Consider the following 42,217-nt stretch of genomic DNA (forward strand, 5'->3'; position numbering starts at 1 on the left):
GACGACGTCGGCGGATCCAGGTGCCCAGCGCAGGACGGCTCCCCTGCCCTGCGCTGCGCCCGGAATGCCCGTTGGCCGGATGGTGGCGCTGCCCGGCTGCAGCTGCGGCGTTCCGGCAGTGAGATAAGCGATGTCGACGCCGGAGGTTGCGTCCTGCCCCGGGGCGTCACGTGGAGGGGCGGACAATTCCCAGCGGTCGGCGATGGTGACCGTGCGGGCTTCGGCGTCAAGGAAGGAACTGCGGATCCAGCTTTCCGGGCTGAGTCCGTAGGCGGCACCGATAGCCAACGTCAGGCGCGGGTTTCCCGCGTCAGGGGCGGCCAGGACGGTCGCGGTGAACTCCCTGCCGGTTCCTTGTTCGAGCCCGAAGGGTGCCGGGACGCTGTGCCATGCGCTTTGCATGGCACGGATCTCATAGCGGTCCGGACCGAACGTCTTCGCTGTGTAGGTCGGTTGGCCCGCATCCACCAGCAGGGGTACGCCGTCCACGGCAATGACGACCGAACCGACGTCGCGGTGGTTGTGGTGTTCGCCGTTGTGTCCGCCCTTGGCAGCGAGGTAGAGGCCTTTTTCCGTGCCGCCGCTTTCACGTGCGGTCATGATCTGCACCGACGGCAGGTAGGTCAGGGGAGCCAGTGGTGGACCTGACGTGGCCTCCCCTGCGGGTTCGCCAGGGCCGGTGAGCAGGGAGTGCAGGACCCTGCCCAGTCCTGCACTGGCCTCCACCGTGCCGCTCATCATGGCTGCGGCATGTCCGGCCGCGGGTTCGTCGCCCAAGCGCACGGCCCACCGGTGCAGCATGTCCCATGGCAGGCTCTTCGCAGACCGGGCGGGACCGTCGGCGACGTTCAGGAACCACGTGCCGCCAATGTGCATCCTGTGCGGAAAGGCCACAAGCCCGCGGACCACCGGCAGGCCGCCGTCGAGCACTCCCCCGGTGGCCTGCTCCAGCAGGGAGAGGCCTTCCAGCGCCCGTCCGGCGCCGTTCCACCAGTATGCAAATCCTTCATCGATGGCACCGTCATCAGGGATGGAGGCCAGAAACCGGTCCAGCCCTTCGACGCATCTGGCCACTGTGTTCGCCTGGGTGCTCGCGTCGTCCACCAGGAACAGCGCCGCGGCGATCAGGTTGGAATGGATCCAGGGGTTCCAGTTGTGCACGTCACCGTTCAATCCCAGCCAGTGCCAGTCCAGCCGCTCCAGGAAAGGCTGGATTACCCGTTCGTACGTCTCCTCACGTACGCGCCTGCGCAGCCCGGGCGCCCTCGCCTCAATCTGCTCACCCAGGACGTGATCAATCCACGCAAGTTGGGCAGCAACCTCGCCGGCACCCAGGTCCAGGAATGGAAGCGACCTGTCCGGGACGACACCGCCGGATCTGACGAAGACGTCGTCGTGCGCTGCCCAGCTCCAGGAGCTTTGCTCGCAGAGCAGGTAGACACCGTCGATGACCTCGTCCAGCCATTCATTCAGGCCCGAACAGTCGGGGCCAGGATTTCCTGCGTCACCATGTCCGGGAACAAGGGCCATGACGACCGCCCGCGTCAGGCGGTGCTGACGGGCCGCCACCAGGGACTCGTACGCCGTACGGTTCCCGTCGCGGAAATACCGTGCATAGTCGGACAACAAGGGTTGCGGCCATGGTGCCGCACGCTCCGCGGCTGCCTGTCCAGCCAACTCGGGCAGGCAATCACCGGACAATGATGACCACGCTGCACTGCCGGCCCGGGGAATACTGATTCGGCCGGCGGCTCCTGCCAGCAGCATCCGGAGTTCTGCCGCAGAAGCTGCCCTTCCCCACGCTGCAGCCAGCGGCCTCGACGGCACATCGGGGGGAACTGTAAAAGCCTCGGAGAGTGTCATCAGCCCAACTCAATTATTCGAATTTGATTGTTTATGAATGAATGCGATCAACCTGGTTGTTCATTCTTGTTCTTGAGTATCTACTGATTGTTAGATGTGATGCAAGACATGATCGAACAAACCGGACACACCATCCCAAAGAAGAGAGGAGGCCCGGATGTCTTCCAAGCCAAAGGCCCTGCTGGTCATGAACCGCGGAACTTTTGCCGACCAGTTTGATGCCACCCGCCTCGCCCGGCTGGCGCGCCTGGTGGATCTGGGCGGACAAGCCTGGACCGATTCCCTCGACTATCCAAAACTGGCACCGCAGGTTGCCGAAGTGGAGATCCTGCTGACCAGCTGGGGCGTTCCCCTGCTGGACGCAGCTGTCCTGGAACGCATGCCGAAGTTGCGGGCTGTCTTCCACTGCGCGGGTACGGTGCGAAGCTTCGTCACCCAGGAACTGTGGGATCGGGGCATTCTCGTCACCAACGGCGCCGACGCCAACGCCATCCCGGTCGCCGAATTCACGTTCGCCACGATCGTCCTGGCCGGAAAAAAGGCCCAGGTGCTCGCCAACGACGCCCGCACCTTCCGGGAGGACTGGACTTACACCACAGCCCGCGGCGAATTGGGCAACATCGGCAGAACCATCGGCATCATCGGCTTCTCCCGCGTCGGCCGCAGGGTGGTCCAGCTGGTCCAGCAGCTCCAGGACGTCACGTGCCTCGTGGCAGATCCACATGCCGACCCGGCCACCGTGGCGGCGGCCGGCGGCACACTGGTCCCGTTGGCGGAACTGCTGGCCGCCTCCGACATCGTCTCCGTCCATGCCCCGGCCCTTCCGGAAACCCGGCACATGATCAGCGGACCGGAACTGCGTGCCCTGAAGGACCATGCCACCCTCATCAACACTGCACGGGGCTCGCTGGTGGATACCAAGGCACTCGAAACTGAATGCTCCACCGGCCGCATCCAGGCGATCCTCGACGTCACAGACCCTGAACCGCTGCCGGCAGATTCCATCCTCTATGACTTGCCCAACGTCGAGATCACCCCCCACATCGCCGGCTCACTGGGCACCGAAACCCGGCGGATGTCCGATGCCGCACTGAATGACCTGGAGAGGTACCTCACCGGCCAGCAACTCATGGCGCAGGTGGTCTCCAAAGACCTTTCCCTCAGCGCCTGACCAAACCACACATGCCGTTGACACGGCGAACCACTCAATCCCAACAGAGGAGAACGCAATGAAGCGCAGAACTTTCGCCGCCGTCGCCCTGGCAGTGACCACCGGGCTTGGACTGTCCGCCTGTGCGGGCGCCGCAGGACCCGCCGAACCCCAGGGCCAGGACGGGAAGACCGTCCTGACGGTGTCTGTCTGGAACTACCAGGGGACCCCTGAATTCAAGGCCCTGTTCGATGCCTACGAAGCAGCGAATCCGAACGTTGACATCCAGCCGGTGGACATCCTCGCCGATGACTATCCGCAGAAAGTCACCACCATGCTGGCCGGCGGCGACAAGACCGACGTCCTGACCATGAAGAACGTCATCGACTACTCCCGGTACGCCAACAACGGACAGTTGCAGGAGATCGGCGACGTCGTCGACTCGGTCGGCAAGGACAAACTGGCCACGCTCGACGCTTTCGACATCAACGGAAAGTACTTCGCCGCGCCGTACCGCCAGGACTTCTGGCTTCTCTACTACAACAAGGACCTCTTCAAGGCCGCCGGGATCGAAGACCCGGAGAACCTGACCTGGGACGAATACTCGGCGCTGGCCAAGAAGCTGACCAGCGAAGCCAATGGCAAGAAGGTTTACGGAACCTACCACCACATCTGGCGCTCCGTGGTGCAGGCCATCTCCGCGGCCCAGAACGGCAAGGACCAGAACAGCGGGGACTACAGCTACTTCCAGGACCAGTACAACACCGCCCTGGACCTCCAGAAGAGCGGCGCCACGTTGGATTACGCCACGGCGAAGAGCCAGAAGACCAGTTACCGCACCATGTTTGAAAGCGGCCAGGCCGCGATGATGCCCATGGGCACCTGGTACATCGCCGGGATCCTGCAGGCCAAGAAGGACGGCAAGACCAACGTCAACTGGGGTCTGGCACCGATGCCGCAGAAGAACGACGACGGCAAGGTCACCACGTTCGGATCCCCCACGGCGTTCGCCGTGAACAAGAACGCGTCCCACTCGGATGAGGCCAAGAAATTCATCACCTGGGCCGCCGGGGAGGAAGGGGCCAAGGCGATCTCAACGATCGGCGTAGTCCCGGCGCTGCAGGACGACGCCGTGAAGGATTCCTACTTCAAACTCGACGGCATGCCCACCGACGACCTGTCCAAGAAGGCCTTCACTCCAGACCAGACCGCGCTGGAAATGCCGGTCAGCGACAAGTCGGCCGCGACCGACAAGGTACTCAACCAGGAGCACGACCTGATCATGGTCGGCGAGAAGTCCGTGCCTGACGGCATCGCCTCGATGGGCAAGCGCGTCAAGAGCGAAGTTCTCGGCCAGTAATACTCCCGGGTCCGGTGCCGCCGAAAAGGCGGCACCGGACCGGAACCTGCACTCTCCTGATCCTGAAAAGGAGGAACGCTTCCAGCCACGGGAGCGGTCATCATGACTACACAAACCATCCCCCAGGCACCTGCACCCGTGCAGAGCCGAGGCAACCGGAAGCAAGCCAGGCGGAACACGCTCATCGGCTGGACCTTCATCCTCCCGAACTTCATTGGCTTCCTCGCCTTCACGCTCATCCCGGTCCTGGCCGCCTTCGCCCTCTCCTTCATGGAGTGGACCTCCTTCAGCGCGCCCAAGTGGGTTGGCCTGGCCAACTTCCAGCGGATGCTGGCCAGCGACTCCTTCTGGATCGCCCTGCGGAACACGGTTGCCTACGCGGTCGGCCACGTCCCCCTCACCATGGCCCTGGCCCTGCTGCTGGCCATGCTCCTGAACCGTAAGCTCAAGGGCATCGGCTTCTTCCGGGTAGCCATCTTCTTCCCCTACATCACCTCGCTGGTAGCGGTCGCCGTCGTCTGGAACATGCTCTTCAGCCCGGACAACGGCCCGATCAACCAGTTCCTGCACTCCATCGGCATCGCCGAGGCTCCCGGCTGGACCTCCAGCTCCGACTGGGCTCTTCCCGCGGTCATCATCACCAGCGTCTGGCGGGACATGGGCTACTACATGGTCCTCTACCTGGCCGGGTTGCAGGCCATCCCCAGCGAGCTCTACGAAGCAGCGGAAGTTGACGGCGCCAGCGCCTGGCAGCGCTTCTGGAATGTCACAATCCCCTCACTGCGCCCCACTACGTTCTTCGTGGTGGTGATGCTGACCGTGTCCAGCTTCAAGGTCTTTGACCTCATCGTGGTCATGACCAACGGCGGCCCGGGCCGCGCCACCACGGTCCTGTCCCAGCTCATTTATCAGGAAGGCATCGGCGAAGGGAAGTTCGGCTACTCCTCTGCGATCTCCCTGGTGCTGTTCCTCATCGTCCTGACGGTCACCGTCGTCCAGTTCAAGATCCAACAGCGGAGGGAACGCTGATGACCAACATGGCCGAAGACCTCAAGGCTCAAGAACCCCTCGCAGGGGCCGGACTGGCACCTGCTCCGGCAGACCGTCGTCGTGCGCCCGTCTCCAAACCCGGCAGGCGGTCCACCCGGGAGCGGAAGAAGCGCAGCACGGACATCGCCATCTACGCCGTGCTGGCCGTGCTGGTGGTCGCGTTGATGGTGCCGTTCATCTGGATGCTCTCCTCCTCGCTGAAGGAGAACAACCAGGTCCTGACCGTCCCCATCCAGTGGATACCCAGCGAGTTCGTGTGGAGCAATTACGCTGATATCTGGACCCGGATCCCCATGATGGGTTACCTGCAGAACTCGCTGTACCTGGCCGTGATCATCACGTGCCTGCAGGTCCTGACCGGTTCGCTGGCGGCCTACGGGTTCTCCAAGGTCCGCTTCCCGGGCCGGGACGTCCTGTTCCTGGCGTACATCGGGACCATCGCCGTTCCATGGCAGGCCTACATGGTGCCGCAGTACATCATGATGCAGAACCTGGGGCTGACCAACAGCTTCAACGCCCTGATCCTGCTGCAGGCGTTCGGCGCGTTCGGCGTGTTCCTGATGCGCCAGTACTACATGACCATTCCGGACGAACTCTGCGAGGCAGCCCGGATCGATGGCCTGAGCGAGTACGGCATCTGGGCGCGGGTGATCCTGCCGCTGTCCAAGCCCGCCCTGGCCAGCCTGGCGCTGCTGACATTCGTGAACACCTGGAACGATTACATGGGACCGTTCATCTACCTCACCTCCAACCGCCTGTGGACGGTCCAGCTGGGCCTGCGTTCCTTCGTGGGCCAGTTCGATGCCGAGTACGCCATGATCATGACCGGGTCCGTCATCTCGGTACTGCCGATCCTGGTCATCTTCCTGATCGGCCAGCGCTACTTCATCCAGGGCATCGCCACGAGCGGCATGAAAGGATGACCTCCATGGCACAGCACCCGGTTCGTCGGCGCGGTTTGGCCGGCCGGATTCCCAGCCCCGGGTTCGAAACGTTCGGCGGGATCTTCGGCTTCATCTACACCTTCCTCGCGGGAAACGTGCTGATGGCCGTCGCCAACGCACCACTGGTGCTGTGCCTGGCCCTGGTGGCAGACCCTGTTTCCGCCTGGCCCTTCTTCCTGGTGCTCGCTGTCACCGTTCCGCCATCGCTCGCCGGACTCTTCGCCTCCTTCCAGGCCCTGCACGACGACGGTGCGGCAGCGAAGCCCGTTACCTCCTTTGTTCGGGGCTACCGGCGCGGATTCCGGCGGGCGGCCCCGCTGGGGCTTGCCGCCGTGGCAGTGCTGCTGTTCCTGGGCGTGGACCTGGCCATTGTGCAGGCGATGCCCGCCGCGGCGGTCCTGGTGCCCGTGATCATAGTGGCGGCGGCTGTCGCGGCGAGTGTCGCTGTCATGGCGATTGCCGGCGTCGTACTCCTGCCGAACACGACGCTGACGGACCTCTTGAAAGCGGCCCTTTACCTGTCCGTCCAGCGCTGGTACCTGAGCCTGGCCATGCTGGTTCTGCTCGGAATCATCGCGGCAGCGGCCCTGCTGCAGCCAATCCTGGGCGTGGCGCTGGCACCGGCCCCGCTGCTGTTCGTCGTGTGGAGCAACGCCTCCTACGCCTATTCGTCCGCACTTCGCTCTTCCTAGGACTCCCCTTTGCCCACTTTTGCCATCGGCGACCGCGATTTCCTCTTGAATGGGGAACCGTTCCGCATCCTCTCCGGCGCCATCCACTACTTCCGGGTCCACCCGGACCTTTGGGCGGACCGGATCCACAAGGCACGCCTGATGGGGCTGAACACCATCGAAACGTACGTCCCATGGAACGAACACTCCCCCACTCCCGGAGCCTTCCGGACCGATGGCGGCCTGGACCTCGGCCGCTTCCTTGACCTGGTCGCCGCCGAAGGACTGCACGCGATTGTCCGGCCGGGCCCCTACATCTGCGCGGAATGGGACAACGGCGGCCTGCCGGCATGGCTGTTCACGGATCCAACCATCGGCGTGCGCAGCAGCGAACCCGGTTACCTGGCGGCCGTGGACCGCTTCATGGAGCAGCTGCTGCCCATCGTGGTGGAGCGGCAGGTCACCCGGGGTGGTCCGGTGGTCCTCTTTCAGATCGAAAACGAATACGGGGCGTACGGCTCGGACAAGGCCTATCTGCAGCACCTGGTGGACTCAGCGAAGCGGGCCGGAGTGGACGTCCCGCTGTTCACCTGTGACCAGCCCTTCGGCACCATGATTGAGGACGGCTCGCTGCCTGGGCTGCACAAGACCGGCACCTTTGGGTCACGGGCCGACGAACGCCTGGCCTTCCTGCGGGAGCGGCAGCCGGACGGCCCGCTGATGTGCGCGGAGTTCTGGAACGGCTGGTTCGACAACTGGGGCACCCACCACCACACCACCGACGCCGCAGCCTCCGCAGCTGAACTCGACGCCCTGCTCACCGCGGGGGCATCCGTGAACATCTACATGTTCCACGGCGGCACCAACTTCGGGTTCACCAACGGCGCCAATGACAAGGGCATCTACGAACCCACCATCACCTCCTACGATTACGACGCCCCGCTCACCGAGGACGGCCACCCCACCGGGAAGTACTTTGCGTTCCGGGACGTGATCGCCAGGCATTTTCCAGTGCCGGCAGAGGTTCCTGCGCCCCGGCCAAGGGCCACGGAATCCGTGGTCACGGTTTCCTCGGCAGCGACGCTGCTGGACGTTGTGTCCGCGGGCCCTGCAGAGAAGATGCAGGGCACTATTCCGCCGAGCGAGGCCACCGGCCAGTACCGCGGCTTTTTCGTGTACGAACGGGAGCTGGCCAACGGCGGCGTCCTCACCTTCGGACAGGTCCGCGACCGCGCCCAATTCTTCCTGGACGGACTGCCCCTTGGCACGCTCAGCCGTGAACTCGGCGAACGGTCCATCGTCATCCCCCGTGACGGGCTGCTGCAGATCCTAATGGAGGACCAGGGCCGCGTGAATTACGGGCCACGAATCGGTGAGGCGAAAGGCCTGATCGGGCCCGCGCTGCTCGACGGCGCGGAAGTGCTGGATTGGAATCTGCGTCCGGTTGACCTTTCATCGCTGCAGATGTTCCGGGCTGCAGCCAACCAACTGTCCGGTTCGGGGGGTGTGGCCGGGCCATCCATGTCCTTCGCCATGTTCGAGGCCGACGGCCCCGGAGACCGCTACCTGTGCCTTGACGGCTGGACCAAAGGCAACGCCTTTATCAACGGATTCAATCTAGGCCGCTACTGGAGCCGCGGCCCGCAACGGACCCTTTACGTCCCCGGACCCCTGATCCGTGAAGGCACGAACGAACTCGCCATCCTTGAACTGCAATCCAGCTCTTCACGGGATCTTCGCTTTGTGCACGGCCCGGACCTGGGGCCCGACGAAAAGTAGCGGGCATGGCCCACGCGCCGAGGTCGAAGCGATGCATCCCCGGCTGATGATCGGGCAGTGCTTGGGCCATGCAGTCGTTGAACAGGCACCGCGCAACCCGGAAGAGGCGCCTCTATCCCCCTGGCCCGGCGGGCTGCTTCACGCTCACCCGGGCACTGGCCGCGCCCAGGGGATTAATCCTGCTTTCCAGCCTCCGCTCGAGCCGTTGCGAACCTATCGGGTCAGGATTCATGATGGGAAAGGTGCCCATACGAGTGTTTGGAGGCGTGTGGAGCGCCGGATGCGAGGACTGCGGTGAGAAGTGAGTGATCGTGGCAGGACCATCGGGTTCCTGGTCCACGACAACGTCACGATGATGGACGTCGCCGGGCCAGCTGACGTGTTCCATCATGCCAATGCCTTTGGCGCCGACTATAAGACGGTTATGGTTTCGGCGGACGGCCAAGCCAAACGGGCTGCAAACGGCCACTTTTTGATGGTGGAGTCCACCGCCGCGCGGGCAGGTGCCCTGGACACGGTGCTGGTTCCTGGGGCCTACGGTATGGTGGCCAAGCCTTTTGAGCAGGAACTGGTTGACGCCGTGGGTCAGCTGACGACCGGTGCCACAAGGATTGCATCCGTTTGCACTGGTGCTTTTCTCCTGGCGCACACGGGTTTGTTGAACCACCGGAACGCGACAACGCACTGGACCCAGGTCGAGCGGTTCAGAAAGTCATTTCCCCTGGTGAATGTAGTCCCCGATGCGTTGTTTGTGCAGGATGATTCGATCATCACGTCCGCCGGCATCAGTTCCGGCGTGGACCTGGCGTTGTTCATGGTTGAGGACGACTATGGTCCTGAAGTAGCCCGCGCCGTCGTACGGCAAATGGTCATATTCAACAACGGCCAGGCGGGCAATCCCAGCATTCGGTTGCCGTCGCTGCCACCACGTCCCGGGACCATGTCCTGAGGGAACTTTTGGACCGGATCACAGCCGAGCCTGCGGCTGATTACTCGATCGATGCCATGGCCGCCATGACACATCTCAGTGCCAGCAGCCTGGCCCGCAGGTTCCAGGAGGCAACCCGGACCAGTCCGGCCCGGTATGTCGAAAAGGTGCGGATCGAAGCCGCGCAGGCAATGCTTCAACACGGAGCCACCGTTGCAGCCACTGCAGCCGCAACTGGATTCGGAAGTGCAGAGACTATGAGGCGCGTTTTCACGCAGAAGGTCGGAATGAGTCCCTCCCTATATCTCAAGCGACTCATGCTGCGAGACGGCGACGACGGTCACCTCCCCGCGTGATGTTCGCACCCTGACGCTATTTGTGGGTTTCCTGACGGAATCAGCGGGTCCCCTGGTACTTGTCCGGGACGATGCTTGACGTACTGCACATAGCCGGGAACCACCGTTCGTCCTCGCCCTCAAGCACCGTCCCCGCCCTGATTGTCCGCACGGCAATGAAATGGAACAACGACCATGACAGCTGATCACAAGACGCTGGTCCTTCTGGACCATCCCAACCTTTCCGCATCCCGTATCAACAGGGCGCTCTCATCCGCGCTCAAGGATGCACCGGATCTAACGGTGCACGACCTGCGACGCCTGTACCCGGAAGGCCACATCGACCTTGCCGCAGAGAGGGCCGCGGTGGAGGCGGCCGAGAACATCGTCCTGCAATACCCCACCCACTGGTACGCGCCTCCGGCATTCCTCAAAACCTGGCTCGATGAAGTGCTGGTCCGCGGCTGGGCCTACGGCACCGGCGCATCCGGGGCACTTGCAGGCAAGACACTCCGGGTTGCCACCAGCACGGGCGGCGCCGGAGAGGCCTACTCCCCTGACGGCTTCCACGGATGGGACTACAACGACATCCTCATCCCGCTGCAGGCCACAGCCCGGCGGCTCGGAATGCAATGGCTCCGCCCCTTCGTCCTGCACGGCGTACGGAACGTGACGGACGAACAGCTGCAGGACCTCGCGCAGGACTACAGGAACCTCCTGTCGTTGAGCACCGTGCGGGAGCACGTCTAAGCGACGCCGTCGAGAACCCTCAGCGATAGGACAAGCGCAATGAAACGCATGTGATCCTGAAGCCTTTCAGGCTCCGGCATGCGCTCTTTCCATCAGCGTGCCTGGAATATGTGAGCTCTTGACGGCTCTGCGTGGGGCGCCCATATTGAAAGGGCGTACCTCAGCTCGGGAGGCAGAAAGATGGTGGACGTCCCGGATTTGGTCGAATCCGTCGTTCAGTCCGTTCATTTGCCCGCAGGCATGGCGGGCCCGGAGCCGATGGAATTCGATGTGCGGTGTTTCCTGCTCAGGGACCGGAGCGGACTCCTTTTGGTGGACGCCGGCATGAACACCGCCCCTGACGACATCGGCTCAGCCCTCAGCCGGCTTGGAGCGCAATGGGCGGACCTCACCGACATCATCATCACGCATTCGCATCCCGACCACACCGGCGGGCTGCAGGCAGTGACGGCCCAGGCCCCAGGCGCAACGGTATGGGCTGGTGGACCCGACATATCCGATATTCGCTCGGAGGTGCCGGTCCGGCCGCTGCACGAGGGAGACTACGTCCGCCCCCTGCGGGTCATTTCGGCTCCAGGCCACACGAAGGGGCACATCTGCCTGCTATGGGAATCCGAAGGGCTGCTGTTCGCCGGGGACGCCGTCGGCACGGTCGAGGGAGTAATGACGCGTCCGCCGGCGCCCTTTACTGCCGACCCGGCGGCAGCCGAGGCTACGCTCGGAAAGCTCGCAGCATTGGACCCGGTCCGGATGCTTTTCTCGCACGGCGACGAAGTGCCCGACCCCGTACATCAGCTGCGACGGCTCGTTGTAGGCGGCTAGGAAAGGATTTCTCATGACCAGGGAGGTCATCAAATCGACCAATGCTCCGGGCTCTCCGCTCTTTAGCCAAGGCGTTAAGGCGGGACCGTTCGTGTTTGTTTCGGGCATTGTCGGCATCGACCCGAGCAGCGGACACACTGCGGGCGACGGTATCCAAGCTCAGACGCGCCAAGCTCTTGCGAACTGCGAGGCCATCCTTCGGGAAGCGGGAGCAGGCCTGGCTGACGTGGTCGAGGTCGGGGTGCTGCTCAGTGATCCGTCCGACTTCGCGGGACTCAACGAGGAGTATGCGCGCTGGTTCCCGGATGACCCTCCCACGCGCTATGTTGCACGTCTCGGCGTTGATCTTGAGGGCATTCTGGTGTCGGTCCGCATGACAGCCTTTATCAGCTGAGGCCGGCTCGACAAAGGACCCGTTCCGCCAGGGCTAACCCCGACGCCGGTGGCCGCGGGCCAGGATCACCTCGGCGGCGGCTGCCAGGGCCGGCAGGAAGGTGACGACGGCGGCCAGGCACCGCAGCAGACTGTACGGGTCATCCCAGGTGGTCCACCCAACAAGAACCCCCGGCAGCCCGGCGCAGACGCTCACCCACACCTTGTGGCCGCGGAGGTGGGACCATGCGGCGGCCGTAACGGACAGCAGGCAGCCGCCGTAGACGTACCGGTTCCCCACCCAGACCTGCTCCTGCTGTGCGGGGTTGGGAAGCCAGAGATACCAGCCGGCACGCACGATCCCGTAACCGATCAGCAGCATGGAGGCGAGCAGGAGCAGCGCCCAGGCAATGGCCCCGGCGCCCCGCCGGTCCTCAGCTGACCCTGGCGTGGTCCAAAGCATCAATGAGCTCTCCGGAATCCTCAACATCGTAGAAGGCGACCGTTTGCCCGCGTCCGAGGTTAAAGAAGTCCATTCCAGTGTTTTGAGGCATGCCACCGCCGAAAAGACCACCCATGCCCTGATACCCGAAGGTCACGCTGACGTGCCGTCCGTCTCTGGACCGATCAACCTTTGTAGGAGTGGCGTTGAGCGAAGACTCGGAAACCGACCTGTCGCCGACGCAGACGATCGCACGCCGGTCGGTGAGGCCGTAGACCGTGCGGAGCTTCCGCCGCTTCTTGACGATGAACCTGCCAAAGATGATGTAGAGGCCGACGAGAACGAAAGGGATGCCCCAGAGCAGGAAGAAGGGCTGCTTGGCCGTGGTGACCACCATGACCTCCCAGAAGATTGCAAACCCGCCCCAGAGGACGCTGAACGGTACCAGGAAAGCGTCCGCGCCGGTGAACCGAACCTGCGGATCAGGTCGACCGGTCCACAGCAGCCTTTCGCCTTGTCGAAGAAGGGGCAGAATCCGGCTGCGGGGGTCATCCATGCCCGAAGTCTTACACAGTAGAACCTGCGTGGACAGTTGGAACTCCGACCACTGCGGGGATGAATCCGACGAGGCCGCCGGGGGCCCTGTCCCTCCAACCCGGCGTTGGGATGTGTCCACCTAGGCGTGACTGCTGCGTACGTAACATCTTGACGCCGCCATGTGGTGCAGGTTACTGTTCTTTCTGTCGGTTATACGAATAACTGATACGAATAACCATTTGGCTCAAGGAGGTGCCCATGGCCAGGTCCCGCCCCCGCTCCGGACCCACCATGCATGACGTGGCGGCTGCCGCAGGAGTGTCCCAGGCTACCGTCTCCCTGGTCCTGAATTCGGCGTCCGGTTCCCGGTTTTCGGACGAGACCCGCCAGCGGGTGAACGACGCTGTCCAGCAGCTTGGCTACCGTACTAACGCCCACGCCAAAACCCTCCGGGAAGGCATTTCCGGAATCATCGGGTTCCTTGGTGACGCCGTCGCCACCACACCTTTCGCAGGAAAGATCATCGAAGGGGCACAGGAACGCGCGTGGGAAGACGGCCTGCTTCTGCTGACCATGAACACTGGTGGAGACAAGGCACTGGAATCAGCGTCGCTGGATTCCATGCTCTCCTACAAGGTCGCCGGCGTCGTTTACGCGGGGATGTACCACCGCCGGCTCGATGTCCCCGAAGCGCTGGAGGCAGTCCCCTCGGTGGTGCTGAATTCCCAGGACCGCAAGCTGCGCCTTCCCAGCGTCGCCCCGGATGAGGAACTGGGGGGTTACACCGCCACCCGGCACCTCATCGAAGCCGGACATACGCAGGTAGCGATGATTAACATCGAAACCCTGGAAAGCGAACTCCCCGCAGCCGTGGGACGCTTCAACGGCTACACCAAGGCAATGACCGAGGCCGGAATCCCGGTGTCATCGGGCCTGGTCCGCTTCGGCACCGGCAACGAAGACGATGGTTTCACCTATGCGACGGAGCTGCTGACATCCGGCAATCCCCCGACCGCCATCTTCTGCGCCAACGACCGCACCGCATGGGGGGCCTACCAGGCCGCCGCGGAGCTGCACCTTTCGATCCCCGGCGATGTATCCATTGTTGGCTTCGACAACCAGGAGACTCTGGCCCCGCACCTGAGGCCGGGACTCACCACTCTAGAGCTGCCATTTGTCGAGATGGGGCGCCGTGCCGTCGACCTCATCCTGCAGGGCGCCGAACCTGACGGGCGGGTCGAGTTCATGACCTGCCCGCTGATTGAACGGAACTCAGTGACACATCCGAAGGAGAAGCCATGAGCCGCGTCCTGGCCCGGCCTACGCCGGCAGCACCGCCCGCATCCCCGCCTCAAGCGCGCCAGCGGAAGGCCTTTTCGCTGCGCCTGAAAAGAGTGGGCAGGGCGTGGCAGTTATACGTATTACTTATCCCGGCACTCGTCTACATCGCAGTTTTCAAGTACTGGCCGATGTATGGGGTACAAATAGCTTTCCGCAACTACAACCCCGTGGATGGATTCAGCGGAAGCCCCTGGGTTGGCCTGCAGCACTTCGTGAGGTTCGTCAACTCCTACCAGTTCAGCCAAGTGGTTGGTAACACCCTCTGGATTGCTGTGCTGGGCCTGCTGCTGGCTTTCCCCATTCCGATCATTCTCGCGCTCCTGGTCAACCAACTACAGAGCGAACGGTTCAAGAAGTTCACCCAGACCGTGCTCTATTCTCCGGCCTTCATCTCAACGGTGGTCGTTGTGGGCATCATGTTCGTCCTGCTTTCGCCGCGGTCGGGCCTGGTCAACAACGCCATTCAGCTGGCAGGCGGCCAGCCGGTCTTCTTCATGGGCTCCCCGGAGTGGTTCCGGCCCGTCTACGTCATCTCAGATGTGTGGCAAAACGCGGGCTTTTCCATGATCGTGTATCTGGCTGCCCTGTCCGGGATCGACCCCGCGCTGCATGACGCCGCCAAGGTTGACGGCGCCTCCAAGCTGCAACGCATCCGGCACATCGACCTGCCGGGCATCATGCCCGTCATAACGGTGCTGTTCATCCTCGCCATCGGGAACCTGCTCAACGTGGGATTCGAAAAAGCCCTGCTGATGCAAACAAACCTGAACCTGCCGACGTCGGAAATCATTCAAACGTACGTCTACCACGCAGGCCTGCAGCAGGCGCAGTTCAGCTATTCGGCCGCCATTGGCCTGTTCAATTCCGTCCTCAACCTCGTGCTGCTGCTGACCTTCAACTGGGTAGCGCGCCGGGCCAACCAAGCAACCCTGTGGTGATGCCGTGATGTCCCTGAACACCGATACCGTGGCCGCCCCGGCCCCCGTCAATCAACCCCGGCCCCGTGGCCAGCGGACGCCGTCGTTCCGCGGCAGGTGGGCCGACTCCGCCTTCAACATCGCCGCCGTCACCATCCTGACGCTGTCCCTCGTCGCCGTCGTCTATCCCTTGTACTTCATCGTCATCGCCTCGATCAGCGACCCCAATGCCGTCTACGAAGGCAAAGTATGGCTGTTCCCCTCCGGTGTCACGCTGGAGGGATACCAGCGGATCCTCGCAGACAGCCGGATCTGGAATGGCCTGGGCAACACGGTCATCTACACGGTCCTGGGGACGGCGATCAGCGTGACCACCATCCTGTTCGGTGCCTACGCGCTGTCCCGCAAGGACATGCCGGGCAGGAAGTTCCTGATGCTGCTCTTCGTCATCACCATGTTCTTCGACGGCGGCCTGATCACCAAGTACCTGGTCGTCCGGGACCTGGGCATGCTGGACACCGTCTGGGCAGTCGTGCTGCCAGGAGCGGTGGGAGTCTGGAACCTGATCATTGCCCGGTCCTTCTTCGAAAACACCATCCCCGGGGAGCTCCGGGAAGCTGCCCAGATGGACGGCGCCAACGACTTCACCTTCTTCTTCAAGATGGTGCTCCCCCTGTCCAAGCCGCTCATCATGCTCATGATCATGGTCCATGTGGTGGCGCACTGGAATTCATTCTTTGACGCCCTGATCTTCCTTAACGACGACACCAAGTACCCCCTGCAGCTCGTGCTGCGGAACATCCTCATCCAGTCCGATGTCTCCTCCGCCGGCACCACCGGCGGCGACATCGAGTCCTACGCCGCAGCACAGCGCATCGGCGAGCTGACCAAGTACGCCATGATCGTCGTCTCCAGCCTGCCGCTGATGATTGCGCTGCCCTTCATGCAAAAGCACTTCACCAAGGGCACCATGATCGGCGCGGTCAAGAGCTAGGCCCCGGCACCGGACACGAATGCCCGACGGCGGTCCCCACCGTCCGCCGTCATCACCCCTCCCCCGCAAAACAGAAAAGGAAACGACCCATGGCTACCAGCCGCAAACTCGCCGTCCTCGGCACCCTCATGGCGGGAACAATGCTGTTCACCGCATGCTCGGGCAACTCCAAGGGATCCGGCGATATCAAGGACTCTTCCGCAGAAGCCGGGTTCCAGGAAACCGGCTTTCCCATCGTCAAGAACCAGCTGACCCTGAAATTCTCCGGAACGAAGAGCGCCCTGGCTCCCGATTACAGCACCATGACGCTGGTGCAGCAGTGGGAAAAGGACACCAACATCCACATCGACTGGCAGAACCTCCCGGAGACTGTCTTCAAGGAAAAGAAGAACCTGATCCTGGCCAGCGGGGACCTCCCTGATGCCTTCTTCAACAGCGGCCTCACCGACGCCGAAATCGGCACCTACTCGGCAAACGGCACGCTCATTCCGCTCGAAGGCCTCATCGAGAAGAACGCACCCAACCTTTCCAAACTCCTGGCAGCCCGGCCGGACATCAAGGCCGCCATCACGTCATCGGACGGGCATATCTACTCATTGCCCTCCGTCGAGGAACTCGGCCTGGTCCAGTTCCCCAACGAGATGGCCATCAATACCGCGTGGCTGGACAAGCTTGGCATCCCGATGCCAAAGACCGTCAACGAACTGCACGACGCCCTGCTCGCCTTCAAAACCAAGGATGCCTCGGGCACGGGCAAGACCATCCCCCTGAGCTTCATGCCCAGTTCGTGGTGCGGCGACATCGTCGACCTCATCGCAGCTCTTGGCGGCGTTCCGGACAACATGGACCACCGCATCGTCCAGGACGGCAAAGTCATTTACACGGCCACCCAGGACGGCTACAAGAAGGCAATCCAGACCCTGCACCAGTGGTACCAGGAAGGCCTGATCGATCCCGAATCCTTCTCGCAGGACGACAAGGCGTACCTGGCCAAGGGAAAAGCCGGCACGGAAAACCTGGGCTCGTTCGTCTGGTGGGAAATCAAGGAAATGGTCGGGGCTGACCGCGCCGGCGACTACAAACTGCTGCCCGTGCTCGAAGGCGTGGATGGCAAGAGGCTGGCCAGCCAGTCCAACAACCAGGAAATTGCCCGCGGGGCGTTCGCCATCACCCGGGCCGACAAGTACCCGGCCGCAACCATGCGCTGGGCAGATAACCTCTATGACCCCATCCAGTCAGCCCAGGCCAACTGGGGCCCCATCGGCGAGACCCTGCAGAAAGACCCCGCAACCGGCCTGCTGACCCAGATTCCCGCCCCGGCCGGTACGAGCGAAGGCGAACGGCGCCAAAAAGTGGCGCCGGGGGGACCCAAGGCCAACACCGCAGAAAACTTCCAGACGGTGGTAGCGCCTGAGCCCCGGGCTGCTGAACGGCAGAAGACTGTTGAAGACAACTACAAGCCGTTCGCCGCAAACGATGGATACCCGCCGGTGGCGCTCTCCAACGAAGAACTCCAGCAGATCAGCACCATTGAGGCCGACGTTGCCACCCTCGTGAAACAGAACACCGCCAAATGGATTGTCTCCGGCGGCATCGACCAGGAGTGGGACGGCTACGTTTCGCAACTGAAAAACGTCGGCGTCGACACGATGATCGATGTTTACCAGCAGGCTTACGACCGTTTCAAGAAGAACTCCTGACCACCTGATGTCCCACGGCAGTGGGGACCGGTCACGGAACGTCCGTGCCCGGCCCCCGGCCTGCCTGCCTGCCTACAAACTCTTCCGGCCCCTTTCGAACGGGCCACACCCATTGAAATGAGACCCGCTTCATGAACACCGTTGCGCCCGCCCTTGAGGCTTATCGCCCTGCGATGCACTACACGGCCAAGGACACCTGGCTCAACGATCCCAACGGCCTGGTTTTCCATGAGGGCATCTACCACCTTTACTACCAAAGCAATCCGTTTGGGAACGTCCACAGCAACATGTCATGGGGGCACGCCACCTCCACCGACCTCGCTAATTGGAGAGAGCATCAAGTCGCCATCCCGTGTGACGACACCGAGGAGATCTTTTCGGGCAGCATTGTGGTGGACCATGGGAATTCCTCTGGTTTCGGCGTCGGAGGCGTTGCACCGCTGGTGGCCATCTACACCAGCGCCTACAAGCCCGGTTCGGCCCACCCGGGCATCCAGGCCCAATCCCTCGCCTGGAGCATCGACGGCGGCTACACCTGGACCAAATACTCAGGCAACCCTGTCCTGACCAGGAACTCCCCCGAATTCCGCGACCCCAAAGTCTTCCGCTACAACGGGCCGGCCGGCAGCTACTGGGTGATGGCCGCCGTCGAAGCCCACGACTTCGCCGTACTTCTCTACCGCTCCGACGACCTCCGGACGTGGGAATACCTGAGCACCTTCGGTCCGGCAAACGGCACCGGCGGGATCTGGGAGTGCCCCGACCTCTTCGAGCTGCCGGTCGACGGTCTTCCCGGGACGACAAAATGGGTCCTTACCGTGAATATGAATCCCGGCGGCCCCAACGGAGGCTCGGCCGGACAGTACTTCGTGGGAGAGTTCGACGGCGTGACCTTCCGTTCCGAAACGACCCTCACGGAGGGCATGCAGGACCCCGCACTCCTGGATCAGTACCGGTGGCTGGACTGGGGCCGGGACTACTACGCTGCCGTGTCCTTCAGCAACGCCCCGGACGGCCGCAGGCTCATGATCGGCTGGATGAACAACTGGCAATATGCCAACCAGATTCCCACCTCACCCTGGCGCAGCCCCATGAGCCTTGTCCGGGAAGTGTCCCTGGCCATGGTGGACGGACAGCCGCGGCTTGTGCAACAGCCAGCACCCGAATGCACCGCACAGTCGCTGCCAAGGCCGGCGCAGCGGGTGTCCCTGGACGGGGCGGTGGCGGTCGACGGCGGCGCTGCAGTGCAGATTGTAGACGTCACCTTTACGCCCGGAACGGCCGACGAGTTCGGTCTCGTGCTCCGCGGCGCAACCGACGGAGCCGACGGGTCCGCCGGCACCCGGATCAGCATCCGCCCTGGAACGGGCGAACTGGTGCTGGACCGGACGAACTCCGGCGACACCGGCTTCCACCCGGCATTTCCATCTGTCAGCAAAGCTCCATTGCGGGCATTGGACCGCACCTATTCCCTGCGGATCTTCATTGACCACTGCTCCGTGGAGGTCTTCGCGCAGGACGGCCTCGTGACTCTTACCGAGCTGATCTTCCCGGACCCGGGCCACACGGCAATTACCTTGTTTTCCACCAACGGTTCAGCCGAGGCACTTCTACAGCTGACTGCCGTCGGAGAGGACAACACGTAGTGGAACCGCATGCTTGGCTCGTCCCGATAAATATGGAAAGCCTCCAGGCAGCACGACAAGATATCCAGCGGTCCCTGGATGTCCTGGTTGTGGGTGAAGCGCTGATCGATGTGGTGGTAACCGCGAGTGGCCGGGTGGAACATCCCTGCGGATCACCGGCCAACGTCGCTTACGGACTCGGACGTCTCGGCGTGGGCACGGGCCTGTACACGGCCATCGCACCTGATGCCCGGGGAAGATCAATTGAGAACCACCTCCACCGGGCAGGAGTAACCCTCCTGCCCGGTTCACAATCCCTCACCCGCACGGCAACAGCCACCGCAACCCTCGGACCCGACGGATCCGCTGCATACGACTTCGACATCCACTGGGACCTGCCACCAGCAACGCCGGCCTACTTCCCCAAAATCCTGCACACCGGCTCGATAGCCACCTTCCTCAACCCCGGGGCCGGTACCGTCAAGACCCTGCTCGAACAAGCCCACACGCATTGCACCATCACCTACGACCCGAACATCAGGCCCTCCCTGCTCGGCAGCCATGCGGAAGCGAAAGCAACCTTCGAAGAAATCGCCGCCCTGACCGACGTCGTCAAACTCAGCGATGAGGACGCCCACTGGCTGTACCCCCGGCAAACACTGGAGGAATCCGCTGACCGCATCCTCCGACTCGGCGCCGGACTGGCAGTGATCACCAAGGGAGCCGAAGGCTCCCAGCTCACCTCCCTGTCCGCACGCATCACCGTCCCCGCCATCAAAGCCACGGTCGCGGACACCATCGGCGCCGGAGACTCCTACATGGCCGCACTCATCATGGGCCTCCTCACCCGCAGCACCGAAGGCTTCGCGCCCACCGTCATGGAGCAACTCGGACGCACCGCAGCCACAGCAGCGGCCATCACCGTCCAGCGCACCGGCGCGAACCCGCCCACCTTTGACGAACTAACAGCCGCTGTCGAGGCACAAGCCTCCGCAGCACGAGCTTTCGCATGCTATTAGATGTAAGCGAAACAACGCTGCGGACAACAAAAGTAGAGGGTCCCGTTCACTTTGTTATGAGGAGCCAACAATGACATCTGAGAAAACAACGGGTCGATAAGCTCTTTTGCAGTCGCTGCAGTCGCTGCAGTCGCTGCGGTCGCTGCGGTCCAGCAGCAATCTCTCACAATTCACCGCTCAGCCGCCGTTCCATGCTGGGCATGACAGGGACGGCCGCAAACGGGGCGGCCGTGGGGGCCTGGCGCGGCTGACCGGCGCTGACATCCCGGGCCTGGGCGGCAAGGCCTTGAACATCGCTCTCCTTGAGCGGCGGCGATTGCTGCAGGCCGGAAGGACTAACCTCCGCGACGATGTCGGAACATTGGCACATTCCGTACTGCATCATCGTCTCTGATGCCGTGGACCACCACGGCTCCGGTGTCGCGTCCTTTCGGGTTCTGCAGTGTAAAAGACGGCACGGTCGTTGCAACTCCCACCCTAGGTTTGCGCAGGGCAGGGGCATCGCCCCTCTTCTCCGGCGGCGGAAAGAAGGGTAGGAAGATGCCTTTCAACACTGGTGAGCGAGGGCACCCCCAGCAAAAATAGACCAGGACATTGGCGACGATCTGATGACATTTGCGCGCGAGCGACCCATTAGCGACGAGTCTGCCCAAAACTATGATCTCAGCGCACCAGTCTAGCCTGGAGGCGGTATCCGGATTCTTCGTCGGCCAAGTATTGCGCGCCCGCGCCGTAGGAGCCGAGGACTTCGTAGCTGCCGTTGTAGACGACCGCGACGCAGACGAATTCGCCATTGTCTGCCGAATCGATGCCCAGCCCGATGTGGCGGGCGTCCGGGCGGTCTTTGAGGACTCCGCGGGCGATGACAGCGGGGCTGCGCACTCGGCGTCGCGGCGGGCTGCGTAGGAGGCGCCCTGGCTCAGTCCGACCAGCCTGCCGAGCTCCTCGTAGGTCAGCTAAGGCGCGGTTCCGGTTGCTTTGCCGCGGACGCGCGCAAATGTTATCGGTCATGACCTATATGTGTGCGACAGTGCCAGAAAAGAGCGCAGGGGCGCGGATTATTTTAGCCACGCCCGCCGGCAGGGATTTCCTTTCGTTTGGCGGTTGAAGAGGATCATGCCGGGACTGTGCGCGGCCGGGCACCAAGAGCGCAGTGGGGCCTGGCCGGACACGCTAGATTAGAAGGCGCGGCGCTTCCTGCGGCGGCGGACCTGCTTGAGGACGGTCAGCCCGAGGAAGATGACGGTGAAAACAATGCCGACTGGTGAGCTGACTCCGCCGAGGATGGACACAATGATGTTCCAGACCATGAACGCCAGCAGCCACTTTATCAGGAACCAGACAACCGGCACGAAGGACAAGACGAAGTCTGCGTGGGCTTCGATCTCCTGGTTGCTCCGCTGGGGCCGCTGGCGTCTCGCCGCGGCGTCCCGCCTGTTGTAGACGGCTTCGCGGTCATTCCTGATGGATGCGGCGTGCTTCCGGTCTGACTGCTCGCGCAGCCGCTGCTGTTCCCACAGGAAGTGCTCGGACCGGGTGCGTTTGTCTGCCATGTTGGTTCCCCCAAGGTAGTGCGCTGCGAAGAAGCAGCGGCCGTTACATTCTAATGATGTGGCTGGTCGTTGGCCGTTATGTGTGCGGAATATCCGGTCCGTGTCACCCCTTTGGTGAACAGGGCGGCCATGAAGGGGACCTTGGAGCTGTACTGAGTGCTGCCATGGCGAAAGAGCTTCACGGCGATCCCGATGACCACGGCTCCGAAAACGAACAATTCGGCGATCACAACGGCTGCTTCGACGTCGCCGAGAGAGCCGATGCCGTTACGGAGCGTCGCGGTTAGCGGGGCTGAGGACGGTAAGTAGGTGAAGACCTGAACGACCGGGGAGCCGGGTCGCTGATGATGAGCGGCACGGCGTAGAGCGGAACGAACATCATGACGACGATGGCACCGAACAGCCCGTTGGCGTCCTTACGGTGGGCACGACGGATCCGAGCGCTACCAGTGCTGCGGCGAGCAGTAAGAAACCGCCTGCCAGCAGGAGCGCTCCGACGATCATGGCCTAGGCTTCAGGCACCAGCGCGTCCAGGGAAATGCCCGGGATACCGGCACGACCGCGCGGCGACATGAACTCGGCGGTGTCCGGGACGGCTACGGTGAGCATATGCACGGCCCCGGTGGCCAGGATGGCTTCCCCTCACTTCAGCAGTGGCGGCCGGAGCGCTCCCCCGACGTTGGTCGTTTTGTGTGCTTCCCAAGCCGTCGAGACTCCCCGCCGGATTTTGGCCACCTGCGCGCCTGTAGAGAGCGGCAGCGACACGATCCGCTTCGACGCCCATTGCGCCCCCTGATCAAGGGTGGCCGAATCAAGGTAGATTCCACGTTGAGTTTGCCGGTTAGTGGCCCCGTTGTAGGAACCCGTGAGGCTTCGGCACCCCTTGTCCGCGATCATGCACACGCTTCGATAGCGGTCACTGAGATCTTGAGAGATAGCGACGGCGTTCCGGGCCTTCGCATCGGCAACGTACTGTCCCCCGTTGTCGTCAGCAGGTAGCGATTCTCCGGCGCCGGCAGTGCTGCCGATAAGGCTGGGGTCCCGTGCGGTGTCGCCCATCAGCCAGACGGCTGCGATCCTGCTTAGGACACTCTCATTGGCAGCGGACACCGTTTCATGCAGAATCTGGGCACCCTGGCTGTAGCCGAGGATCACCAGCTTCGTATCAGGGCAATCCTCCACCGTCTTGGCCGCTAGCTCGGTAGCCTTCTTCACGCCGGCAATGACCTGCAGGTCGAACATGTTGGGTGGGCCCATGATGCCGTGCAAGGGAGCCTTGGGGTCACGCGGAGGCAGCGGGGGGTGCACGGAGGCGAATGCGACACTGGTTCCTGCCGGTAGCTGCTCCTTTAGCTTCCGTGCGGCTGCGGAGACTGACGGACCGAAGCCCGGAATCTCCGGCTCATGACTTGCCACATCGGTCGCCTCAAGCCAGTCCTCGCCGCGGGTGCCGATGATCGTCAGGTCAGCACATTCAGGCCCCACAGTCAGCCCACCGGTACCGCCGACGCGGTGGGCTATGTTCAGCCTGTTCGTCATCCACTGACCGGGGGCCGTGTAGATGTCCGAGTTGTTAATCCGGCGGTTCCCCTGCCAGTGCCTGTACTCGTACGTGTCGGTGTACACAGATCCATGGGCGTCGAAGTCGAAGACGGGGGAAAGATTGCACACCATATCCAGCATGTGACAGACGTTGACGACCTTGCCTTTGAGCTCAACAGGGATGGGGACGTACTTTTGAGGATTCTGAGGAGTTCCAATCCACAACGAGCCCACACCATTAGTGAGATCAGTACCTTCCCGAATGCCGCTCGGGGCTCCGGTGTCCCAAGTTGAGTCGGGAATCGGGCGTGCAATCTTCGAAAACGTCCAGCTCCCGAGCGTACCCTTGCCGCTGTAGTTGAACGGGGTCTGGTCTAGGGGGTTGCGCATCGGGTCTGCGATCAACTGGACAGCAGCTATATTGGCGAGGAGGTTTTCCTGCCGCAACATGTCCAAGGCAATGTGCGTGGTGTGCGCTCCTTGGCTGAACCCAATAAGAACTATCTCGGTCCCGGGGCAGGTGGTGGAAAGCTTTCTGACCGTGTCGACGATGGAGGCAGCCCCCTCGTTTACAGAAGCCATGTACGTTCTGTGATCGCCGTAGCTCGGCAGAACTGACTTTCCGAACTTGAAATTGGCACCGATGTTGTCGGCCTCAATAAATCCATTGATAGCGGACACTGCCGGGTAGTTGACAGGTATGAAGCGAAGGTTTGTGGCCGCGGGAAGGCGCCGGGTGATCTCATAGGCTGCGGTAGCGACCTCGTTGCCGAAGCCGGCGATGTGATCTTGAGGCCTGGAGCCTTCTTGGACTGGCTTTCCTTCGTGGCTTTCAATCAGTGGTTGGGCTGATCCGCGGGCGCCTATTACTGCCACGTCCGCATCGCACCTGCTGTTGGGTGAGACGAAACCGGGCTCGTTCACCAGGTCGGAGACGATGGTCGCGTCGGCGTTTGCTGCCGCCGGCGCCACGATGAGCGAGCTGGCGGCCAGTGCTGCGACAAGTGCCGTTTTGGCCAGGAAAAAGTGGTAGCGCGCTTTCATGTTTCCCCCAAGAAGTGCTGCCGGACCCAATGCCTGCCCGATCGTGCTCCGCTTATCTTGCCAGACCTGACACCGTGCCCCTGCACACGACGCAGGGTCCTGACCTGCGCGTTCCTGAAAAGGGCAGGAACTGATCAGGCGATGAGGGCTTCCTCCAACGCCATGCACCGGGCGGACCGTGTGGCGAGCAGTTCGGCGAAGCGGAGTACGAACTCCCCGGCGGTGTAGGGATGGTCCAGTGGGTCGCGCATGCTCGGCGCCAGTTCGAGCTAGACCCCCGTGGACGCAGGAGATCGCGAAGGCCGTAACAGGGCCCGGGACGAAGGCATGATCGTCGCCAACTCGGATGGCTTCCCGGTTCATAGCGAGGAAGGCGAGGTCCCCGGTGGTCTGGCTGCGTGGCCTGAGGATGACGACACCACACCCTCTGCCCGTCCTGCGGTCGGCTGTACCGGAACGTCGACATCGAGCACGACGGCGAGGCGCCCGTGATCAACATCGTCGACGTCGAGAAAGGTCCGATCGTCGAAGCCATCACAGTTCATTGGGATCTGACCTAAGCCGCACGCCCCGTGCTCTACCGAATGGCCCTGCCCATTGCATTTCGAGGCGGTACCAGCGAATCCGAACAAGCAGCCCATGGCGATACGGCATGGGCTGCTCCGAGCTCTCCGCTCCGGCCGACTAGCCGGTGATCTTCCTGCAGGTCAGGTCCAGTGATGAATCGGTCGGAGCCTTGGAATCGTGGACAGTGAATGTGTCTTTGGTGAAAGACATCGCCACGTCACCGTTGCCCCCCGTGGACGTGCCAGCCATTTTTGCATCGCCGTCGAGCTTTTCCGGCAATGCGATCTTGACTTCCTGTCCGTTCATGGACGAGAACTGCCGGTTCTTGCCGGTCCCGGTCAGGAGGAGCGAATCGTCGTCTATTTTGACGAAAAACTCGAAGTCCGAATAGGTGGCGTTCTCTATCACAAGCTTGCCCGGGCTGAACGTCAGCGTGGACGCTCCACCGTTGGCGATCAGCCAGGAACCGGCCGACTTAGACAAGGTATCCACACCGATGGCCGTCGTGGTTTTGGTCTGCGGGCATTTCCAAGACCCGGTGAGGTACGTCTGGACGGCAGATGCCTTGCTCACTGCGGGAGCTGCGGCCTTGGTGCTCTCAGGAGCTCCCGTCGCGGATGCGCCGGCGCAACCCGCGAGAGACGTCATGGTCAACAACCCGACGACGGTGGCAGCGAATTTCCTGCTCAAAATAAAACCCCCAAGATTAAGGCGTGGGAGTCCAATCGTCGCCCCCAACAATGCAGATTGTATATGCAATTGCTTCCAAATGATCAAGCGGGGACGGGGAGCCCCGATGACGATTCCGCAACAAGCTGGATGTCCTTCAGGGCGTCGATCAGCTCCGGGATCTGCCCGGGGTCCTGCAAGAGGTGCAAGGCCGCGCGGAGGCCGCGTAAATCCCGGCGGGGAGGACCCGCAATAGTCTGGCCACGAACACAGACCGGGACGGGAAAATCGTGGGCAACGAAATCGTCGAAGTAGTCGACAACGATGTAGCCAGACTCACTTGCGTCTGCGGCAACAGCGCATCCGAGGCGGGCCTGGTCGCCGCCAACTCGGACGGCTTCCGATTCACATCGAAGAAGGCCAAGCACCCGTAGGGCTCACCGAATGGCCCGAGGACGACGACATCCATACCCTCCGCCCGGTCTCCGGCCGGGTGACCGCAACTTCGGCATCGAGCACGACAATGAAGCCACTGTGGTCTTCACCGTCGATGTCGCCAAGGGCCCCATCGCAGAATCAAGGTTCACTGGGCTCTGGCCTAAACCGGAACGCCCGTTTCAGGTGGACGCCGAGTTGGCGGCCAGATACAACCGCGTAGGGGCAACCCTCCGCGTCGACCCGCCGAAGCCAAACACCGAAATCAGCTACGCAAAGATGGTCGCCCGATACCTCAGCCACGACACCAGCGCCGAAAGCGTGCTCTTCGCCGTCTACACCTCGGAACCCATGAACGGCGACCACAAACGACACACCACAACCATCGCCGCGCTCACAGGCGCCCTCGCCGAGCGAGACCATCAGAGAAGGACTCCTCGTCGGAGACCAAACAGCGTCACAGTACGACGGCGACACTGAGAACGGCGTCCGACTCCCCCTGAGTGCCACCCAATCCAGCCAGATCAACGCCGAGTCCGTCTACCACGGCAGCAAAAACCAGCCTCACGTGGGCGGCCCATTGGACGCGAGCAGGACCAGGCCACGTCATGGAAGCTCCCGGGGGAACAACTGCAGAGCAGCGAATATTTCCACACCCAGAACCGGTCATGTCGCCCACCCCGCGGACGACAATGAAGAGATACCAAGCACCGACCAGCGAGACAAGGAGCACGCCGGCCACAGCTACGGCCACCAACAGAAAAGGGCCCCCGAAGGGGCCTATAAGTGAACAGTTTGTGCACACTCAGAGGCCCACGGCCCCAGAGCAGGGAAAACACGTGCCCGAGGTGGGACTCGAAATACATTCCAGCCCTTGCAAACATTGGGAACCCGCGAAAACATGCGGAATTCGAAGAAGTCCGGCAGCTGTACGAGGCAGTACGAGACGAAAAGTGTGAACATTGTCCACACCCCATTTTCGGAGGGTGAAGGACTACCGGGGCACCAGATGCCTGGAAATTTCGGCGGCGGAGTCCAGCAAGTCGATGGTGCCCGCGGCGACTCCGACGACGAGGTCGAAGCCCTCCTCCGTGGTGAAGGCATGCCGGTAACCGTTGACCCAGAGCAACAACACCATGAGCGTCCACGCCGTCCGTTTGTTCCCATCAATGAGTGGATGGAACCGCGCGACCGACTCCAACAACGCGGCCGCCTTCACCGCCAGTTCCGGATAAGCCTCCGCGCCCATGACAGTCGTAGCCGGCCTGGCCAACGCCGAGGCCAACAACCCGACATCACGGATATGGAAGCCATACCGATCGACTACCTGAAGAGCATCCTCAATGTCCAGATACGCTGTCACGCGTCCTCAAGGCGCTTCAGCAACTCCGCATCATGACTCATAACAAAATCAAGGCCCTCGCTGATCTCACGCCGCCGCGCGTGGCGCTGAAGAACCAACTCTGCACCCTGCAACAGAAGCGCCGACTTGGAGGTGTGTTCCTCGGCAGCCAACTTCTCCAGCCGCCGATCGAGGTCTTCAGGGACACGAAGATTCATAGCCATGCCTTCATGGTACCAAAACGGTACTGCACCTCAGCAGGCGGCACGCGCCTTCGCTTCGAGTCCCGAGCTCAGGGGGCGGGAGCTCCGGGATGAAGTTCGCTGCCCGAATCTTTCAGTCGGCCGGGCGCCTAAATCCGAAGGGTCCTGTCGGCTTTATCGAACGGCCGATATCGGCCTTCGAATTTGACCTTGGGATGGCTCGGAGAAGGTTGCCCCTGGGCTTTTCTCTCGCTTACCAGCGCGTGACAGGTTGTCCCTGGGCAGTGCCGACGTTTTACCCTCAGTCGCCGGCGCCTGCCATCACCCTTGGCGAAGTGGTGCCTCAGGGGTAGCCCTGGCGGCCATCCCGAGCCATGATGGCACCATGACTGATCCCCAACGGAAGCTGTCCGCCGCCGAACTCGCCGAGGCCGGGCTCACCGGCTGGCACGTGACCGGCGAGGCCCTCGCCGCCACCTTCAGGACCCGGAAGTTCTCCACCGGCCTGGAGCTCGTAAACCGCATCGGCGCCTCCGCCGAGCAGGCCAACCACCACCCCGACCTCACGCTCACCTACCCCGAGGTCGGCGTCACGCTCTCAAGCCACGACGTCGGCGGGATCACCAGCCGCGACATCGACCTCGCCCGCACCATCAGCGGCCACGCCGCGGACCTCGGGGTCGCCGCCGCGGAGTGAGTCCGCGCCGTCGGGCACAGGGCGAACGGACCATCGAGGCGCTAAGCGGCCTTTACGGAATCTTCATTATCAGCCTTTGAAATCAGACAGGCAGTGCTCGGTATAGGGCTACTTTCGGCCGATATCGTGACGGTTTCTCCCCAAGCTCCCAGTCCAAACTGCCGCGCCCTGCGTCTGGACGCCGGGCGGGGCCACGACCAGGCAGCGAAACGCCCCCTTTTATTTTTCAGGCCGGAATGAGGGAGGACAACTCGTCGAGGCGGTGGATTTCCAGTTCTGTGAGGGCCAGGGAGGCTGCTCCCATGAGGTCGGGCAGCTGTTCCGCGGTGCGGGCGCTGGCGATTGGGGCGGCGATATTGGGTCGGGTGAGAAGCCATGCGAGAGCTGTTGTCGCAATAGTGGTGCCTCTCTCCTGCGCGATGTCGTCGAGGACGGAGATGACCCGCAAGCCTTCGGTACTGAAGTAACTGCCTGCCATCTTTTCTCGGGGTGTGCCCACGAGGTCTTCACGGGTCCGGTACTTGCCGGTGAGGAATCCGCTGGCGAGGGACCAGTAGGGGATGACCCCGAGCCCGTTGGTGGCAGCCAGTGAAGCCAGTTCGCCCTCGAAGTCAATTCTGTGTACCAGGTTGTAGTGCGGCTGCAGGGCCACGGGACGGGCATAGCCGTTTTCGTCCGCGATCCTGATCCATTCCCTGATCCGGTCCGCGCTGTAGTTGGAGAGGCCGACGTGACGGACTTTTCCAGCGATGAGGAGATCATCGAAGGCTCCGACGGTCTCCTCCAGAGGAGTGGTCTCGTCATCGAAGTGCGCATAGTAGAGGTCGATGTAGTCGGTGCCGAGGCGACGCAGGGATGCTTCGGAGGCTGCCACGATGTTCTTTCGGGAGAGGCCGGGAAAATCGGGGTGCTGGCTGACTTTCGTTCCGATGATGACCTGGGACCTGTTGGAGCGACGTGCCATCCAGTCTCCGATGATGGTCTCGGATTCCCCTCCGATGTTGCCCTCGGCCCAGGCCGAGTAGCTGTCTGCTGTGTCGATGAAGTTGCCGCCCTGTGTGGTGAAAGCGTCCAGAACACTGTGGGAAGTCTGTTGGTCAGACGTCCAACCGAGAGTGTTTCCTCCCAGGGCGAGCGGGAAGATGCTGAGATCCGAATGTCCGATAGTCGTCATTTTCAAGGTCCTTTAGTAGTGGTTCTGTCAGACGGAGAGCGCGTCGATGAGTTCTATTTCGGGTGGAGCCAGGGCGAACCCGTCCAGGTCGAGGTTTTCGACGATCCGTGCGGGATTGGTTGAACGCGGGATTGTCACGATCTGCTTTTGGAGCATCCAGCGAAGGACGATCTGGGCGACGCTGACGTCATGGTCTTCGGCTAGGTGAAGCAGTGTCTTGTTATGCAGGACGGGACCGCCCTGACCCAGCGGTGACCAGGCTGTCGTGACGATGCCGCGTGCGGTATTTTCCGCGACCAGGCTCTTGCGCTGCCGTAGAGGGTTTAGTTCGATCTGGTTTACCGCGGGGGTGACGTCCGAGTGCTGGGCCAGCAGGTCAAGATCGGCGGCTTCGAAGTTTGAAACACCGATGGAGCGGACGGTTCCGCGTTCCAGGAGTTTTTCCATGGCCCGCCAGGTTTCGGTGATCAGGCGGGAGTCCGGCTGGGGCCAGTGGATGAGATAGAGGTCGATGACGTCGGCATCGAGCAGGCGGCGTGAGGTTTCGAACGCCTTCAGGGTTTGAGCGTAGCCCATGTCGCCGCGCCATACCTTGGTGGTGAGGAAGACGTCTTCGGGGTTTAGCCCTGCGTCCCGGATCCCCTGACCTACGGCCTGTTCGTTCGCGTAGAAGGTTGCGGTGTCAAAGGCGCGGTATCCGGCGCGCGCGGCGGCGGCAATATCGGCGCGGGCGGTCTGCCAGCACCCGTATCCGACCGGCGGGATGCTCGCTCCGGTATTCAGCCGGATGTTTCCTGCGGTGGTCATGTTGTGATCCTTTCCTTGCCAGGGTTTGGTGTGGTGCGTTTCTGGTGCGTTGCGGACGCGAACCAGATAACGAGGGCTATGAGAACGAAGGCGCCAGCCTGCACGCCGACGAGGGGCATCCCTCCGGCGCTGAAGGCGACCGTGCCCGTGAAGGCTCCGGCTGAGCCGCCCAGGAACACTGCGAACATGAAGACCGTGTTGGCCTGGGCTGATTGGACCGGGTTCGCCGCCAGGGTCCGGGCCTGGTTAGCGGAGAGGATTGTCTGGTTGGCCCAGGTGATGACGAACATGCTCGCACCAAACAGGACGGCCGACGAGGGATCTATGATCACCGACAGCACGCCCAGGAGCAGGACCAGCAAGAACACGAGACCGACCGGAAGGGGCCCGAAACGGTCAACGAAGCGACCGCTGAATGGGGTAGCGATTCCGGCGGCAAGTCCGACGGCCCCGAAAAGGCCGGCCGAGAGGACGCTCCAGCCGAAGCCAGGTCCGGTGAGGTGGAGCACCGTGACCGTCCACAGGGAGTTGAAGGTGGCGAACACGAAGAACTGCATCAGCGCAGACTGGATCAGTTCAGGGCTCCGCCGGCTCAGCTGAAGGGTCGAGGCCAGCAGGTGTCGGTACTGGCCGCCGGCGGAGTGCAGCTCGAGCTCTGTGGCCAGGGCAGTGCGCAGGAACGGCAGCACGGCCAGGACCAGGGCGGCGAAAGACAAGACGACCCACCGCCATCCGATGGTCTGGACGAGCAGGCTTGCGATGATCCGGCCGCCGAAAATTCCGATCAGCAGGGCGCCGGCCACTGTTGCCAAGGCAGCGCCCGCCTTCCCTTTGGGGGCTAACCGGCTCGCGGCCGGGATGACGATCTGGGCAATGTTTGCCACCAGGCCCACTGCCAGGAATCCCAAGGTGACGCCCACAATCTCGGGCAGCACCGCCGTTACTGCAAGGGCCGCGGCAAGGAGAACCGACTGAATCGTGACCTGCCGCCGGGGCTGAACGCGGTCAGCGAGGGGAACCAGCAGGAAGATGCCGATGGCGTAACCGGCCTGAACGCTGGTCGCGATGACACCGGCCGCTGCCGGGGCCACACCAAAACCAGCCGCCAGCACCGTCAGCATGGCCTGTGGCAGGTAAATAACGCTGACCGCTGTAGCTGCGGCGACCGCAAGAACGGTCAGTCTGGCGGCCCAGGACCATTCCCGCGCATTGCCCATCAGGGCACGTACCTTTCAGATGACTGGCTGCTTAGCACAACGGGCGGAATGATCCGATCGGCCTCAAGTTCACGGAAGAGTTCCAGGAACCGGTCTTCGCTGTCGAGGCAGTCGGTGAAGCCGGCCTGGCGGGCCTTAATGGTGGAGGAGACGTTGTCGAACCCGGACCGCAGCAGGAAGTCGCCGAATTCCCATCCGACCAGGTCTTCATACGGAGTCGGGACCAACGAGTGCCGGGCCACCAGCCGCTCCCAGACGTTTTTGAGCTGAGGCATCGCGTCAGCCAGGGGCACCGGCTGGGGTTCGGCGTAATCCATGCCGAGGTGACGGGCGAAGGCCGGCCACAGCTGGCGCCAACGGAACTGGTCACCGTTGGTGATGTTGAAGACTTCGCCGGCGGCCTGTGGATCCGAGCCCGCCCATACTGTGGCCCGGGCAAGCAGCCCTGCATCGGTGACCTGATAGAGGGCGTCAAAGGCGGCAATCGTGCCGGGAAACCGTAGCGGCTGGCCCAGTTCACGACAGATGCTGGCGTAGACGGCGATCACCATCAGCAGGTTCATTGGGTTGCCGACAGCGTAACCGACTACCCCTTCGGGACGCAGGATGGTCAGGTCAAAGCCGCGCTCCGCTGCGGTTTGACGCAGCAGGTCCTCCTGGTCGTAGTAAAAGTTCGGCTGCACGAGGCGCGGGTCCCGCTCCTTGGCCGGTGTGTTGAAGTAACCCAGATGCGCCCCGTAGGCCTTTCCGCCCTGATACAGGGTGACGTGACGCAGTGGGGCACCGGCGCTGTAAAGGCCGTCAAGGGTATTGCGCAGCAATCCGACGTTGGCCTCTGAAAGCTCCCGGGACGTCGGGCGCTCGGCGTAAGCGCCGAAGACCAGATGCGTTGTGTCTTCGGCCTCAGCCAGACCTGACGCGGAGGCTGCGGGATCGCTGAGATCTACCGACAAGTGGTCCCAGCCGGCGCCCTGGACGGGGCGCCGGCTGATGCCGCGCACCTGCCAGCCCTGACGTACATACTCATCGGCCGCATGCCGTCCGATCACTCCCCAGGCCCCGGCAACAAGCACGCTGCCCTTCCGGCGGGGCTGGTCCGGATCCCTGAGGTGCTGCTCAGACAAGGCGGGCTCCGCCGTCAACGTGGTGGATTGTTCCGGTCGTGAAGCCGTTATCGATCAGGTGCAGGACTGTAGAGGCGAGGTCCTCGGGACGTCCGATACGGCCGGTCGGCAAGGATTTGGCCTGCTGCTCGAAGGCTGCTGCTTTTTGGTCGTCGGGGAGGTGGGACCAGCCCTCGGTGTCGGTCATGCCCGGGCTGACGGCGTTAACCCGCACGGGAGCTAGTTCGACGGCGAGAGAACGGGTGAGGCCTTCGACGGCGGCGTTCACTGCTGTCACGGCTACCGTGCCGGGCGCGGGGCGGTCGGCGGCGATGCCGGAGAAGAAAGTGATGCTGCCGGTGTCCGGCAGCAACGGCCCGAAGACTTGGACGGCGCGGTAGTAACCCCAGAATTTTGCTTCGAAGACGTTCCGGGCGTCGTCGATGGCAAGTTCCCGGAAGGGGGCATAGGCCAGGGCGGCGGCGGAGAGGACCAGGTGGTCGATGGGGCCTGTTGCCGCAGCGGCTGCCCGGAGGCTGTCCATGTCAGTGAGGTCAATCTCAAGGCCGACGGCGCCGCCGCCAATGTCCCGAGCCGTGGCCTGCGCGCGGGTTTGCGCGCGTCCGGCAACGATGACCGCGTCACCGCGTGATGCCAGCAGTTTCGCGGTGTCGCGACCTATGCCGGAGGTTCCGCCGATAATCAGTACTGTCTGCGAGGTGCTCATGCTGATGTTCCTTTGGGTTCGGGCCGTGAAGGCAAATTGGTCAGTTACGGGGTGGTGCACAGGGCGCCGGTGGAACCCGGATCCCTGGTGACGTACGAGCAGGCATGGTTTTTCAAGAGGCGGGCCGCGGCGGCGGCTTGACCCGCATCGAGGGCTGCCATGATTGCGGCGTGTTCTTCCACCGAGTTGGGGAAGCCCACCTGGTCGTGGGCGGCGCCTACGAGGGTGAGCATTTCGATTCCCAAAGCGTTCCAGGCCCGGGTGAGTGCATCGTTGCCGGCGCTTTCAACGATGTGGCGATGGAAGCGTGTGCTGTGGAAGCACAGCGCGATGAGGTCGCCGTTTTCCTGTGCGGCCCGCATACCGTCCAGCGCGCTGGCCAAGTCCGTTGTCTTGCCCTTCAGATGACGTGCAGCGGAATGTCCGGCGATTTCCTCGAGGGCGGCCCGGACGGGGTGGGCCTGTCGCAGGTCCTCGCTGTCCAGTTCCCGAACGCGGCAGCCCTTGTTGGGTTCGGACTCTACAAAGCCCATGCCCGCAAGGTCCCGCAGCGCCTCCCGCGCAGGTGTCTGGCTGGTGCCCAGGCTCCGGGCTATCTCCAGTTCTGTCAGGCGCTGGCCCGGGGCGTAGGTCCCGTCCACGATCCTGGCCGCGATGTGGTCGCGGACGCGGACGCGCAAGAGCGTGGCAACCAGAGGGCCGCCGGAAGAGGAGTCCGGATCCTTCACGGTGGACTCCCCCGCTGTCACTGTCATTTGTTGCTTACTTCCCTTAGATGAGCCTTACCAACCTAGATACTACATTATCGATAATGGATAATTGATTCATGACTGAAGAAGAGATTGATTCCACGCTCACCGACCATGGTCCCGCGCCTTATGTCCTGGACATCGAGCGTGCTACGGAGGCCAACGATGACTACCGAAGGACAATCTGGACGGGCGGCCGGCTGCAGGTCACTGTTATGGCCATTGCCCCGGGGGACGACATCGGACTGGAAGTGCACCAGGCTGTGGACCAGTTCCTGCGGGTGGAGAGCGGACAGGGCAAGGTCCAGATGGGTCCGGCAGCCGGGAACCTGATCCATGAGTGGGGCGCACGGGACGGCGATGCGATCTTTGTTCCGGCCGGAACCTGGCACAACGTCACAGCCGTGGGTGCTGTCCCCTTGAAGCTCTACTCGATCTATTCACCACCGGAACACGCGCACGGCACTGTGCAGGCGACAAAATCCGATCCCAAATAACTGCCCCAACATCGATACGGTCGGACCCCTGCGGCGGATTAACGTCCGGCACTGTGCGTCCCGATCCGAAAGGAACGCCGAGCTATGTCTGAACGAAACATTCCCCGGCTGACAGCTGTGGCTGTGACCCTGGCTGTCGTCATGGACCTGCTGGATACCACTGTGGTCAATATCGCGGTGCCTACCCTTCAGGAGGATTTCGACGCCGGCCCCGGGCCGGTCCAGTGGGTGATCTCCTCCTATCTTTTGGCGATCGCGGTGTCACTGCCGATGAGTGGCTGGATCAGCCGCCGTCTGGGCCAGGGCCGGGCATTCCTGATCGCGCTGGGAATCTTCGGGATGGCCTCGGCCCTCACTGCCTTGGCATGGTCCCTGCCGGTCCTCATCGCGTTCCGGGCTCTACAGGGTCTGGGCGGAGGGTTGATCCTCCCGATCGGCATGGCCATGCTTTTCGCCGCGTTCCCCGCCGACCAGCGGGCGAAGGCCTCCGCGCTCATTTCGGTGCCGGCGGCCCTCGCCCCGGTCCTGGGCCCGCTGATCGGTGGGTGGTTTGTGCAGGACATCGGCTGGCGGTGGGTCTTCTGGCTTAACATGCCCATCGCCCTCGCCGCCATTCTGACCGGCCTGCGCTTGCCGGCGCAGCGGCCGGCCACCCCCGGTGCCCGGTTCGACGGCGTTGGCCTTGTACTTGTCTCGGCAGGCCTTGTGCTTTTGGTGCTGGGTCTTACCGGAACGGAGAACGGATACCCCGCCGCTCTGCCCCTGATCGCCATCGCCACCGCAGTGCTGCTCCTGGCCGGCTTCGCCGTGCGGCAGCTCCGCCGCGAAGATCCCCTGCTCAATGTCCGGCTGCTCGTCAAGCAGGAGATCTGGAGCAGCAACCTCGCCTTCCTCCTGACCGCCCTGTCCTATGGGGCGCTACTGTTCCTGCTCCCGCTGTATCTCCAGGGCCACGGCGGGATGTCCCCGCTGAACAGCGGATTCATGACATCCCTGCATGCCGTCGGCATCCTGCTGGCCACCCCGGTCACCACGCGCCTTACCCGGCGCACGGGCCCGCGTGCGCCGCTGGCTGCAGGGTTGGGTCTCATGGCAGCGGGAGCGGGTGCCCTGTCACTGGCGGGCCAGGCAACGCCGGGGTGGCTGACGGCAGCCGCGATTCTGGTTGCGGGTGCGGGTTTCGGCACAACCATCGTCCCGCTGCAGACGGCTACCGTCACCGGACTGCAAGGTCCGGAGCTGGCCGACGGTTCGACAATCGTGAACATGGCCCGGCAGATCGGCATGGCGGTCGGCGTAGCCGCCGCCGCTGCTGCCCTCAATGCCTTGAACGGCACCCACGGCCCCGGTTCCGGATATCCCGGCGCCTTTCTCCTCGCCGCGGCCCTGGCAGCGCTGGCCATTGTCCCCAGCCTGGCCTTCAGGGACCCCAAGCCCGCACCGCGAGATCCAGAACATGACCCGAAACGGCCTGAACGGACGGGCGCCACGAGAGCATCATGAAAGACTGGGGAAATGGCGGTATCAGCAGCATTTGAGAACGAGAGCCTCTCGGAAAAAGTCAAGCGCACCATCGTGGACAGGGTCGTTGACGGCACCTACCCTCCCGGTATGCGCCTCGTGGAGCTCCAGCTCGCCAAAGAATTCGGCGTCAGCCAAGCGCCGGTCCGCGAGGCCCTGCGGGAGCTGTCCTCCACACGGCTGGTCGAAAACATCCCCCGCCGCGGAACCTTCGTCCGGTCCGCCTCCCAGGATGACCTCGCCGAAGTCTACTTCGTCCGCCTCGCCCTGGAGGGAACCGCCGCCGCCGCCGCATATCCGGCACTGCACGCCGACCCGGCACCGCTGCGGGAGGCCCTGGCCGGCATGCGTGAGGCCGCGGCGACGAACGATGCCCACGGCATCGCCAAATACAGTACCGACTTCCACCGGGCTGTTGTAGTTGCGACCGGGAACCGGCTGATGCTGGAGATCTGGGATTCCCTGTATGTCGAGGCCCGCACCATGGCCACCGTCGTGCGCGGCCACGTCGACCTGCACGCAGCGGCCGAAGCCCACGTCCCGATCCTGGAAGCCTTCGAGAGCGGCACACCGGACCTCTGCACCAAGCTCGTCACCGAACACCAGCACGAGTACTCCATCCTCCCCCAGGAATAGGCCCCTTCCTCCTCCCCCGGAAGGGCCCGCACCCCCTCCAAAAGAAATTATCGATAATCGCTTGTGATGCCAGTCACGGTCATGTAGAGTCACATCATCAATTATCGATAATCGATTCGAAGGGGAATCACTTTGAAACTCGTTACTTTCCGCCACAACGGCACCCAGCAGACCGGCGTCCTCAACACCGACGCCACAACGGTGACTGCTGTGCCGGGCGGGCAGGACCTGCTTTCGCTCATCGACAACTGGGACTGCGCAGCTGCCCAGCTCGCCGCCTCGACCGGAGAAGCAATCCCCGTGGCCGACGTCGAGCTGCTGGCCCCCATCCCGCTCCCCCGCCGGAACATCTTCTGCGTGGGCCGCAACTACGTCGAACACGCCAAGGAATTCGCCAACTCCGGCTACGACGCAACCGCAAGCGCCACACCCCAGCCGGAATACCCGGTGGTGTTCACTAAGGCACCCTCCACGGTCATCGGCACCGGCGCGGACGTCGACCCGCACGCCGGCGTCACCTCCGAACTCGACTACGAAGCCGAACTCGGCGTCATCATCGGCACGGGCGGCCGCGGCATCAGCAAGGCCGACGCTCTGGACCACGTCTGGGGCTACACGATCATCAACGACGTCACCGCCCGCGACCTCCAGAAAGACCACAAGCAGTGGTTCCTGGGCAAGAGCCTCGACACCCACTGCCCCATGGGGCCCTGGGCCGTAACCCGCGATGAAGTCGGCGACGGCCCCCTGGACCTGCTCTGCACCGTCAACGGTGAAACCCGCCAGAAGGCCACGACAGCGGACCTGATCTTCGACATCCCCACCATCATCGAAACGATCAGCGCCGGCATCACGCTCCAGCCTGGGGACATCATCGCGACCGGCACCCCGGTCGGCGTCGGCATCGGCTTCACTCCGCCGCGGTTCCTGACCAGCGGAGACGTCGTCGAGATCACCATCAGCAAGCTCGGCACGCTGCGGAACCGGATCGGAGAAGGCCGATGAGCACCGCGACCATCCCCGCAGGGCTGACAGCCGTCGGAACGAAACACCTTTTCGTCGAAAGCACGGGCACCGGAGAGGATGTTGTCCTGGTCCACGGACTGGGCGGCACCACCAGCTTCTATGAACCGCTCGTCGCTTCACTTGCCGAACGGTTCCGGGTCACCCGCTACGACTTCGCCGGACACGGCCGCTCGCCCCGGGTGGGGGAACTTAGCCTGGAATCCCTGGCCGCCGAATTGGCCCTGGTCATCGAATCCCAGACCACGACAGGCCGCGCCCACCTTGTTGCCCACTCGATGGGAACCCTCATCGTCCAGCAGCTGGCCTCAACACGTCCTGACCTGGTCCGGGAAGTCGTCCTGCTGGGCGCGGTCCGGGAACAGGCCCAGGCGGCCAAGGACGCCACCCGGGCACGGGCGGCCCTCGTCCGCGAAAAGGGCATGGCCGCGGTGGCCGACACCGTCGCGACCGCCGCCACGGCCGATCATGCAGCGATCGGGAACCCGTTGGTGCGCCCCTTCGTGCGTGAACTGCTCCTGGGCCAGGACCCGGAAGCCTACGCGCAGGCCTGCGAAGCCCTGGCCTCAGCAACCAACCCGGACCTGGCCAGGATCCAGTCCAAGGTGCTGCTGCTGACCGGCAGCGAAGACAAAGTCAGCACCCCGGAATCGAACGAGGCCATTGCAGGGGAGCTGGGCCAGGCCGAACTCCTGGTCGCCCCGGGCACCGGCCACTGGACGGTGCCGGAGGCGCCGGACTTCGTCACCGCCGCGGTCCTGGACTTCCTCACCGGCTCCACGCTCAAGCCGGAGACGAAGAAGACATGTGCCTGCAGCAGCGCCAGCCCCGGCTGTCAGTCACGCCGCCAGCAGACCATCACCATGCAGATCCGCAAAGCCCCCTAAGAACACCTCCACCGTTCCAGCTCAAGATAAGGACAACGAAGTCATGTCGAAAACCCTCTTCACCAACGTCAACATCCTGGACAGCACCGGCGCCCAGCCCTTCCTCGGGGAAGTGCTCGTCGTCGATGAGCGCATCACCGACGTCCGTCCCGGCACGGGCAACCTGCCCCGGGAGGGCTCCCGGGTCATCGATGGCCGCGGCCAGACCCTGATGTCGGGACTGTGCGACGCACACACCCACTTCACCTGGAACGACGGCGACCTCAACAGCCTGGAAACGATGAACGTCGAGGAACACCTGCTGCACACCGTCGAGTCAGCCAAGTACTACATCGACTACGGGTACACCATGTGCTTCGGGGCGGCCAGCGCCAAGAAGCGGCTCGATGTCGTCGTACGCGACGCCATCAACGCCGGCCGCATCCCCGGCCCCCGCTACCTGGCCAACGGCCAGGAAATCGCGACCACCGCAGGGGACCTCGTGCCCGGCATCACCCAGATCGCCGACGGCGTGGAGGAAATGCGCAAAGTGGTCCGTGAAACCATCGGACTGGGCGTGGACCAGATCAAACTCAGCATCTCCGGTGAGGAAATCACCGGCACCAAGGCAGCCACCGACACCTACATCACCGAAGAAGAACTCCAGGTTGCCGTCGACGAGGCGCACCGCCGGCACGTGCGCGTCTGCACCCACGCCCGCAGCCGCGACTCTGTGCTCATTTCCCTGAAAACCGGCGTCGACATGATCTACCACGCCTCCTACATTGATGACGAAGGCATGGACCTCCTCGAGGCCGCCAAGGACCGCGTCTTCGTCGCCCCTGCCATCAACTGGCTGGTCGCAACGCTCCAGGACGCCGAAGCGTTCGGCTACTCCCACGAGGCGGCCGAACAGGCCGGCTACGCCCGCGAACTCGACATCGCCGTCAAGGCAATGCAGGAGATGCGCCGCCGCGGCATCCGCGTGCTGCCCGGCGGAGACTACGGCTTCGCCTGGACGCCCCGCGGAACGTACGCCCGGGACCTGGACCACTTCGTGAAGCTCTTCGGCTACACCGAAATGGAAGCCATCATCGCTGCCACCGCCCTCGGCGGGGAACTCTTCGAAAAGCCCAACGAACTCGGCAAGGTCCTGCCCGGCTTCTACGCCGACATGATCCTCGTCGACGGCAACCCGCTCGAAGACATCACCATCCTGCAGGACATCAACAAGATCACCGCAGTGATGAAGAACGGCGAGTTCCACCGCGCACCGGTGGAACCCACGCCTGCGACTCCCGACAACGCGGACCCCGCCGACCTTGCCCTGACCCACCTCTAAAACACTCCCCACGTAGTACGGCCCCGGCGTCCTTGCCGGGGCCGTACCGCCAGATTCACCCGCACCCGAAAGTGCTAACACCCGCTCCGCGTTCTGCGCACTTCAGCGAAGCCTGCACATGCACACTCCCTCAGCTTTCCTTTTCAAAAAGACAATGACGCCATTTTGCCCCTAAGGAACTACCCATGAAGCCCCTTGTCATCATCGGAATCACCGCCGGCATCTTCGCCGGGCTCTGGACCCAATTCAGCACACCCCTGGGCCTTATAACCTGGGTCGGATTCCTCTCCTGGGCATGCTTCTTCGCAGCCGGCGGAAAACGCGCCGGACTCCTCAAAACGATCCCTGCCAACCTCTCCGGAGTCCTCTGGGGCGCCATCATCGTCTGAGGAGCGGCGAACCTCCCCATCCCCGGCGCGCTCGGCATCTCCGTCGCCATCGCAGCGTTCGCCATGTGCGTCCAGGCCCGCTGGAGCCTCCTGGGCTTCATCCCCGGAGCGTTTGCCGGATGCGCCGCCTACTTTGGCGCCACCTTCGACGCGGCCGGCACCTGTCTGGCCTTGATCGTCGGCGCCTGCCTTGGGTGGCTTTCCGAATACACCGCGGGGCTCCTCACCACGGCTAAAAAGGACCAGGCATCCGTCCCGATCGCGGACACGCAACCCGTCGCCTGAACCACAGCAAGCCTGCTCGACCCGCCAACCCCTCTCAGGTGCCACCGGCCAGCTCCCCGGCGGTCGGTGGCACCTGACCCCACCCCTGCCCGCCGCCACCTAAGGAACCGTGATGAACGCACCAACAGCCCATACTGTGGCCGGGTCCTTCCCGATCGAACGCAGAACCTTCACCCCCCACCCGCCACAGTCCTACCGGCTCGATGACTGGTTCCATCTCCCGACAACAGCAACAGTGGAAATCCGCCGAAACGGCACATACGTCAGAACCGCACGCATCGAAGATGCCACCCCCGACTCCCGAATCCTCTGGCTCGCACCCGAAGGCGTCGACTCACGCATCCTCATCGACAAACTCGACGGATACGAAGTGTGGATTGACGCCGAGCAGCTCTACTACATCCAGCAACACCGTTAACCGAAGGAGGCAGCCATGACTATCGTTACCGAACGGCCCGGCACTCTCGATCCCACCCACGTGCGGGACACCATGTCCATGGTGCCCACCAGCGTCGCCGTCGTCGCCGGACAGTCTGAACTCACCGGTGACCGTGCCGCCATGATCGTCGGATCGTTCGTCTTTATCTCCCTGGACCCGTGCCTGGTCGGCTTCTTCATCGGCCACGAGTCTTCCAGCTGGCCACAACTCAACAAGGCCACCGTGCTGGGCATCAGCGCTCTTGCATCAACACAGGCGCAGTTCTGCCGCAAGCTGGGTAAAAAGGACGCGGACCGCTTCGATGACAGCTTCTGGATCCAAGGAGCATACGGTGCCCCACTAGTCGCAGGCGCAGTCGCGGCCTTGGAATGCCAAATCGAGAACGTCACGCCCATCGGGGACCACGCCTTTGTCCTGGCCAGGGTCCTGGGCCTCAACACCGGGAACGCCAAAGATCCCTTGGTCTTCCAAAACCATGAATTCGCGGGACTCCTCCCCCGCTAACGCCCTTTGCGTCCGCGCAGCAGCCTGAAATGCCTTCACCCCGCACTAGGTGTAATTCCCACTGAGGTTGTGAACGCGGCTGATGGGGGTTGTGCCGCCGATGCCGGTGTGGGTTCTGTGGTGATTGTAGTGGTGGAGCCAGTGGTCGTAGGTGGCGGCGCGTTCGGCTTCTGAGGTGTAGGGCCGGGCGTAGGCCCATTCGGTAGCGAGGGTGCGGTTGAAGCGTTCTACTTTGCCGTTGGTCTGCGGCCGGTAGGGGCGGGTCCGCCGGTGCTTGAGGTGTGGGC

44 protein-coding genes and 1 pseudogene (1 of these 45 running past the window's edge) are annotated in these 42,217 nt (G+C 63.2%); 28 read left to right on the forward strand and 17 right to left on the reverse strand.

Translation table 11 applies throughout. The annotated features are described in order from the left end of the window. Positions 1-1,863, reverse strand: the 5' portion of a protein-coding gene (locus HNO81_RS06900) for a heparinase II/III family protein (RefSeq protein ID WP_254703340.1). Its footprint begins 135 nt before the window's first position; 1,863 of the gene's 1,998 nt are visible here — the first part of the coding sequence; the start codon lies at positions 1,861-1,863; the stop codon falls past the left edge of the window. 157 nt (positions 1,864-2,020) lie between these two features. On the opposite strand from HNO81_RS06900, the gene HNO81_RS06905 reads away from it, so the two are divergent. The 11 genes from HNO81_RS06905 (at position 2,021) to HNO81_RS06955 (ending at position 12,046) form a co-directional block, all read left to right on the forward strand. Continuing rightward, positions 2,021-3,034, forward strand: a complete 1,014-nt coding sequence (locus HNO81_RS06905; RefSeq protein WP_175317397.1) for a hydroxyacid dehydrogenase — start codon at positions 2,021-2,023, stop codon at positions 3,032-3,034. 58 nt (positions 3,035-3,092) lie between these two features. After that, complete coding sequence (locus HNO81_RS06910) at positions 3,093-4,373, forward strand: ABC transporter substrate-binding protein (RefSeq protein ID WP_175317398.1); 1,281 nt, start codon at positions 3,093-3,095, stop codon at positions 4,371-4,373. A 102-nt stretch (positions 4,374-4,475) separates the two neighbouring features. Beyond that, positions 4,476-5,402, forward strand: coding sequence for a carbohydrate ABC transporter permease (locus tag HNO81_RS06915; RefSeq protein WP_175317399.1), 927 nt, complete (start codon positions 4,476-4,478; stop codon positions 5,400-5,402). Then, positions 5,402-6,346, forward strand: coding sequence for a carbohydrate ABC transporter permease (locus tag HNO81_RS06920; protein WP_175317400.1), 945 nt, complete (start codon positions 5,402-5,404; stop codon positions 6,344-6,346). Before HNO81_RS06915 ends, HNO81_RS06920 begins: the two co-directional genes overlap by 1 nt. Positions 6,347-6,351: 5 nt before the next feature. Continuing rightward, positions 6,352-7,059 (forward strand): DUF624 domain-containing protein, encoded by a 708-nt coding sequence (locus HNO81_RS06925; RefSeq protein WP_254703341.1) that lies wholly within the window; start codon positions 6,352-6,354, stop codon positions 7,057-7,059. Positions 7,060-7,068: 9 nt separating this feature from the next. Next, positions 7,069-8,817 carry a beta-galactosidase family protein gene (locus HNO81_RS06930; protein WP_175317402.1) on the forward strand — a complete coding sequence of 583 codons (1,749 nt, stop codon included), beginning with the start codon at positions 7,069-7,071 and terminating at the stop codon, positions 8,815-8,817. Positions 8,818-9,118: 301 nt separating this feature from the next. Continuing rightward, complete coding sequence (locus HNO81_RS06935) at positions 9,119-9,766, forward strand: AraC family transcriptional regulator (protein ID WP_175317403.1); 648 nt, start codon at positions 9,119-9,121, stop codon at positions 9,764-9,766. A gap of 65 nt (positions 9,767-9,831) precedes the next feature. Beyond that, the gene (locus HNO81_RS20390; protein ID WP_371818185.1) at positions 9,832-10,101 is read left to right on the forward strand and encodes a helix-turn-helix domain-containing protein; all 270 of its coding nucleotides are present in this window, start codon (positions 9,832-9,834) and stop codon (positions 10,099-10,101) included. 174 nt (positions 10,102-10,275) lie between these two features. Continuing rightward, the gene (locus HNO81_RS06945; protein WP_175317405.1) at positions 10,276-10,830 is read left to right on the forward strand and encodes an NAD(P)H-dependent oxidoreductase; all 555 of its coding nucleotides are present in this window, start codon (positions 10,276-10,278) and stop codon (positions 10,828-10,830) included. 258 nt (positions 10,831-11,088) lie between these two features. Continuing rightward, positions 11,089-11,652 carry an MBL fold metallo-hydrolase gene (locus HNO81_RS06950; RefSeq protein WP_256398686.1) on the forward strand — a complete coding sequence of 188 codons (564 nt, stop codon included), beginning with the start codon at positions 11,089-11,091 and terminating at the stop codon, positions 11,650-11,652. A 13-nt stretch (positions 11,653-11,665) separates the two neighbouring features. Continuing rightward, positions 11,666-12,046: a RidA family protein gene (locus tag HNO81_RS06955; RefSeq protein ID WP_175317407.1), complete on the forward strand. Its 381-nt coding sequence runs from the start codon at positions 11,666-11,668 to the stop codon at positions 12,044-12,046. Positions 12,047-12,079: 33 nt separating this feature from the next. On the opposite strand, the gene HNO81_RS06960 is transcribed toward HNO81_RS06955, so the two are convergent. Then, a complete protein-coding gene (locus HNO81_RS06960; RefSeq protein ID WP_254703343.1) occupies positions 12,080-12,487 on the reverse strand; it encodes a hypothetical protein in 408 nt (135 codons plus the stop codon). Beyond that, positions 12,459-13,022, reverse strand: a complete 564-nt coding sequence (locus tag HNO81_RS06965) for a hypothetical protein (RefSeq protein ID WP_175317408.1) — start codon at positions 13,020-13,022, stop codon at positions 12,459-12,461. Before HNO81_RS06965 ends, HNO81_RS06960 begins: the two co-directional genes overlap by 29 nt. A 239-nt stretch (positions 13,023-13,261) precedes the next feature. Here HNO81_RS06965 and HNO81_RS06970 point away from each other — a divergent pair, with 239 nt between their 5' ends. The 6 genes from HNO81_RS06970 (at position 13,262) to HNO81_RS06995 (ending at position 20,599) form a co-directional block, all read left to right on the forward strand. Then, the gene (locus HNO81_RS06970) at positions 13,262-14,305 is read left to right on the forward strand and encodes a LacI family DNA-binding transcriptional regulator (protein WP_254703344.1); all 1,044 of its coding nucleotides are present in this window, start codon (positions 13,262-13,264) and stop codon (positions 14,303-14,305) included. Continuing rightward, a complete protein-coding gene (locus HNO81_RS06975; protein ID WP_175317409.1) occupies positions 14,302-15,282 on the forward strand; it encodes a sugar ABC transporter permease in 981 nt (326 codons plus the stop codon). Before HNO81_RS06970 ends, HNO81_RS06975 begins: the two co-directional genes overlap by 4 nt. A 7-nt stretch (positions 15,283-15,289) precedes the next feature. Next, a complete protein-coding gene (locus HNO81_RS06980) occupies positions 15,290-16,255 on the forward strand; it encodes a carbohydrate ABC transporter permease (protein WP_175317436.1) in 966 nt (321 codons plus the stop codon). A gap of 89 nt (positions 16,256-16,344) precedes the next feature. Then, entirely contained in the window at positions 16,345-17,955 is a 1,611-nt protein-coding gene (locus HNO81_RS06985; protein WP_175317410.1) for an ABC transporter substrate-binding protein, read from the forward strand. Positions 17,956-18,086: 131 nt separating this feature from the next. Continuing rightward, a complete protein-coding gene (locus HNO81_RS06990; RefSeq protein ID WP_175317411.1) occupies positions 18,087-19,601 on the forward strand; it encodes a glycoside hydrolase family 32 protein in 1,515 nt (504 codons plus the stop codon). A gap of 32 nt (positions 19,602-19,633) precedes the next feature. Then, positions 19,634-20,599, forward strand: a complete 966-nt coding sequence (locus HNO81_RS06995) for a PfkB family carbohydrate kinase (RefSeq protein WP_175317412.1) — start codon at positions 19,634-19,636, stop codon at positions 20,597-20,599. A 663-nt stretch (positions 20,600-21,262) separates the two neighbouring features. Here the strand turns inward: HNO81_RS06995 and HNO81_RS07000 are convergent. The 5 genes from HNO81_RS07000 to HNO81_RS07020 all read right to left on the reverse strand — a co-directional run bounded on the left by HNO81_RS07000 (position 21,263) and on the right by HNO81_RS07020 (position 25,995). Then, positions 21,263-21,481 (reverse strand): hypothetical protein, encoded by a 219-nt coding sequence (locus tag HNO81_RS07000; RefSeq protein ID WP_175317413.1) that lies wholly within the window; start codon positions 21,479-21,481, stop codon positions 21,263-21,265. A gap of 296 nt (positions 21,482-21,777) precedes the next feature. Then, the gene (locus tag HNO81_RS07005) at positions 21,778-22,152 is read right to left on the reverse strand and encodes a hypothetical protein (protein ID WP_175317414.1); all 375 of its coding nucleotides are present in this window, start codon (positions 22,150-22,152) and stop codon (positions 21,778-21,780) included. Positions 22,153-22,202: 50 nt separating this feature from the next. Next, complete coding sequence (locus HNO81_RS07010; RefSeq protein ID WP_175317415.1) at positions 22,203-22,382, reverse strand: hypothetical protein; 180 nt, start codon at positions 22,380-22,382, stop codon at positions 22,203-22,205. Between the two features lie 412 nt (positions 22,383-22,794). Beyond that, on the reverse strand, positions 22,795-24,738 hold the full coding sequence (locus HNO81_RS07015) for a cutinase family protein (RefSeq protein WP_175317416.1): 1,944 nt from the start codon (positions 24,736-24,738) through the stop codon (positions 22,795-22,797). 684 nt (positions 24,739-25,422) lie between these two features. Further along, a complete protein-coding gene (locus HNO81_RS07020) occupies positions 25,423-25,995 on the reverse strand; it encodes a hypothetical protein (RefSeq protein ID WP_175317417.1) in 573 nt (190 codons plus the stop codon). 513 nt (positions 25,996-26,508) lie between these two features. On the opposite strand from HNO81_RS07020, the gene HNO81_RS20105 reads away from it, so the two are divergent. After that, complete coding sequence (locus HNO81_RS20105; RefSeq protein WP_254703345.1) at positions 26,509-26,889, forward strand: hypothetical protein; 381 nt, start codon at positions 26,509-26,511, stop codon at positions 26,887-26,889. A gap of 514 nt (positions 26,890-27,403) precedes the next feature. Here the strand turns inward: HNO81_RS20105 and HNO81_RS07030 are convergent. Then, positions 27,404-27,772: a type II toxin-antitoxin system death-on-curing family toxin gene (locus HNO81_RS07030; RefSeq protein WP_175317418.1), complete on the reverse strand. Its 369-nt coding sequence runs from the start codon at positions 27,770-27,772 to the stop codon at positions 27,404-27,406. Then, positions 27,769-27,975, reverse strand: coding sequence for a ribbon-helix-helix protein, CopG family (locus HNO81_RS07035; protein WP_240685144.1), 207 nt, complete (start codon positions 27,973-27,975; stop codon positions 27,769-27,771). The genes HNO81_RS07030 and HNO81_RS07035 overlap by 4 nt, the downstream gene beginning before the upstream one ends. Positions 27,976-28,339: 364 nt before the next feature. Between HNO81_RS07035 and HNO81_RS07040 the strand changes: the two genes are divergently transcribed. Next, entirely contained in the window at positions 28,340-28,651 is a 312-nt protein-coding gene (locus HNO81_RS07040; protein WP_175317419.1) for a 4a-hydroxytetrahydrobiopterin dehydratase, read from the forward strand. A 226-nt stretch (positions 28,652-28,877) separates the two neighbouring features. Here the strand turns inward: HNO81_RS07040 and HNO81_RS07045 are convergent, their stop codons facing one another. From HNO81_RS07045 to HNO81_RS07070, 6 genes are read right to left on the reverse strand one after another with little or no spacing between them, the layout of a single operon-like run. Beyond that, positions 28,878-29,825, reverse strand: coding sequence for an aldo/keto reductase (locus tag HNO81_RS07045; protein ID WP_175317420.1), 948 nt, complete (start codon positions 29,823-29,825; stop codon positions 28,878-28,880). A 27-nt stretch (positions 29,826-29,852) separates the two neighbouring features. After that, positions 29,853-30,632 (reverse strand): aldo/keto reductase, encoded by a 780-nt coding sequence (locus HNO81_RS07050; RefSeq protein ID WP_175317421.1) that lies wholly within the window; start codon positions 30,630-30,632, stop codon positions 29,853-29,855. After that, complete coding sequence (locus HNO81_RS07055; RefSeq protein WP_175317422.1) at positions 30,629-31,849, reverse strand: MFS transporter; 1,221 nt, start codon at positions 31,847-31,849, stop codon at positions 30,629-30,631. Before HNO81_RS07055 ends, HNO81_RS07050 begins: the two co-directional genes overlap by 4 nt. Next, a complete protein-coding gene (locus tag HNO81_RS07060; RefSeq protein ID WP_254703346.1) occupies positions 31,849-32,973 on the reverse strand; it encodes an SDR family oxidoreductase in 1,125 nt (374 codons plus the stop codon). The genes HNO81_RS07055 and HNO81_RS07060 overlap by 1 nt, the downstream gene beginning before the upstream one ends. After that, positions 32,966-33,679 carry an SDR family oxidoreductase gene (locus HNO81_RS07065; protein WP_175317424.1) on the reverse strand — a complete coding sequence of 238 codons (714 nt, stop codon included), beginning with the start codon at positions 33,677-33,679 and terminating at the stop codon, positions 32,966-32,968. The genes HNO81_RS07060 and HNO81_RS07065 overlap by 8 nt, the downstream gene beginning before the upstream one ends. Positions 33,680-33,723: 44 nt before the next feature. Next, on the reverse strand, positions 33,724-34,434 hold the full coding sequence (locus HNO81_RS07070; protein ID WP_246857430.1) for a GntR family transcriptional regulator: 711 nt from the start codon (positions 34,432-34,434) through the stop codon (positions 33,724-33,726). A gap of 86 nt (positions 34,435-34,520) precedes the next feature. Between HNO81_RS07070 and HNO81_RS07075 the strand changes: the two genes are divergently transcribed. The 9 genes and pseudogenes from HNO81_RS07075 (at position 34,521) to HNO81_RS07115 (ending at position 41,930) form a co-directional block, all read left to right on the forward strand. Beyond that, positions 34,521-34,925, forward strand: a complete 405-nt coding sequence (locus HNO81_RS07075; protein ID WP_371416516.1) for a cupin domain-containing protein — start codon at positions 34,521-34,523, stop codon at positions 34,923-34,925. Positions 34,926-35,009: 84 nt separating this feature from the next. After that, positions 35,010-36,428: a DHA2 family efflux MFS transporter permease subunit gene (locus HNO81_RS07080; protein ID WP_175317425.1), complete on the forward strand. Its 1,419-nt coding sequence runs from the start codon at positions 35,010-35,012 to the stop codon at positions 36,426-36,428. A 12-nt stretch (positions 36,429-36,440) separates the two neighbouring features. After that, positions 36,441-37,082 carry a GntR family transcriptional regulator gene (locus HNO81_RS07085; protein WP_018763834.1) on the forward strand — a complete coding sequence of 214 codons (642 nt, stop codon included), beginning with the start codon at positions 36,441-36,443 and terminating at the stop codon, positions 37,080-37,082. Between the two features lie 132 nt (positions 37,083-37,214). Next, the gene (locus tag HNO81_RS07090; protein ID WP_175317426.1) at positions 37,215-38,087 is read left to right on the forward strand and encodes a fumarylacetoacetate hydrolase family protein; all 873 of its coding nucleotides are present in this window, start codon (positions 37,215-37,217) and stop codon (positions 38,085-38,087) included. Then, complete coding sequence (locus HNO81_RS07095) at positions 38,084-38,992, forward strand: alpha/beta fold hydrolase (protein WP_175317427.1); 909 nt, start codon at positions 38,084-38,086, stop codon at positions 38,990-38,992. Before HNO81_RS07090 ends, HNO81_RS07095 begins: the two co-directional genes overlap by 4 nt. Before the next feature lie 43 nt (positions 38,993-39,035). After that, complete coding sequence (locus HNO81_RS07100) at positions 39,036-40,313, forward strand: amidohydrolase family protein (protein WP_018763837.1); 1,278 nt, start codon at positions 39,036-39,038, stop codon at positions 40,311-40,313. 185 nt (positions 40,314-40,498) lie between these two features. Then, positions 40,499-40,987 (forward strand): annotated as a pseudogene (locus tag HNO81_RS07105) (DUF1097 domain-containing protein). Positions 40,988-41,099: 112 nt separating this feature from the next. Further along, complete coding sequence (locus tag HNO81_RS07110) at positions 41,100-41,405, forward strand: hypothetical protein (RefSeq protein ID WP_175317428.1); 306 nt, start codon at positions 41,100-41,102, stop codon at positions 41,403-41,405. Positions 41,406-41,420: 15 nt separating this feature from the next. After that, entirely contained in the window at positions 41,421-41,930 is a 510-nt protein-coding gene (locus HNO81_RS07115) for a flavin reductase family protein (RefSeq protein WP_018763840.1), read from the forward strand. 45 nt (positions 41,931-41,975) lie between these two features. Here HNO81_RS07115 and HNO81_RS07120 read toward each other — a convergent pair. Further along, positions 41,976-42,217, reverse strand: a 242-nt coding sequence (locus tag HNO81_RS07120) for an integrase core domain-containing protein (protein WP_175317429.1), incomplete at its 5' end; no start/stop codon positions are given.

Origin of the sequence: Pseudarthrobacter sp. C4D7, from assembly GCF_013359725.1 — a bacterium.
In the GTDB taxonomy this organism is placed as follows: domain Bacteria; phylum Actinomycetota; class Actinomycetes; order Actinomycetales; family Micrococcaceae; genus Arthrobacter.

Excerpts from the sequence above, each read along its gene's own strand:
- HNO81_RS06950 (WP_256398686.1), top strand. The coding sequence starts at position 11,089 with ATGGAATTCGATGTGCGGTGTTTCCTGCTCAGGGACCGGAGCGGACTC.
- HNO81_RS07100 (WP_018763837.1), top strand. The coding sequence starts at position 39,036 with ATGTCGAAAACCCTCTTCACCAACGTCAACATCCTGGACAGCACCGGC.
- HNO81_RS07015 (WP_175317416.1), bottom strand. The coding sequence starts at position 24,738 with ATGAAAGCGCGCTACCACTTTTTCCTGGCCAAAACGGCACTTGTCGCA.
- HNO81_RS06965 (WP_175317408.1), bottom strand. The coding sequence starts at position 13,022 with ATGGATGACCCCCGCAGCCGGATTCTGCCCCTTCTTCGACAAGGCGAA.
- HNO81_RS07115 (WP_018763840.1), top strand. The coding sequence starts at position 41,421 with ATGACTATCGTTACCGAACGGCCCGGCACTCTCGATCCCACCCACGTG.
- HNO81_RS06995 (WP_175317412.1), top strand. The coding sequence starts at position 19,634 with ATGGAAAGCCTCCAGGCAGCACGACAAGATATCCAGCGGTCCCTGGAT.
- HNO81_RS06925 (WP_254703341.1), top strand. The coding sequence starts at position 6,352 with ATGGCACAGCACCCGGTTCGTCGGCGCGGTTTGGCCGGCCGGATTCCC.
- HNO81_RS06960 (WP_254703343.1), bottom strand. The coding sequence starts at position 12,487 with ATGCTTTGGACCACGCCAGGGTCAGCTGAGGACCGGCGGGGCGCCGGG.
- HNO81_RS07095 (WP_175317427.1), top strand. The coding sequence starts at position 38,084 with ATGAGCACCGCGACCATCCCCGCAGGGCTGACAGCCGTCGGAACGAAA.
- HNO81_RS06945 (WP_175317405.1), top strand. The coding sequence starts at position 10,276 with ATGACAGCTGATCACAAGACGCTGGTCCTTCTGGACCATCCCAACCTT.
- HNO81_RS06920 (WP_175317400.1), top strand. The coding sequence starts at position 5,402 with ATGACCAACATGGCCGAAGACCTCAAGGCTCAAGAACCCCTCGCAGGG.
- HNO81_RS07040 (WP_175317419.1), top strand. The coding sequence starts at position 28,340 with ATGACTGATCCCCAACGGAAGCTGTCCGCCGCCGAACTCGCCGAGGCC.
- HNO81_RS07035 (WP_240685144.1), bottom strand. The coding sequence starts at position 27,975 with ATGGCTATGAATCTTCGTGTCCCTGAAGACCTCGATCGGCGGCTGGAG.
- HNO81_RS07005 (WP_175317414.1), bottom strand. The coding sequence starts at position 22,152 with ATGGCAGACAAACGCACCCGGTCCGAGCACTTCCTGTGGGAACAGCAG.
- HNO81_RS06910 (WP_175317398.1), top strand. The coding sequence starts at position 3,093 with ATGAAGCGCAGAACTTTCGCCGCCGTCGCCCTGGCAGTGACCACCGGG.
- HNO81_RS07045 (WP_175317420.1), bottom strand. The coding sequence starts at position 29,825 with ATGACGACTATCGGACATTCGGATCTCAGCATCTTCCCGCTCGCCCTG.
- HNO81_RS07065 (WP_175317424.1), bottom strand. The coding sequence starts at position 33,679 with ATGAGCACCTCGCAGACAGTACTGATTATCGGCGGAACCTCCGGCATA.
- HNO81_RS07080 (WP_175317425.1), top strand. The coding sequence starts at position 35,010 with ATGTCTGAACGAAACATTCCCCGGCTGACAGCTGTGGCTGTGACCCTG.
- HNO81_RS07055 (WP_175317422.1), bottom strand. The coding sequence starts at position 31,849 with ATGGGCAATGCGCGGGAATGGTCCTGGGCCGCCAGACTGACCGTTCTT.
- HNO81_RS20390 (WP_371818185.1), top strand. The coding sequence starts at position 9,832 with ATGACACATCTCAGTGCCAGCAGCCTGGCCCGCAGGTTCCAGGAGGCA.
- HNO81_RS06975 (WP_175317409.1), top strand. The coding sequence starts at position 14,302 with ATGAGCCGCGTCCTGGCCCGGCCTACGCCGGCAGCACCGCCCGCATCC.
- HNO81_RS06970 (WP_254703344.1), top strand. The coding sequence starts at position 13,262 with ATGGCCAGGTCCCGCCCCCGCTCCGGACCCACCATGCATGACGTGGCG.
- HNO81_RS07085 (WP_018763834.1), top strand. The coding sequence starts at position 36,441 with ATGGCGGTATCAGCAGCATTTGAGAACGAGAGCCTCTCGGAAAAAGTC.
- HNO81_RS07070 (WP_246857430.1), bottom strand. The coding sequence starts at position 34,434 with ATGACAGTGACAGCGGGGGAGTCCACCGTGAAGGATCCGGACTCCTCT.
- HNO81_RS06990 (WP_175317411.1), top strand. The coding sequence starts at position 18,087 with ATGAACACCGTTGCGCCCGCCCTTGAGGCTTATCGCCCTGCGATGCAC.
- HNO81_RS06905 (WP_175317397.1), top strand. The coding sequence starts at position 2,021 with ATGTCTTCCAAGCCAAAGGCCCTGCTGGTCATGAACCGCGGAACTTTT.
- HNO81_RS06985 (WP_175317410.1), top strand. The coding sequence starts at position 16,345 with ATGGCTACCAGCCGCAAACTCGCCGTCCTCGGCACCCTCATGGCGGGA.
- HNO81_RS07050 (WP_175317421.1), bottom strand. The coding sequence starts at position 30,632 with ATGACCACCGCAGGAAACATCCGGCTGAATACCGGAGCGAGCATCCCG.
- HNO81_RS07110 (WP_175317428.1), top strand. The coding sequence starts at position 41,100 with ATGAACGCACCAACAGCCCATACTGTGGCCGGGTCCTTCCCGATCGAA.
- HNO81_RS06980 (WP_175317436.1), top strand. The coding sequence starts at position 15,290 with ATGTCCCTGAACACCGATACCGTGGCCGCCCCGGCCCCCGTCAATCAA.
- HNO81_RS06915 (WP_175317399.1), top strand. The coding sequence starts at position 4,476 with ATGACTACACAAACCATCCCCCAGGCACCTGCACCCGTGCAGAGCCGA.
- HNO81_RS06955 (WP_175317407.1), top strand. The coding sequence starts at position 11,666 with ATGACCAGGGAGGTCATCAAATCGACCAATGCTCCGGGCTCTCCGCTC.